Raw genomic sequence first — 57,671 nt, forward strand, 5'->3', positions numbered from 1 at the left:
AGAGATAACACTACAAATTGTGAAACAGCAACAGGAACCCGTCAAGCAGTGATAGGAACGGTTAACCCAATTCCAAGTGCACCAAATGCTAATAATGTAGTAGGAGCCTCAAGATGTGAGGCTGGTGTGGTTACCTTGACGGCGACATGCTCAACAGGTCAGACAGTACAATGGTATGCAAGTCAAAATTCAACAAGTGTGTTGACAACAGGCACAAGCTACAGTCCAAGTTTGACAGCAACGACAACTTATTATGTAGGTTGTAAAGACAATACGACAACTTGTGAAACGACAGGAGGAAGCCGTCAAAGTGTAATAGGAACAGTAAATCCAAACCTACCAGCACCAAGTTCATCAAGTGTACAAGGTGGAGCAGTATGTGGCAGTGGAGTAGTAAACTTAAGTGCAGTATGTTCATCAGGACAAACGGTACAATGGTATGCAAGTCAAACATCGACAAGTGTATTGACGACAGGTACCAGTTATGCACCAAGCATTACAGCCACGACGATTTATTATGTAGGTTGTAAAGACAACACAACAACTTGCGAAACAGCAACGAACTCACGTCAAGCAGTAGTAGGGACAGTAAATCCAATACCACCAGCACCAAGTCCAAGTAATGTCACAAACAACTCAAGATGTGGTAGTGGCGTATTGACCTTAGGAGCTACTTGTGGAGCAGGAGAAACGGTACAATGGTATGCAAGCCAGACATCGACTACAGTCTTGTCAACAGGTACAAGCTATAGTCCAAGTCTTTCGGCAACGACTTCATATTATGTGGCATGTAAGAATAACATTACACTTTGTGAGGTAGCTATTGGCGGAAGAACTCCAGTGGTAGGTACTGTGAATCTTATCCCTGATGCACCAGCTTCTGCTGATGTTCAAGGAGGTTCTGTTTGTGGTACTGGTAATTTAACACTTACAGCAAATTGTAGAGATGCAAGTTTAACGCCTGTGTGGTATAGTTCACAAAGCTCAACAACAGTGTTGACTTCTGGAAATACCTACACAGTAGCAGTATCAGCAAATGCAACTTATTTTGTTTCTTGTAAAAATACTACTACAAGCTGTGAGACCCCTGCAGGTGCAAGACGCTCAGTAGATGTTATTTATAACAGCAAACCAGCACCAGTTGCAACAACTAACTCTCCAGTTTGTATTGGAGGCACAGTTACTTTATCAACATCTGGTGGAACTTCATATTTGTGGGAAGGACCAAATGGGTATTCATCAACTTCGGCAACTCCTTCTTTAACAAATGCAAGTACTAGCTTGAATGGTATCTATACTGTAACCGTTTCAGGAACGGGAGGTTGTACAGGTTCTGCCACAGTTGAAGTAGTAGTTAGAACAAAACCTACAGTAACAGCTTCTGTAACTGATGCTACAGTTTGTAATAACTCAACAATCGAATTGAAAGCAAATGGAACTCCTGCAAGTGGAGCAACTATTGCTTCATACACATGGAGTGGTCCTAGTAGCTTTGCTAGTACAAGTCAAAACCCAACAATCTCGGGTGCGCAAGAGGCAAATGAAGGATTCTATAATGTAAAAGCGACAGATAGTTTTGGATGTACTGCAACATCAGAAATATTCGTATTTGTTAATCCAGTTCCAACAGCCACTGCTAGTAGCGAAGGCGGAACGATAATTTGTCAAGGCGCTCCTATTAGTTTGTACGGTAATGGAGGCGGAATTGGTGGTTCATATTCGTGGTCTGGTCCTTCGGGATATAGCTCTACAATTCAAAATCCAACTATTCCAATTTCTTCGCCAACTTATGCAGGTGTTTATACCTTGACAGTTACAGATGCAAATGGATGTACTGCGGCAACGACCATCAGTATTTCATTAGACAAATGTTTGAAACTAGGCGACTTGGTATGGGATGATTTGAATAATAACGGTATTAAAGATGCTGGCGAATCAGGTATTTCAAATGTTACGGTAAAACTTTACCGTGATGCAAACAACGATAATGTTCCAGACGGAGCAGCAATAGCAACACAGGTAACAACTTCTACAGGTAACTATCTATTTACAGGTCTTGAACCAGATAATTATATCGTAGGCATCATTGCACCTGCAGGCTATATTTCATCAACAGGTAAAAACGGTAGCGCAACAGGACCTTATGAAGGTAGTGCCACACCAGATCCTGACAATGATATAAATAATGATGATAATGGAACACTAGTAGGTGCTGAAATTATCACTAAAGCAATTACATTAGTTCCTTATACAGAGCCTGTAAACGATGGTGATACTGACAATACTTCTAACTTAACCGTTGATTTTGGTTTATTTAAACCATCAAAAATTGGAGATTTAGTATGGTATGATACCAACAGAGATGGTATCCAAAATGAAACGCCACTTAATGGAGTAAACAATGTAACGGTTACTTTAACGGATGGTTTAGGAAATATCTTAGCAACGACTACGACAAATTCTTCTGGTATCTATGGATTTGATTATCTAGGTTTAGGAGATTACAAAGTCGTGTTCTCGACAAGTACTTTACCAGCAGGCTATGTGATTTCAACGAAAGACGCTGGTGGTGATGATACAAAAGATAGTGATGCTGATTTGACAGGAACAACTGGTGTAGTGTCAATCACAGTTCCTGGTACATCGAACTTGACTGTTGATGCGGGCGTCAATTGTCCAGCAGCACAAATTAGTGTAAGTACTGATAAAAATACATACTGTGCAGGTTCAACAGTGAAACTTACGACAGTAGTAACAGGAACGCCAACGGTATCACAATACTCATGGAGTGGTCCAGCAAGCTTTACAAGTACAAGTCAAAGTCCAACGATCAATGGTGTGACAACTGCTCAATCAGGAGTTTATACCTTGACAGTAACAGCTAATAATGCTTGTTCAGCAACGACAACTGCGACAGTGAATGTAGTAGTCAATGCTCTACCAACAGTAAGTGCAACGTTAGTAAATACAGTAGTTTGTCAAGGTCAAACCATCGAATTGAAAGCTAATGGCTCAGGTTCTAATTACTCATGGAGTGGCCCATCAAGCTTTACTTCGACACAGCAAAACCCAACGATTGCAAGTGCGACAACGGCGAATTCTGGAACTTACACCGTAGTAGTAAGTGATGGTAATATCTGTAGTGCATCAACGACAGTTCAGGTAACAGTAAATACTTTACCAGTACTGACAGCTACGGGCGGCACTATTTGTCAAGGACAGAGTTTGAATTTGAGTGTAACTGGCGCAAGTACTTATTCATGGACAGGACCAAATGGCTTTACGGCAACAGGCGTGTCACCATCCGTAAATACACAAGGAATTTACACGGTAACAGGAACGAATGCTATAGGTTGTATTGGTACAGCTACTGCAAGTGTGACAGTGAACCCTGCGGCAACGATAAGTGTATCTAATGTTGAGGTTTGTGTAGGAGGGGTTGCTCAACTGACAGCTACAGGTGCAAGTACTTATTCATGGACAGGGCCAAACGGATTTACTTCAACATCTGCTCAGGCCTTGATTTCAAATAATGCTGCTATCACCATGAATGGTGTTTATACTGTAGTAGGAACTACTTCATTAGGTTGTGTAGGTTCTGCAACGGCAAGTTTGACAGTAAAAGAAAATCCAATAGTAACTATTTCTGGAAACAAAGTAATTTGCCCAGGTGGTCAAGTCGCGCTTACAGCAAACTCTAGTGGTACTTTTGCTTGGACTGGTCCAAATGGATTTACCGCAAATACCGCAACAATCAATGTAAGTACAGCAGGAAATTATCAAGTGGTTGTAACAAATAATGGATGTTCTGCGACAGGAACCGTAACTTTGACAACTGAAACATTTAATGTAAATGCTTCGGCAAGTGCAACATCGGTTTGCTCGGGTGGTTCGGTTAATTTGAATGTAAATGCAACCGTTGGTTCAGGAGTAAAATCTTACTCATGGAGTGGACCTGCAAGCTTTACAGTCACAACAACGAACCCTGTTCTTTCGAATGTCTCAGTAAGTAATTCTGGAACATACACTGTCACTGTAGAAGGCAATTCAGGTTGTACAACTACCGCAACAGTAAGTATTACGGTAAGTCCTATTCCAACAACGAATAAAGCAATTGAATTCTGTGAAGGTAGTACAACAACTTTGGCAGTTACTGGATTTACCAATGCTACTTATAGTTGGAATACTTCAGCCACTACGTCTTCAATTAGCGTATCAACTGCTGGAGCTTATACGGTGAATATTACGGAAGCTAATGGATGTAAATCTGTTCAGGTATTCAATGTGACTCAGAACCCTAAAGCAGCTACAGTAGTAACAGGTGCTACAGCGTTCTGCTCAGATGCTTCAACACAGTTAACCATTAATTCAGGTGTAACTAGCGGTCAAACTTACTTGTGGACAGGTCCAAACGGATTTAGCTCAACATCTCAAACGGTATCGATTACCCAAGAGGGAACTTACACCGTGAAAGTGATTACTGATAAAAACTGTGAAGCAACTACAACGGTAGCAGTAACTAAAAATACTGTAAATGCAACGGCTACTTCAGTAAGTGCTTGTGCTGGTTCTTCGATTACACTAGGTGCAAGTGGTGGTACTTCGTATAGCTGGGCTGGTCCAAATGGATTTACGTCGACAGCACAAAACCCAGTAGTATCAGGAGCGAGTGCCTTGTCACAAGGTATTTATATGGTAACTGTTTCGGCCAATGGTTGTGTAGCAACGGCAACAACAGATGTAATGGTTTATGCAAAACCAAGCTTTGTTCCGATTGTCACTAACTCAGAATGTAACAAAACAACCACGCTAAACAATGGCTCAATTCGTATCACAGGTTTCAATACTGGAGATAAATATGACATTGTTGAAGCTTCAACTTACACAGGAACGAAAAACTTTGCGACAGCAACAGCTATTCCTACCAATGGTATTTTGATGGCTAATATCCCGAATCCAACGGCAACAAAAACCTACACGATTCGAGTATTCAATGCCAACGGTTGTTTTACAGATCAAGTAGTGAGAATTCAACCAGTAGCTTGTGATTGCGGACCTCAGGAATGTGTTCCAATTACAATTCAAAAATCAGCGAGATAAGTAGAATTAGGCAAAAGCCTTTTCTAAAAAGATAATAAGAAATGGGACCAATTAATTAACGGAAGTTTTCATCGCGAGCGAAGACTCTATCTTATCCCATATTAGCAAACCCCTTTGTCAATTGATGAAGGGGTTTCTTTTTTGGAAAAGAGTATCTAGAAAATATTCAATTGTATTGCAACGTTAATTACAGTAAATTTGTCAATCTTATTGAGAATCAGGATTATACTTAAAAAGCAGTTTTGGGAAAGAATTTTAGGTAAAAGATTAATAGAAAATTTACTTTAACAGTATCAAAGAAATAACTCTTCATTCCTGAGATTTTCGTAAAACCCATATTAAAAAGTATTTCCTACAATTTCGATTACTAACTTATATGCCCTCAAAGATTTACCGATATATTGCCCTTTTTGCTGTATTATGCCTAAGTTATTCTTCCTCATTTGCACAGCAAATTAAGATAGAAGGAGGTGCAGAAGGGGTATGCCCTAACGACTTTGTGAGATTAACAATTGATAATCCAGATGATTATGAAGATTGTAAATGGTATCAATACAGGACAGTGGAAGGTGATTGGACGAGTTATGTTACTGCAGGTGGTGCGTATGCCGATGTGAGAACTCCTGGTAAATACATGATGAAAGCAAAGTTTAAACCAACAAAACAAAATATAGAAACCTCTCCGTATAATGTCCTTTTGTTGACAGCCCCACCCTCTTTTATCACGCCAAGTAGAGCTGTAACAGAGATATGCAAAGGAAATTCATTAGACCTTAATGCAAATGTAGTACCTAATGCGCATTATAATTGGCTTATAGATGAATCGCCTTTAAATATTGATGCATCCACTCTAAAAGCTACCAAAGCGGGTGTATACAAACTTGTTGTGATTGGAAGTAATAATTGCCCAACGACATCTGCGCCATACACTATTACCTATTTTCCCTTACAGCAACCAGTCATTACGCCCGTTCCAACAGTATGTGGCGTAAGTACAGCGGGGTTTAATCTTTCGGTAAATTATGCTGGAGGTACGTTCAGAGGGCCAGGTATTACCAATACCTCTATGGGCTTTTTTTCGCCACAAGATGCCAAAGTTGGAACGCATCAAATTTTTTATTCTTTACCACAAAACAATAGTTGTCCAAATCTAGAAGATGCAATTGATATTGTCGTAAAAGACCCTCAAGTAACACTTACAAGTAGCACTGGGGGTACAGATTTTTGTAATGGTCAACCTGCCAGTTTACAAGCTACCACAGGTTTTGTAAGTTATGAATGGTCTCAAAATAGTACCGTGCTCTCTGAAATTGGTAGTAAGCTATCAATAAGTACCGATGGTGATTATAAGGTTGTAGTTTCGGATGGAGAGTGTAGTGCAGAAAAACTATTTACAGCTAAATTTGTCAATCAGGTTCAACCTAAAATCACCAATATTCCCTCCGTTTGTGGACTCAATTATCCTGCTGTTATGCTAGAGGGAGCACCTATTGGAGGAGTTTTTACTATCAATGGGACTAATGCTACACAGTTTGATTATGCCAAATTAGGCGTAGGAAAACACACTGTAAATTACGAAGTAAGAGGAACACTGAGCTGTCTTAACGGAACGGCAAGCCAAGAAGTTGTTATCCATGAAATTCCTAAAATTGAATTTGCAAGAATGGAGTTTATGTGGAAAGGATCAAGTGTAATGCTTCAAAGCAATTATACCGATCCAACTTACCTTTATACATGGACGCCCAATATAGCTTTAAGCAACCCACGAATTCCAACACCAATAGCCAATCCTACTGCAACACAGACTTATACTCTGAGAGTAGAAAGCCCTTTCAGTTCAACTTGTAGTGATGAAAAATCGGTAGATGTCGTAGTTTTTGAAAAAATCTGGATTCCTGATGTATTTACACCCAATGGCGATGGATTTAATGATACTTGGGAATTAACAAACATAACAGCTTACCCTAATGCAGAAGTACGGGTATTTAATCGTTGGGGAGAGATAGCCTACTATTCTTACGGAAATTACGAAGGTTTTGATGGAACTTATAACGGGAGTGTTCTACCGATGGGAACCTATACTTATCATATTATTCCGTTTCCTGATCATCCTGAGCTAGAACTCAAAGGTACATTGGCCATATTTAGATAATGCAATAAGAGTCATTATCAAATTTAGTGAGTGGCGATTGTGTGAATGAGTGATTTTTAAAGTTGCATATTATCCTTAGAGATGCAATGCTTTGCGTCTTAAACCGAGTTATATCTAGCATCATAACATCAAAAAAAAGCGGTCGAAAATTAATTTTCGACCGCTTTTTTTAACCTATAACATAAAGCTTCATGCTTATTGTGGGTAAAATTAAGTTAATATTATAAGTACAATCCAGGAACGGATACACTATTAACTTCTTTTACCTACTGAGCATATTCTTCTGTTGGAATACAAGCACAAATCAAATTACGGTCACCGTAAGCTGAGTCAATTCTTGAAACACTTGGCCAGAATTTATTAGCTTTTACATAAGCTAATGGGAATACCGCTTTCTCGCGAGAGTATGGTTTATCCCAGTTTTCTTGCAATGCTACAAGCTGTGTATGTGGTGCATTTTTCAAAACGTTATTAGTCTTGTCAGCACCAGCTTCGATTTCTGCAATCTCTGCACGAATAGCAATCATTGCATCACAGAAACGGTCTAATTCTGCTTTAGACTCTGATTCTGTTGGTTCAATCATTAAGGTACCAGCAACAGGGAACGAAAGAGTAGGAGCATGGAACCCATAATCCATCAAGCGTTTTGCGATATCTTCTGCTTCAATACCTGCCGACAGTTTGAATGGACGACAATCTAAAATCATTTCGTGAGCACAACGTCCTTGTGTACCAGTGTAAAGTACAGGATAGTGTCCTTCCAAACGAGCTTTGATATAGTTAGCATTCAAAATCGCAGTTTCTGTAGCTCTTGTCAAACCATCGCCACCCATCAATGCAATGTAAGCATAAGGAATAGTCAAAATACTAGCCGAACCGTAAGGAGCAGCCGAAACCGCTGTGATACCCAATTTACCACCTGCATCTTTCACAACAGTGTGCGAAGGCAAGAATGGAGCCAAGTGTGCAGCCACACCGATTGGACCCATACCAGGACCACCACCACCGTGAGGAATACAGAATGTTTTGTGTAAGTTAAGGTGACAAACATCAGCGCCAATAGTTGCAGGAGACGTAAGACCTACCTGCGCATTCATATTAGCTCCGTCCATATATACCTGACCACCATGCTCGTGAATCAATGCACAAATTTCTTTGATTGACTCTTCGAATACACCGTGAGTAGATGGATACGTTACCATCAAGCAAGAAAGACTGTCAGAATATTGTTCAGCCTTGGCACGCAAGTCAGCAACGTCGATGTTGCCATTTTCGTCACATTTCGTTACAACCACTTTCATACCTGCCATTACAGCGGATGCAGGGTTTGTACCGTGTGCCGATGATGGAATCAATGCCACATTACGATTGAAATCACCTCTTGACTCATGGTATGCACGAATTACCATCAAACCTGCGTATTCACCTTGAGCACCAGAGTTTGGTTGGAATGACATTTGGGCAAAACCTGTGATTTCTGACAACCATGCGTTTAGCTCTTCAATCATTTTCAAATAACCACCAACCTGATTTTTTGGAGCAAATGGGTGAACGTTACCAAATTCTTGCCAAGTTACTGGAATCATTTCGGTAGTAGCGTTCAACTTCATGGTACAAGAACCCAACGAAATCATTGAGTGAACCATTGAAAGGTCTTTGTTTTCCAATTGTTTCAAATAGCGCAACATTTCATGTTCTGAATGATAGCTATTGAAAACCTCATGTGTCAAGTAAGCACTTTCACGTTTCAAAGAAGCAGGGAAAGCAAAATCAACTTTGTCGAATAAGCTTTCTAATTTTACCTCTTTTTTGCCGATTTTTTCAAAAGCGTAGATAATTGTTTCTACATCTTCCAAAGTACAAGTTTCGTCCAAAGAAATACCGATGTAACGGTAGTCGTCATAATAACGGAAGTTGATGCTATTAGCCAACGCTTCCATTCTTAAACGCTTCTCATCTTCGTCGATAAATACTTTGATAGTATCAAAATATGATTCAGTCTCTACTTTATATCCTAATTCTTCAAGCGCCAACGCTGTCAATTTAGTCAAGCCATGCACTTTCTCTGCAATAGCCTTGATACCTTCTGGTCCGTGATAAACCGCATACGCAGCCGCCATTACCGACAACAATACTTGTGCAGTACAAATATTTGAAGTAGCTTTTTCACGACGAATATGCTGTTCACGAGTTTGTAAAGCCATACGCAAAGCACGATTACCTTGAGCATCTACCGATACCCCAATAATACGACCTGGAATATGACGCTTAAATTCTTCTTTCGTAGCAAAGAATGCTGCGTGAGGACCACCAAAGCCCATAGGCACACCAAATCTTTGAGAAGAACCAACCACAACATCAGCACCCATTTCGCCTGGAGATTTCAACAAACTCAAAGCAAGCAAATCTGCCGCAACAATGACATTAATACCCAACTCATGAGCAGAAGCAATAAAGTCAGTGTAATCAAAAACAGAACCGTCACCAGCAGGATATTGTACAAATACAGCGTAAATATCTTCCTGAGTAAGATCAACAGTACGGTGGTCGCCAACTACCACCTTGATGCCAAGTGGAGTAGCACGTGTTACCAATACATCGATAGTCTGAGGGTGACAAAGCTCAGAAACAAAGATAGTTTCAGCGTTTTTCTTAGCGCCTTTTCTTTGTCCATGAAGCATAGTCATCGCTTCAGCAGCAGCCGTACCTTCGTCAAGCAACGAAGCATTGGCAATTTCCATTCCTGTCAAATCAATTATCATGGTTTGATAATTGAGTAACATCTCCAAACGACCTTGAGCAATTTCTGCTTGATACGGAGTATAAGCAGTGTACCAAGCTGGGTTTTCAAGAATGTTACGTAAAATTACAGAAGGCGTAATTGTATCGTAATATCCCATCCCAATATGAGATTTGTAGGTATCATTCAACTGAGCTAATTTCTTGAAATCTTTCAAAAATTGAGCTTCAGATTTTGCTTTTGGAAGATTTAATGCCTGTGGCAAACGAATTGCCGCAGGTACTGTTTGGTTGATGAGTGTTTCGATCGAATCAACACCAATTGCCTCTAGCATAGCCTTGCGGTCTGCTACATTTGAGTTGTTATGGCGTGTCTCAAATTTTTCCTGATACTGAAAGTTGATTTTCATTAAATGGGTGATTTGATGGTATTTTGTCGGAAATCGCTGCAAATTTAAGTAGAATTATTATCAAAACAGCAAACACTTGTTCACAAATCCCTAACATTGAACCCAGAAGGCTCGGACAGTGCCAATTAGAGCGATTTTTATGGATAACATACTGTTTTAGAAGATTGTTCTAGTAAATTATTTCAAAAAAAATGCAGCAATCATTCTTGGATAAATCCTGTTTTAGGTAAGTGTTTACTAATTCTCTGACTTTTGTGAGAAAATAAAATAAAAAACAAGATAACTCTATGTCGAAAGTGTTTGACATATCTATACCCTCATAAACACTCATTTGTCCCACACCAAGAATTCATTATCTTCGTAAATTCATTCAACAAAATACCTTTATATGAAAAAACTGATAGTACCCGCAGTCTTGTTGCTTATGACTGGAACGGCTACTTTGGCACAGGATAAAGTCATTGCCAAATACGCCAATACCATCAAGGCTGACGACCTTAAAAAACATCTTACATTTATCGCCTCTGATAGCCTAAAAGGTAGAGATACTGGTTCGCCAGAACAAAAAGTGGCAGCTCATTACATTGCCAATCATTTTGAATCTCTAGGATTGAAAGGAATTGTAGGTGCTGACAAATCACATTTTCAATTAGTAGATTTAGTAAAACGTGGTTGGGGCGAATTTTATATTAAGTCCAATACCAAAACTTACGTGTATCTCCAAGACTTTATTGCCAGCAATACAGCTCCAATCAACACTGAAGAAAAAGTAGATTTCGTGTTTGTTGGCTATGGTATCGACGAATCTCGCTTGAGTGACTACGCTACTATGGATGTCAAAGGCAAAGTAATTGTGGCATTCGATGGCGAACCTCGCAATACCGATGGTACTTATGTGCTTTCGGGCAATAGCGAAGCTTCAAAATGGAGTAAAGCCGACAGTTGGAAAGATAAAATGGCTATTGCTAAAGAAAAAGGAGCAAAAGCTATGATTTTGATTACTAAAACTTCGGACGAAGATTTTGATAAAGCCATCAAACAGCGCCAGGTAATGATGAAGCGCTTTGGCAATGCCCGTATGGGATTCCGTGAAGATGGTGAACCTAAAGGTGCGGATTTTGCCGTATTGAACGTGAGCAATGCCATGGCGACAGATTTGCTAGGCATTAAAGCTGGTGATTTGGATGCGCTTCGTGCAAAAGCTGCCGAAACGAAAAAAACGGTTGCAGGCTCTTTGACGCCACAAACAGGTGCTTTACGTATCGAGCGTACTATTACTCCTGTCGAAACCTACAATGTATTGGGTTTCTTGGAAGGTACTGACAAAAAAGAAGAAATCGTTGTAGTAACTTCTCACTACGACCACGTTGGTATAAATGATGGTAAAATCTACAATGGAGCTGATGATGATGGTTCAGGAACTGTATCGGTATTGGAAGTATCTGAGGCTTTTGGAAAAGCAGCAAAAGCGGGTCATCGCCCTCGTCGTAGCATGTTGTTTATGACAGTAACAGGTGAAGAAAAAGGCTTGTTAGGTTCTGAATTCTATGTAAGACACCCTGTGTTACCTTTGGAAAATACGGTTTGCGACATCAACATCGACATGGTAGGTCGTACTGATAAAGAGCATGAGGGAAAAGGTGATTATATCTATGTGATTGGCTCTGATAAGTTGTCTTCAGAATTACACCAAATTATGGAGACAAGCAATAACAAGTACACAAAAATGGATTTGGATTACCGTTACAATGACCCTAACGATCCAAACCGTTTCTACTATCGTTCAGACCATTACAATTTTGCCAAAAATAAAATACCTGTAGCATTTTTCTTCAACGGAGTTCATGACGACTATCACCAACCGACGGATGATGTAGAAAAAATTGAATTCAATAAAATGGAAAAACGTGCGAAGCTAGTGTTCTATATGGCTTGGGATTTGGCAAATCGTGATAAACGTATTGTGGTAGATTCAAACAAACCATAATAAGAGTGCTGAGTTTTGAGAAGTTATCAAATCAAGTGCTAAAACGCAAAAATAAAGTCCAAGCAACAAAGGCAGCTTCAATGGCTGCCTTTGTGCTACATGGGGCAGTAAGTAACAAGGTAAAATTAACTCTGACGATTTAGCTTTCAGCTATGGGCTTTCGGTCAAATATTTCTTATGAAATAGTAGTGTATTTTTTGCCCAGAACTTATAGTCAAAATAATATTTAATCAATTTCGAGTGTAAAATATTGATAATTAAAATTTACATTCACAATTCATACTTAGATGTGTTGCTCCCTTGCGCCTGTTCACTAAAAAGTACCATTTATCCAAAAACGATTATGTTAAAAAAATTACTCTTCTGTTTAACATTGATACCCCATTATTTACAGGCTCAGGACAGTACTGCTCTCCGATTTGCGCAGTATATTTCTGTACCTGAACTAAAAAAGCATTTAAACTACATTGCATCCGATGAATTAGCAGGTCGGCGTACAGGTACTGCTGGACAAAAAAAAGCGGCTCAGTATATTGCCAAACACTTTGAGAGTCAAGGGTTAAAGCCAATTGTGAAAGATAGCCTCAAAGGAAATAGTTTTATTCAGCCATTTTACATCAAAAAGTATTTCTTAGAACAATACAGTGTTATTCATTCGACCAAAACACAGCATATCAAAGGTCGTGGTGTAATTCCTTCTGAAAATGTATTGGGGTTTATCGAAGGAACAGACAGAAAAGATGAGGTTGTAGTTATCACTGCGCATTATGATCATTTAGGAAAAGACCAAGGAAAGGTGTACAATGGCGCTGATGATGATGGCTCAGGTACATCCACTATTTTGGCATTGGCTACCGCATTTGCGGAGGCGCAAAAAGCAGGATACAAACCTTCAAGAAGTATTTTGTTGATGACCGTAGCGGGAGAAGAAATGGGATTGTTGGGTTCTGAATTTTATACAGAACACCCTATTATTCCACTTGAAAAAACAGTTTGTAATCTCAATATTGATATGGTAGGGCGTATCGATCATTATCATGAAGAAGAAAAAGACCCCAACTATGTTTATGTGATTGGTTCAGATAAAATGAATCCAAAATTGGATAGTCTTTTAAAAAATACCAACAATACTTATACCCACTTGTCGCTGGATTATGCTTATAGCTCGGAGATGCACCCATTGCAGCTATATTATCGCTCAGATCACTATAATTTTGCTAAGCATAATATCCCAATTATCTTTTTTACCAATGGCGAACATGAAGATTATCACAAGGCAACAGACGATGTAGACAAAATTGAATTTGACATTTTGCAAAAACGTGCCCAGCTATTCTTTTTTCTGGCTTGGCGTATTGCTAGAGGCGAATTTTAGGGTTTTTTAAGGTAAAAACAGAATAATATTTTTCGTAGAAAGTTTTTGAAAAATTAAATAAATACAATTTTAGGCTTCGTTTTTCGGCTCAATCTATTACCTTTGTGCAATTTTTGAGCATATCCTTCCTTTGTTACCGCTATGTAATTCAAGGGATGTACTACAAAAATTGCACTTCGACTATAAGGTAGTTGCTAATGATAACAATCTTTGAAACATATTTTTCAATAGATTCCTCAAAAGCTTTGAGTCATCAATAGCAAACTGCTGAAAATCAGTACTGATTACTTTTATTTTACGTATTATTTCAAAACTAACATAAAGTACAGCCGTGCCTAAAGACACATCCATCAAGTCCGTTCTCATTATCGGTTCAGGTCCAATTATCATCGGTCAGGCTTGCGAATTTGACTATTCTGGCTCGCAAGCAGCGCGTTCACTTCGTGAAGAAGGAATCGAGGTTATTTTGATTAACTCGAATCCTGCCACGATTATGACAGACCCTCTCAATGCAGACCATGTATATCTGAAGCCACTTGAGAAAAAGTCTATTATTGAAATCTTAGAGAAACACAAAGTCGATGCCGTTTTGCCAACTATGGGTGGTCAGACGGCATTAAATTTAGCTATCGATTGCGACGCTGCAGGTATCTGGGAAAAATACGGAGTACGCATCATCGGTGTAGATATCAATGCGATTGAAACTACCGAAGACCGCGAGAAGTTCCGTTTGAAAATGCTAGAAATTGGTGTTGGCGTTTGTAAAGGTCGTACTGCTCGTTCTTTCTTGGAGGGTAAAGAAATTGCGCAGGAAACAGGCTTCCCGTTGGTTATTCGTCCTTCGTTTACCTTGGGTGGTACTGGTGGTGGTTTTGTTAATGAGCCAAAAGATTTTGATGCTGCTCTTAACAAAGGTTTGCACGCTTCGCCTACGCATGAAGTATTGGTAGAACAATCCATCATGGGCTGGAAAGAATACGAACTTGAGTTGTTGCGTGACAACTTAGGCAACGTAATCATTATCTGTTCTATCGAGAACTTTGACCCAATGGGTATTCACACTGGTGACTCTATTACAGTAGCTCCAGCCATGACTTTGCCAGACACTGTCTACCAAAAGATGCGTGATATGGCCATCAAAATGATGAATGCTATTGGTAAGTTTGCGGGTGGTTGTAACGTTCAGTTTGCGTTAAATCCAGATAACGATGATATCATTGCTATCGAAATTAACCCACGTGTATCTCGCTCTTCGGCACTAGCTTCTAAAGCAACGGGTTATCCGATTGCTAAAATCGCTGCTAAAATGGCGATTGGCTATAACCTAGACGAGTTAACGAATGCTATCACAGGTTCAACTTCTGCGTTCTTCGAACCAGCGCTTGACTACGTGATTGTAAAAGTGCCACGTTGGAACTTTGATAAATTCCACGGTGCAGACAAATCTTTGGGTCTTCAAATGAAGTCGGTAGGTGAGGCTATGGGTATTGGTCGTAACTTCCAAGAAGCATTGCAGAAAGCTTGTCAATCACTCGAAATCAAACGTAATGGTTTGGGTGCCGATGGAAAGGGTTTGCGTGACCAAGATGCTATCATGAAGTCATTGGCTAATCCATCTTGGAATCGTCTTTTCCATATCTACGATGCCTTCAAAATGGGTATCTCGTTCAAAACTATCCGCAACGCTACTAAAATTGATAAATGGTTCTTATACCAAGTTGAAGATTTAGTACGAGTGGAAAATGAACTAGAAAAATATACACTTCAGTCTGTTCCTAAAGCATTGTTGGAGGAAGCAAAACACAAAGGATTTGCTGACCGTCAAATTGCTTACGCTTTACGTTGTTTAGAATCAGAAGTACACGATTTGCGTACAAGCCACGGTATTACACGTGTTTACAAATGCGTAGATACTTGTGCGGCTGAGTTCGAAGCAAAAACTCCTTATTTCTACTCATCGTTCTCGCAAGGTTCTGAAACACTTGATAATGAATCAGTAGCGACTGATAAGAAAAAAGTAATTGTATTGGGTTCTGGTCCAAACCGTATCGGTCAAGGTATCGAGTTTGACTACTCTTGTGTTCACGGTATTTTGGCAGCAAAAGAAGCAGGTTATGAGGCAATCATGATTAACTCAAACCCTGAAACAGTTTCGACTGACTTCGATATCGCTGATAAATTATACTTCGAACCAGTATTCTGGGAGCACGTTTATGATATTATCCAACACGAAAAACCAGAAGGTGTTATCGTTCAGTTGGGTGGTCAGACAGCTCTTAAATTAGCTGAGAAATTATCGAAATACGGTATCAAAATTATTGGTACATCTTTCGAAGCGCTCGACTTAGCAGAAGACCGTGGTGCGTTCTCTACTTTGTTGAAAGAAAACGATATTCCTTATCCAAGATTTGGTGTTTGCGAAGATGCTGACAATGCGGTAGAATTAGGTCGTCAGTTGGGTTATCCTTTATTGGTTCGTCCATCTTATGTATTGGGTGGTCAGTCAATGAAGATTGTAATCAACGAGCAAGAATTGGAACAACACGTAGTAGATATCTTACGCGATATTCCAGGAAACAAAATCTTGCTTGACCACTTCCTTGAGAACGCCATTGAAGCTGAAGCTGATGCAATTTGTGATGGCGAAGATGTTTACATTATCGGTATCATGGAGCACATCGAGCCTGCGGGTATCCACTCTGGTGACTCTCACTCGGTATTGCCTCCATTTGATTTATCTGAAAATGTAATTCGTCAAATCGAAGAGCATACAAGAAAAATCGCTGTAGCGCTTCAAACAAAAGGTTTGATTAACATTCAGTTTGCCGTTAAAGACGAAGTGGTGTACATTATCGAAGCTAACCCTCGTGCTTCTCGTACTGTACCATTTATCTGTAAAGCATACCAAGAGCCGTACGTAAACTATGCTACTAAGGTAATGCTAGGTGCTAAATTGAAAGATTTCAACTTTGCTCCTAAGAAAAATGGATGGGCAATCAAGATTCCAGTATTCTCATTCAACAAATTCCCGAATGTAAATATGGAATTAGGACCTGAAATGAAATCTACAGGTGAAGCTATCTACTTTATCGACTCATTGAAAGATGAGTTCTTCCGCAAAGTGTATAGTGAGAGAAATTTGTATCTTTCTAAATAAGAAAAATACTCATTATAAATGATAAAAAGGGCTTTGAGTGCTAGTCACTCGAAGCCCTTTTATGTTGATAATAAAATCCATAGAACGAAAAAAACGTCAATAGAAACTTCCATTGACGTTTTTGCCTATACCTATATTAATATCGTTAACTTATATTTTGCTATTGATACTAACTGATTGGCGATGATTTAGAAAACAAACATTTGGCAAGCAATTAGTGCAATAGCATATAAACTTAACATAAAAAATCGAATTTTAATACTATTCTCTCTTCAATTTTTTATACGGTAAAATAAAACTTATTAAATAATATTAAAGCCATAGACAAGTTACGGATGAGCTAAGCTCTTGATTATCAGTATGTGATTTTGTGCCAAAAGTAGTAGTAGTTCTACCATCAAACCCAAAATCCCATAGTTGACCTTTCAGAAATACGTTCATTCCTACTTGTATATCTCCAATTGTAGATGCTTTTCCTGCTATAGCGTATTTTTGCCAAGCTTGCCCTTCAGTTAGAACTCCAATATCAGTTTTGGCTTTTGCTGGTGTTGGCCAACCACTGTAGCCAGACCAAGGTATTTGCCAACCAAAATTTATTGAACAAAATGAAGGTACAGCTAAAATTTTTACTCCCTTTTGCTTAAGAATTTGATAGCCATCCTGGAACCATGAATCTGCACAGATTAGTACTCCTAGCTTACCCGCATGGGTATCAAAACTTGGTAGGTTTTGTATAGGCGAAGTAGCTAAAAATGCTTGTTCTTCTGCAATAGGAAAGCTTTTTTTGACTAACTCAGCCGCAATAGTCCCGTTGGGTTGAAACACAGCCGATACATTATACATGAGTCCATCTTGTGGGATTATCTCATTGTTTTCTACTTTTGGATTAGGCAAAAGAATAGAACCCGCCACAATATGTACCTGATAAGTAGAGGCGATTTTCTTGAAAACATTGCTATAAATTTTTGCCATTACTTCTGCTTTCATCTTAAAAATAGCATATCTAGGATGTGCTTTAACAGAATCAGGCACACTCAAATAAGCACTTGCATAACCGCCCAAATTACTAAGCGCCATCGTTTGTAATGCCTTTGCTGCTGAAGGCGAAGTATATACCGAATGCTTTTCATTGACAGCTACCAACCACGTACCCAAATATTCGGGAAGCACAACAATACTTTTATTATTTAGCCATTTGCGTTGTTTAAGTTGAGCGAAATAGCCATCTATTTTTTTATAAAAAGCCTTCTCCGAACTATAGTCTGCTGTGACCATAAAAGGTTGAATTCCAATAAGATTTCCACGACCCGAATCAAGACCAATCGTTTGGTAATCTCTAAATTGAGCATCGGTTGGTAAGTCAAGCTCGTGTCGGTCGAGACTTGACCAAATCAAATACCCCAATAATAATAGTACAGGAATGAGTAGTAATAGTTTTTTCATAGTTAAAATAGCGATTGAACGCCTCAAATTAGAGAAGCTAAAGTTATAGAGAATATATCTAATAGAAAACTCTGTTTCTTCTTTCTGAAAACGAACAATCTTTGATGGCTTATCATTTGAAGAACATTTATTGCTTATTTTTACAAAAAATATAGAATAGCATTTTAAAGAAATAAAACTTTGAAACTCTCAATTATTGTTGCTACAGCCGAGAAAGGTGTAATTGGAAAAGACAATCAATTAATTTGGCATTTGCCAGAAGACCTCAAAATGTTTAAACGCCTTACAACTGGTCATGTGATTATCATGGGTCGTAAAACATTTGAGTCTATCGGCAAACCACTTCCTAATCGCACCTCCATAATTATTTCACGTAATACAGACTATCATGTTGAGGGTTGTATTACGGTAGGCTCTTTAGGCGAGGCTGTTGCTAAGGCAAAAGAGATAGGAAATGAAGAGGCTTTTATTATCGGTGGCGCTCAAATCTACGCATTAGCATTGGATATGGCGGACACTGTATATTTGACCCAAGTTCATCATGAGTTTGAAGGAGATGCCTTTTTCCCTGAATTAGATACAAATATTTGGGCAGAGACTGAGCGTAAGTCTTTTTCCCCAGACGAGAAGCATGCGTATGCTTTTGATTTTGTTACCCTAGAAAAACGCTCTAATGAAGCGTAAGATTTACTGATATTCTCATAACAAATAACACAGCTATGATTGCTATTGCAGATTCTCCTATAAATATTCAAGAATGTATTGATGCTGCTCAGTCTGAGCGTGCGGGAGCCGTAGATGTGTTTATTGGAACCGTACGTAATCATAACAAAGACAAATCGGTAGTGCGATTAGAGTTTGAAACGTATGACTCAATGGCTGTCAAAAAAATGCAGGAATTGGCAGAAGAAGCACAAGCTCGCTGGAATACTGAAAAAATTGTCATGGTTCACCGCAAAGGGGTACTTTCAATTGGCGATGTAGCGGTGGTAATAGCCGTAGCAACTCCTCATCGTGCGGCATCTTTCGAAGCCTGCAAATGGCTCATCGATACGCTAAAACAAGTTGTACCTATCTGGAAAAAAGAAGTGTACGACAACGGCGAAGAATGGCTAGAAGCACATGCTTAGGAGTGATGAGTTTTGAGTTAAGAGTGCGGAGTTTCAGAGGATTTGGGATTTCTGATTTCGGAAATATTGAAAATAACTCAATTTTTGTAAAATATTATTCGAAAAAATGGGCTATACTTCCGAAACCCAACATCCGATATCCGAAATAGATGTTTCCTCCGCACTCCTAACTCAAAACTCATCACTCTAAAGTGTCATCAAATTACAGCCTCTAATATCTGAATTATCGAATCTGCCTAGAATGCGGAAACGGCGATTGTCTGGTAAAAAACTTCCTAAGTCTTTAGTTTCGATAAAGGCACACGAGTCGATATTTGCTAGGTCGATTACATTGATACCTCCCGAACGCACACTGGAATCTACGAGAGTGAAAGGGTCATTTACATCACGTAATAACACTCGCATCGATGCTGGAAGCTCAAAAATACCTTCTCCATAAGAATATCCCTGCGATAATAATTCTGTCATTCCATATTCTGAATGAATGCTTTTTACGCCAAATGCAGCGGTTAATATCTCATGAACTTCTTCTCGCAACAACTCTTTTCTACGTCCTTTCATCCCGCCCGTTTCCATGATAATAACATCTTCAAAGTCTTTCAAAAAGCTAAAATCTTCTCCTGATTCGGCTAAGTCCAAAAGCCCAAAAGTTACTCCGATTAACAGGATTTTTTGATTGGGATTGGCTTTGTGTGCTTTTTTGAGGTTATCAATGAGAGCTTTGTAATCGTTTAGGAAAAAACCAGAATATTGAGAATTAGTTTGCTCAATAAAGCTCTTGACCATATAGACCAACGATGAATTATTGCGCTCTAAATAGGAGGGAAGCAAGGCCAAAATTTGAAAATTTGCCAAAGACCCATAAAATTTTTCGAATATCTGTATTGCAACCTTTACATAAAAATCTGGGTCATATACATAATGACGACTGGTTTGTGAGCCTGTGGTTCCACTACTTTCAAATACAACTTTAGGAACAACTTGATTGGTGGTGATAGTTTGGGATTTGAAAAACTCAATTGGCAAAAAAGGAATGTCACTAACTGAAGTAATATCAGAAGTTTTTTTTCCTAATTGCTCGATATATTGACGATAAACAGGATTGTTTGTAGCTTGAAATTGAAATATTTCAAGGGCAAGTGAATCAAAGTTTGATTCATCTACAGACAACACTCGTTGTTTTAATATGTCAGTGTTTGAAGATTGCATGGTATTATAAAAAAACTTTGCTGTGAGCTTTAGTCCATAAGGTGCAATAGCTAAATTAGACTTTTAATAAGAAAAGTTATAACGGTCTATTGCTTAGCGCTTGATGACAAAAATGTTGATTTTGGGAATTCTCCGTGCAAAATTACTTCAAATGATTAACTTTACAGAAGTTTGGTTTTGAAAGAACAACATTTCAAGTGCTTTTTCGTTCCAAGAATGCCACCGTTTTTTGATAATAAAAAACACTTTTAAACACAGTCGGATAACTGTTTGATAGATTTTTACCTTGTAAAGAACTTATGCCCCAATGAAAAAAATTACTTTTTTCTTACTAGGACTTTTTGGAATGCTTGGTTGTGTGAGTGAGCCAACTTTTGATGTAATCCCGTACATCGGCTTCAATTCAGCACGTATTCTTACCAAAACTTCATCCGACCTTTTGGGTAACACCACCAAGCGTGACTCTTTGATTTTGACCATTAATTTTCAGGATGGCGATGGCGATTTGGGACTTACGCAAGATGATTACAAAAAGCTAATATTGATTCAACCCAACCTACGTACTTTTGATGTGGATTTGTACGTAAAAAAGAAAGGTACATATATTAAATCTACTCCGAGCTTTCCATTAGGAGGGAATCACTTTCAGCGTTATAAGGAAGGAGATAAACCTGGTCCAATCGAAGGAAGTATCGATTTTTCAATCAATTTTGACTATAATAACTTCAGTGGTATTCCTTACCTAACAGGTAAAAAAGATACCATCCGTTTTGATATTTGGATTACCGACCGTGCCCTTCACAAAAGCAATGTAGTACAGTCGAACGATATTGTATTATTCGGTAATTAGCAAGTGCTATATCTCCGCAAAAGCCACGTTATTTAAACAGAAAAGCTACCTGAAAGGGTAGCTTTTTTTATGGAATCAATTAGCGTATATCTTGAATAGCTTTATAATTTTATCAATTTTTTGTAAATTAAAGAATAAGTTTAACGTACTCTTTTCTCAACTATGCGCACTAATTTTTCTATAGTCACCCTATTGGTTTTTCTATCGTTTAAAACCTATTCTCAGAATACAGAAATTTCTATGAGGCGTTTTAATATTCCTCTTGATTCCCTTGTTTATTATAAAGTAGAGGATTTAACCTCTGTGAGAACTATGATGAGTCATATACCTTGGTTTGCACCCAAAAATCAAGTCTTCGACAAAAAGCAAATACACCCTGAAGCAATCATTAGAGTCAATGAGATAATTTTTCCCAATAAATCATATCTCGACAAAATGCCAAATGTTCAAGTATACGGCAATGCTACCGATACCGCAACTTACTATGTGTATTTAAAAGAAAAACCGAGTCAAAAGAAGCCTGTTCCACTGTCAGCAGCAACTATTCAGTATAATGATGACTTACCCGAAAGTTTTGTCACTTTTAGAAATTTAACCTTAGAAGAGCTTCGTTACACCTGTTCGGTTGAGCAACCTTTTTTTGATGGTTTAGGTATTTCATCAGAAAATACTTCTATTATGCCTCGATATTTGATTGATGGACAACTTCAAACTATTGGTTTTACTGCCCATCATCTTAAGCTAGACGAAGCAGAATCTATTAAAGTATATTCTCCTGAAAATGCGAAGCGCTATTTTAGTTCACGATTTGAAGGAGGCCTAGTGGTTGTAAAGACATATAAAACAAAGAAGTTTCCCAATCTTGTTTTCAAAATAAACATAGTAGAAGAAGAGCGAAATCCTTTGGATGGCAAATGGAAAGTGCTGTCAGATACAGTGCTATCAGATATAAGTGAGTTCAGGGCTTATCGAAAAGCTAAGCTTGAAGCACAATCGGTGATTTATATGATAGATAATCGACTCGAAAATGAACATATCAACCGAAAAACAATAGATTTGGATGGCGTCGTGTCTATCGAAACTAGTCTAGGACAAGGAAGTACTTCTTTTCCTACTCCCGAAAGAAAAGAAAATAAAGTTGATACGATTAAGATTAAAACCAGACAGGTATTTTATCGTTCATCTGCAAATATGTCACGTGTGCTGTCCGAGCTGAAACAAATGCGTGAGAACAAAAAACCTGAAGTACCCCTGTATATTGTTGATAACGAAGAAATAGACATGGAAAAACTAAAGAAGTTTTCTCGTAATGAAATAGAGCTGGTGACTGTACTTAGTTCTTGCGATGGTATGCAAAAATATGGGAAAAAAGCTGAATTTGGAGCTGTCATTTTTAAACGAAAGAGTCCAAAAACCAGTCAGAACTAGGGTAATAAATTGCGCTATTTTACTTAAATTTGACAGGCTTTGTGATTCATAAAGTTATATCAACAACAGAAACCTTTATATACAGTGAAAAAAAAACATCTAATCATTTGTTCCGTAATAGCATTGCTTATGTACAATAGCCTGAGTGTAGTTGCTCAAAAAAAGAATGTAAGCCTTGATGAAGTTTGGACCAAATTTGCTTTTTCGCAAAAACAAGTTCGAAGTATCAACTGGATGAAAGACGGTTCATTCTATTCAGCTTTGGAAAATGGCCGCATTGTTAAGCATCAAGTTACTGACGGAGCTGCCGTAGAAACACTATTTGATGAGGGAGTAAGTGTAGAAAACCTTGGTCAAAAAATTACTATAGCTGACTACACATTGTCTTCAAACGAACAAAAAATCTTAATTGAAACAGACCCAGAGCAAATCTATCGTCGCAGTTCGCGTGCTGAAAACTTTGTATATGATATTAAGACTAAAAAGCTAGCTAAACTATCATCAGGAGGAAAGCAGTCTTTTGCAACGTTTTCTCCAGATGGTACTAAAATAGCCTTTGTACGTCAAAACAACCTATTTATGGTTGATTTGAATACGATGTCTGAGCGTCAAATTACGACGGATGGCAAATGGAATAATATCATCAATGGTATGTGTGATTGGGTTTATGAAGAAGAGTTTTCATTTGCAAAAGCATTTTTCTGGTCGCCAGATAGCCGTAAAATTGCTTTTTATACCTTTGACGAGAGCAAAGTTCCAGAATACAATATGCAAATGTGGGGTAAGTTGTACCCTACAGATTATCGCTATAAGTACCCAAAAGCAGGTGAACCAAATTCTACTGTAAGTATTTCGGTATATAATCTTGTAGAAACTAAAACTGTGAAAATGGATTTGGGCAAAGAAACTGATTTATATATCCCTCGTATTCGTTGGACTATCAATCCCAATGTTTTGTCTATCAGTCGTTTGAATCGTTATCAAAACAAAATGGAGTTAATTCATGCTGATGTGTTTACAGGAAAAACGACTACAATCTTAATTGAGGAAAGTAGAACCTATGTCGATGTCGAAAACTTTGGTGATGACCTAACCTATTTGGCAGATGGAAAAAGTTTTATTATGTCTTCCGAAAAAGGAGGATATAAACATCTATACCAGTATGATATGTCGGGTCGTGAAGTTCGCCAGATTACTAATGGGAAATGGGAAGTTGACAATTTTTATGGTATAGATGAATCATCAAATACACTCTATTTTACTTCTACTGAGATAGCTTCAATTGAACGCCATTTGTATAGTATTTCATTGGATGGAAAAGTAAAAAAGAAGTTGTCGATTGATAGGGGAGTTAACTCGGCCAATTTTAGCCCTGATTTCAAATACTTTATATTGAACAACACCGCATCGAATAGTCCATTGAAAGTAAGCTTGTATCGTTCGGCAAATGCTCAATTAGTAAAAGTGTTGGAAGACAATGCTGACTTACGTGCTCGTTTGACAGGCTATAATATTTCGCCAAAGGAATTTACAGTAATTAAAACAGCCGAAGGTGTTGAGTTAAACTCTTGGATAATTAAACCAGTCAATTTTGATCCAAATAAAAAATATCCATTGTTGATGTTTGTGTATGGAGGGCCAGGAAGCCAACAAGTATTGAATCAATATGATGGCGCTAATTTTTTCTGGTATCAGATTTTGGCTCAAAAAGGATATATTATTGCATGTGTAGATAATCGTGGTACAGGTGGTCGTGGTTCTGAATTTAAGAAATGTACTTATTTGAACTTAGGAAAGTTGGAGGTTCATGATCAAATTGAAGCAGCTAAATATTTTGGTAGATTACCATTTATCGATGCTACTCGTATTGGTATCCAAGGGTGGTCGTATGGCGGTTTTATGGCATCCAATTGTTTATTTCAAGGAGCAGACGTTTTCAAAGCTGCTATTGCGGTAGCACCTGTTACCAACTGGCGTTATTATGATACTGTGTACACAGAACGTTTTTTGAGAACGCCACAGGAAAATCCTTCAGGTTATGACGACAATTCGCCAGTAACTCATGCCAAAAACTTGAAAGGAAATTTCCTATTAGTGCACGGAACGGGCGACGATAACGTACACTTTCAAAATGCAGTGGCATTGGAAGATGCCTTGATTAAAAATAATAAGCAGTTCCAGTCATTTTATTATCCAAACAAAAATCATGGAATTGCAGGCGGCAACACTCGCTTACATCTTTATACCATGATGACGAGCTTTTTGGAGAAAAATCTTTAATCAAAACTAAGTTTTGTAGAGTAAAAATTTATTTATTACCACAGAATATTGGCACTTAAATCGCTTATATTCTGTGGTTTTTTATTTATATATTTTTTGCTTAAGTGGCAATATATTGCTGAATTTAATTTTTAAAAACCTATAATTAGTAATTATTTACTGTGAAATACGAATATTTGTATTTATTTATTCTGAAAATCAGTATATTGCATAATGTTTTTTTAGTAAAAACAGCCAAATTATACATGAAATATATTTTTTTTGAGTATTAATACGATGAGTATCATTTTATCATATATCATTTTAGGTATAATAATGATATTTTTAAGTAATATATTACGTTATTCCCAATTTTCTTATATAAATCATGAACAACAAAAAGCAAAATTACTTAGGCCCATTGATTATCATTGGGGTATTATTCTTCGTGTTCGGTTTTGTCACGTGGGTGAACGGAACACTTATCGCTTTTTTTAAGAAAGCATTTAACCTCGACAACACAAGTTCATTGCTTGTTACCTTCGCTTTTTTTATTTCTTATACAGTCATGGCGATTCCTTCGTCTGAAATTTTGAAAAAAATTGGTTTCAAAAAAGGGATGGCTGTAGGATTGGGAATAATGGCAATTGGTACATTGACTTTTGTCCCTGCTGCCAAAATGGCTTCTTATATTCTCTTCTTGGTAGGCTTATTTGTAATTGGTATCGGTTTGACCTTATTACAAACTGCCTCAAACCCTTATGTGACAATTTTGGGTGACCGCGAAAGTGCTGCTCAACGTATTAGTATTATGGGTATTGCCAACAAGATTGCAGGTATCCTTAGTCAAAAACTATTGGGGGGGCTATTATTGGCAAGCAGTACGGTAAGTGTAGCTGTGTCGAGCGAAACAGAGTTAGACAAGGTGACAGTTCCTTATTTGATTTTGACTGGTGTTCTAATTGTGCTAGCTATTTTGATTATGCTCTCAAAAGGCTTACCTGAGGTGAGTGAAGAACAAGAAGGCGATACTACGGAGAAAAATGAAAAAACAAGTATTTGGGCTTTCCCAAATCTGGTTTTAGGTTTGGTAACATTGTTTAGTTATGTAGGACTCGAAGTAATTTCAGGAGATACGATTATTAGCTACGGTATTTCACTTGGTTTTCCAGAATCAGAGGCCAAAGATTTTGGGCAATTTACTTTATGGTCGATGTTGGTAGGTTATGTATTAGGAATTGTATTGATTCCTAAATATGTATCACAACAAACTTGGTTAAAGTTGTCATCATTATTGGGTGTGATTATTACGCTTGTAGCATTGTTTACAACAGGATATACATCTGTGTTAAGTATTGCATTGTTGGGCTTATCAAATGCTATTATGTGGCCTGCAATTTGGCCATTGGCAATTAATGGACTAGGGAAATATACCAAATTAGGCTCGGCGTTATTAGTAATGATGATTGCTGGAGGGGCTATTTTGCCATTAGTGTATGGTAAATTGGCTGATACAATCGGTGCACAATCAGCTTATGGTTTGTTGATTCCTTTGTATTTGTATATTGCTTATTATGCAACTTGGGGACATAAAAAGGCTAATTGGTAGAAAAATGTTTCTATCATATCAGTCTTGAAACATGAGTCATTCCTAATTTAGTGATTGAGTATTTACTAGTAGAGACGCAATGATTGCGTCTAAAGTGAAATATAATATCAAAAAAGGCGATCGAAATGAATTTTTCGACCGCCTTTTTTGATCAACAGTTGGAAATAACCCAAATACCAAAAAGCATTGTCTTAGAATATTAGAAAATATGTAATAAGTCCTTTTTACTTCAATGGAATAATTAGCTTTTCACCTTTTTCAGTAATATCTTTTGTCTTTTTGTTTGCTTGCATAATGAGTGATTTTGACACTCCATATTTCTGAGCAATAACACGAAGCACATCTCCTGTACCAACAGTATGGACTTTCAAAACTCTAACTTTTAGTTTAGTAACCCCCACTTTGATTCCTTCTGGATTTACACCAGGGTTGAGTTTTTGCAGAGATTGCCATTTGAGATTATATCGGTTTGCGATTCCAAAGAAAGTTTCACCTGCTTGAACTACGTGAGTGATTGTTTCTCCTTTACCTAAGCTAGCATCAGAGGCCTTAGCTTCTGTGCTTTTTTCTATCTTAGTTTTAGTAGCCTCTTTCTCTTTGGACTCAGCCTTTTTCTCTTTCTTTTCTTCTTTTTTGTGCTCCTCTTTACTTTTTGATTTTTTTTCCTCTGATTCTTTAACTTTTTCTTGATCTTCGTTTTCGTCATCAGAAGCTGCTTCAGCTACTACTGGAGATTCTCTATTATTGTCAATCACGGCAATGCTATCTGTACCAGCGTTGGTAAGTTCATTGTCTGAAATAGAGTCTTCTTTTAAGTACTGCCAGCCAACGTAGAGTAATGCAGCAATCAATCCCAATAATACTAATAAGGTAATAGTAGGAACTTGAGAACTTTCTTCAACTGGTCGAGGGTTTCTTTTGTCTTCCATCTTCGTAAGGTTAATTAGGGCAAAATACTAGGATTTAGCATATCCCAATAATCTTTCCTAAGTTAACGATTGAACTTGTAAGGGAAAGAGATTTTTGATAAATAATTTATTGAATGGTTTTTTTCAATTCAGTAACCATATCGTCTACCTTGCTACTCAGCTGTTTTTTGTACTCAGCCAAAGTTTCAGCAATCGCAGGGTTTTCAATACCTAACATTTGTACTGCCAAGATTCCTGCATTTTTAGCACCATTCAAAGCGACCGTAGCAACGGGTACACCTGAAGGCATTTGCAAAATAGAAAGTACAGAATCCCATCCGTCAATAGAGTTAGATGATTTTACGGGTACACCAATTACAGGTAAAGTTGTAACCGAAGCGACCATCCCTGGTAAGTGCGCTGCACCACCAGCACCAGCAATGATTACTTTGATACCACGTTCACGAGCTGTTTGGGCATATTCAACCATTTTGATGGGTGTACGGTGTGCCGATACAATATCGATTTCGTAGTCTACGCCTAATTCTTTGATAACGTCGGCAGCTTCTTGCATAACTTTCAAGTCAGAGATGCTACCCATGATGATTCCTACCATTGGAATATATTTGTTTTTATGAATGAAATGTCTACTAATAGACTATGCGATTACTTTCAACGTATTTTTTACGAAATCTACTTTTTCTTTCAACTTCGCTAGGTCATTTTCTACAACAGTAACATGTCCCATTTTGCGGAATGGTTTGGTTGTAGTTTTACCATATAAAAACGGATATACGCCTGCAACACTTAAGACGTCGGACATCCCTTCATACTGAGCATCGCCCGAATAACCATCTTCGCCCAAAAGATTAACCATGGCAGCAGTACTATGAGCAGTGGTATCGCCAAGTGGTAATCCCAAAACTGCACGTAGGTGTTGCTCAAACTGCGAAGTATGATTTGCACGAATCGTATGATGACCACTATTGTGCGTGCGAGGCGCTACTTCGTTGATTAGAACTTCTCCATCTTTTGTCAAAAATAGCTCAACTGCAACTAATCCTACAATCCCTAATTTTTCGGCAGTTTCAATGGCAATAGCTTTGGCTTTTTCGCTAATTTCTACAGAAACGTCTGCTGGTGCAAAAAGATATTCAACCAAATTGTGAACAGGATGGAACACGCACTCAACTGTTGGGAATGTTTTACATTCTCCTTGCTCGTTACGGGCTACGATTACAGCGATTTCTTTAGCAAAATCTACGGCTTTTTCTAAAAGACTTGGTTCTGCGAAAGCTAAGTGTACATCACTTGCTGAACTAATTCGTTGAACACCTTTTCCATCATAACCACCACGTCCTAATTTATTGAACGCTGGCAAGAAATCAACATTAACTGCAACAGCCTCGGCATTGTCGGTCAAGACAAAATCTGCTGTTGGTAATTGATGATCACGATAGAATTGTTTCTGAATACGTTTATCTTGAATCAATTCCAAAACTTCTGGTTGAGGGAATACCTTCTTACCTTCGGATTGGAGTTTTTTCAAAGCATCGAGATTGACATTTTCGATTTCGATTGTTATTACTTCACAGTCTTGACCGAAAGCATATACGGTATCAAAATCCAAGAACGAACCACAGACAAACTCAGGTGCAATTTTAGCACAAGGAGCATTGGGGTCTGGGTCGAGTGCCTTCACATGGATGTCTAAATCGATAGCAGCTTGGAGCATCATACGGCCTAACTGGCCACCGCCTAAAAGGCCTAATTTGAAATTTTTCGAGAATACTGGCATGATTTGTAGCACGAAACCAAGAATCGTGTTTATTTATACCCCAAAATTACTGCTAAATATTGAAAGGTTATTAAATTTGTTGTGTATCAAATCAAGACATTTCATGAAAAATTCAATAAACCTTCGTTTTGGGGTAATCGTAGGGATGATTACAGTGGCTGCGTTGAGCCGTTTTTTATTTTTAACACCTTCTTTAGCCAATTTTTCTCCAGTAGGAGCAATGGCGCTTTTTGGAGGCGCTTACTTTGTCAACAAGCGTTGGTCGTATGCTATTCCTATGTTGGCATTGTGGATTTCAAACTTGGTTTTGAACAATGTTGTTTACAAAGAATACTATCCAACTTTCTCTTTTGGAATTGAGCCAGGTGTATTTGTGAGTTTTGCAGTAATGGTAACAGTTGGTATTTTTCTTTTGAAAAAGGTGACAGCACAAAATGTATTGGTTGCTAATTTGATAGGAACACTTGCTTTTTTCTTGGTTTCTAACTTTTTTGTTTGGACTGAGGGCAAGCTTTATACACAGGATATGAATGGTTTGGTGTTGACTTATACCAATGCTATTCCTTTCTTGAAAAATACATTGATGAGTAATCTCTTGTTTTCTGCTTTAATGTTTGGTGCATTTGAAGCTGCAAAACGTCAGGTGCGTGCATTGGCTTACTAAATTGCGTTTGAAAAATATGTCATTCAGTATTTAAGTATCAACATGAGTCATCCCTAATTTTAAGATTGGGATTATTCTCTAAGTTTTCATCAAAAAAGCGGTCGGAAAATATTTTCCGACCGCTTTTTTGATGCTACTATGATAGATTTTACTCAGTTTAAGACGCAATCATTGCATCTTTACTGCCAGAATACAAATTTTAAATCACTCATGCACTCAATCGCTAAATCACTAAATTAGGGATGATTCATGTTTTGTCCAAAAATAAAGGGCTACCTAAGTAGCCCCATCGATAGGTTAGAAGTAAGCAATTTTTTATACATTGAGCGGTGTAATGTCTGAAAAAAGAAGAATAGGAAAGACAAGAATTCTTGCTATCGTACTATCTAAATAAGATAGTTGGAGCTTTTCCACAAAGCAAATCTGTTCTTGTATTTACCATATTCAATATTAACTTTAACAGAGGTGCATAATGTGTGTGTCAGTACCTCTTTAGGTGTAATATTTTTGGTATCTAAATCAATGCAATTTGAAAATTTAATTAGTAAGACAACTTTTTCAGAAAAGGTTTAAAAAGTCTATCTTAATTTTTTGTATAAATCAAATACATTCCTCCATTTCTAGAAGGCTGATTATCAGTCTTGAAGTCGCCAAGATGTAAATAGGTTTTTCCATCGGTATCTTGAATAATCTTAAAATCTTTGGTGGCATTTAAGAGTGTAAAATATCTCAACTCACAATTCATCAAATCTTCTGAGCCTACCATTTTTGTACTTCCCAATGGTGTTATAGTAGCTTTTCCTATCTGAGTTTTTTCATCGAACGATAGGATTTTTAGTCCGCCAAAAATTGAATTGACGGCCGACTGACCATTAATGACATAGGTGTCGGAGGTATTGTCAACCAATTGGTTGGTAATATTAAGAGTGATAGGATGAGACATCTTACTAGACGAACAAGGCTGATCGATAGCATCACCTAGAAAAACATATTTGAGCGTCCAAGTGCCTTTTAAGCTATCCAAATTACTGATATTTCCTTTGGCAGTGGCATCATTCTCTATCGGATGACAAGCACTTGCTCCAATCATAATAAGCAAAAATAGAAGCCCAATTTTCATAATTTTTGAAGTTAATGCGTTTAGAATCTTTTTCATTTTTGAATAAAGAGTACAATTGCAGTAGTATGGTTGGAACGTATCCTATAAATTTGTAAAAAAATGTAGAATAAAACTCCCTCAAAAATCTTGAAAAATCTTGCCGTATTTGCCTCTGGATCAGGCTCGAACGCTGAGCGTTTGGTAGAATATTTCAAAGATTCTGATTTGGCTCAGGTCAAATTGATTCTTTGTAACAATCCTTCTGCTGGAGTAATCCAACGTGCAGAACGTTTAAATATTCCTTTGATATTGTTTACTAGAAGCGAATTTAAGTCCGATAAGATTGTAGACTTATTGAAAGAAAATGAAATTGATTGGGTAGTTTTAGCAGGTTTCTTGTGGTTGATTCCATCAAACCTAGTAGAGGCATTTCCTAACAAAATTATCAATATTCACCCAGCTTTATTACCTAAATTTGGTGGTAAGGGAATGTATGGACACTTTGTACATGAAGCTGTCGTTGAAAACAAAGAAACTGAATCAGGTATTACGATTCACTATGTGAATGAGCATTATGATGAAGGTGCTATCATTTTTCAAGCATCATATCCTGTAACATCTACCGATACTCCTGAAGATGTAGCTAAAAAAGGACAGGTATTAGAACATAAACACTTTCCTGAAGTCGTAGAAAAATTGTTGAAAGAAGAGATTTAAAATAAGAGACTTTTTAATCATGCGTCATTCCCTAATTGAGTGAATTGAGAATGAGTGATTATTTTTAAAATTGTATTCTAGTGGTAGATATGCAATGATAGCGTCTTATGCCGATTCAGATATAGCGTAATTCAGATATAGCGTAGTAGTATCAAAAAAGCGTTTGGAAAATATTTTCCAAACGCTTTTTTGATAAATAGTTGTACGTCCTGACCTTACTTTACTTCCAGCCACCTCCTAGTGCTCGGTATAGTCCCACTACGGCGTTATATTGCTTTTTCTTCACATTGATTAGCTCAATTTGGGATTGTAGTGCATTTTTTTGTGCAGTAATTACTTCCAAATATGTAGCTCGTCCAGAACGAAAAAGGTCTGTCGAAATCCCGATAGAATTTTTCAGCGTGTTAACTTCTTCTGATTTTAATTTATAAATATCAGCATTGGTTTTTATCAAATAAAGGTAATTATAAACTTCTGTAAAGGCATTTACAACACTTTTCTGATAGTCAATATAAGCTGTTTTTTGTTCGGCACGTGAAGCCATCAAGTCTGCTGCCAAAGCTCTTCTATTGGCAATAGGTGCCATTAAGCTACCTGCAAGACCGTAAGCTGCCGAAGCTGGGTTCAATAAAAGTAATGCTTTGAAAGATTGTAGTCCCAAATTTGCATTGATATTGAAAGAAGGATAAAATGCAGCTTTGGCTGTAAATAAATCAGCGTTTCGAGCTTGCAACTCTAACTCTGCTTGACGAATATCTGGTCTGTTTGTGAGTAGTCCTGAAGGTATGCCTGCCGAAAGAGTGGGAGGAATTACTTTTTCCCAAGCAAATTTTGGACGTTTAATAGGCTGTGGATAACGGCCCATTAAAAAGTTGATTCTACTCTCATTCTGAATAATTTGTTGATTAACTTCAACTTTCATGGCAGCTGAACTCAGTAATTGTGCTTTCAGTAATTCAACTCCCAGTTGATTGGCTTCGCCTGCTTGCTTCATTACTCTAACAATGTCGAGAGAAAACTGTTGTAGTTTGATGTTTTCTTCTAAAAAGTCCAACTCATTGTCTAGAATCAACAGCTCAAAGTAAGCATCTGCGATTTCGGCTACTAGTTGAGTTTGGACTAAATTTTTCCCAAACTCAGAAGAAAGAAACCTTGCCAATGCAGCCTTTTTTTGGCTTTTGAGTTTTCCCCAAACATCAATTTCCCATGAAGACTGTAAACCTAGTAAGTAATCAGGAATAAAAGGCTGAGGAATACTTTGTTTGTCATTGATATTGGTTGAAAACTGTGTATCGTAGTTACCGACTCCATCGATAGTATAGTTCCCAAATTTTCTTCCACCAGCACTTACGCCAGCGCTTACTTCTGGGATACCTAATCCACGACTAAAACGAATTCCCGCACGAGCTACTTCTACTCTTTGAATTGCTACTTGCAAATCAAAGTTGTTTTGCAAAGCTGTATCAATCAACGCAGATAGGGTGGTGTCAGCAAAAAATGTCCCAATACTTGGAATATCCTTTTGTGTTGAATCTGAGTAGTTAGTAAAAGTACTGGAAGCTACAAGTAAAGGCTTATTTTGTGGGATTTCAGGTTTGATTTTACAAGCACTGAATCCAAGCATTACAAGAGCGAATAAAAGACCTTTTTTATATCTAAACATAAGCTTCTTCAATTTTTTTGTTGTTTTTGGACTTCTTTTTACTAGCTAGGCTTGCAAATAGTACATAAAGTCCTGGGATAATCACAATGCCAAAAACAGTACCAAATAACATTCCGCCTGCCGCAGCCGTACCGATAGTTCTGTTGCCAATAGCACCAGCACCTGAGGCTGACATAAGAGGTAGTAACCCTGCAATAAAGGCAAATGAAGTCATTAAAATAGGGCGGAAACGAGCAATAGCCCCTGAAATTGCTGCTCGAATAATGGTACGTCCTTGCGATTGTTCGTGCATGGCAAACTCCACAATCAAAATGGCATTCTTACCCAATAAACCTATCAACATGACCATGGCAACTTGGGCGTAAATATTGTTTTCGAGACCAAAAATGTACAAGAAGAACAACGAGCCGAAAATACCAATAGGTAATGAAATGAGTACCGCTAGAGGCAGAATGAAGCTTTCGTATTGAGCCGAAAGCAATAGATATACAAACAACAAACAAATTAAGAATACATAAATTACTTGGTTGCCAGATAAAACCTCTTCACGTGTCATACCCGACCATTCGTAGGTATAACCACGAGGAAGTTTAGCTTTTGCCACTTCTTTGATAGCTTTGATAGCATCCCCCGTACTATAACCAGGAGCAGGCTCACCATTAAGCATTGCCGAAAAATACATATTATAGCGGGTCAATTGCTCTGGGCCATACACACGTTCTATTCTACTAAAAATGGCGTAAGGCACCATTTCTCCGTTTTTATTTTTGATACGCAACTTCATAATGTCTTCAGGCTGTGCTCTAAATTTAGGGTCAGACTGCACCATTACCTTATACATTTGCCCGTAGGTAATAAAGTTAGTCGCATAAAAACTACCAATCAACGACTGGAGGTTACTCATGGCATTGTCTACAGATATACCTTTTTTGGCCGCTAAATCTTGATCAACATGAATGAGATATTGAGGGAAATTAGGGTTAAAGCTTGAAAACACATTCTTGATTTCAGGACGTTTCTGGAGTTCTTCCATAAACTCATCCGCCACCTTGGCAATATTTTGAAGATTACCTGTTCCAGTTTTATCCAATAAACGCATTTCGAAACCACTGGCATTACCAAATCCTGGTACAGCAGGAGGAGGGAAAAATTGAATGTCGGCGCCTTTGATATGTTTTGTTTTAGTAATCAACTCGTCAATCAACTTGTTAGCAGTAGCTTTTCTTTCTTCCCAAGGTTTTAGGTTGATGGTACTCATACCAAATGAAGCTCCAACACCATCGGTCATCATACTAAAGCCCGACAAACTAGATATAGAAGATACCTCTGGTAGAGTTTGAGCTATCTTATCAATTTGGTTCATGACTTCTTCTGTACGCTCAAGTGTAGCGCCTACAGGAGTGGTTACACTTGCATAGATAGTTCCTTGGTCTTCGGTAGGAATAAAGCTGGTAGGTAAAACACTTGCTACGCCCCATGAGCCAATACTAAATGCGATTAGTACTCCCAACGTAACTAATTTACGATTGACAATCGCTTTGAGTAATGAGCCATAGCGACCTGTCAGTCGGTTGAATTGATGGTTGAAAGCGTCAAAGAAACGAGTTATGAGGTTTTGCTTTTTCTCACCATGATGAGGATTTTGTAAAATCAGCGCACATAAAGCTGGTGTGAGTGTAAGAGCATTGACCCCCGAAATCACAATCGCAATCGCCATAGTTACCGAAAATTGTCGATAGAATACCCCAACAGGACCATCCAAAAATGCTACAGGAATAAATACGGCTGACATTACTAACGTAATAGCGATAATAGCACTACTGATTTCGTTGATAGACTCGATAGTGGCAAGTTTAGCGCTCAGATGCTTTTCTTCCATTTTGGCATGGACGGACTCTACTACAACAATGGCATCGTCGACTACAATACCAATTGCCAATACCAAGGCAAATAAAGTAAGGAGGTTAATCGAAAAGCCAAACAATTGCATAAAAGCAAATGTACCAATCAAAGAAACTGGTACAGCAAGTACAGGAATTAAGGTAGAACGAACATCCTGTAAAAATAAAAATACGACAATGGCTACTAATATAAATGCCTCAAATAACGTTTTGACTACTTCATGAATCGAGGCATCTAGGAATCTGGATACGTCATAACTTAATGTATAAGTCATTCCTGGAGGGAAAGAAGTTTCCTTCAAAAACTCCAGACGGGCTTTAATATCTGCAATCACTTGACTTGCATTAGAGCCTGGGCGTTGCTTGAGAACAATAGCAGCTGATGGCTTCCCATTTTCTTTTGAGAGTACATCATAATCCAATGAGCCAAATTCAATATCAGCAACATCTTTCAAACGAAGCATTTCGCCACTATCAGTTACCTTTATCACTACATTTTCATACTGTTCTTTTTGGGTCATTTTACCAGTATAGCGCAATACATACTGAAGTGATTGAGCCTGACGACCAGAGCTTTCGCCGATTTTACCTGGGGCAGCTTCTACGTTTTGTTCACGAAGTGCCTTGATAACATCTTCTGCCGAAAGTTGATAGGCATCTAAGCGCCCAGGTTTGAGCCATACACGCATAGCATACTCTCGAGAGCCCATGATGTCGACAAAACCTACACCATTGATACGCTTTAACTCAGCAAGAACGTTGATGTCAGCAAAATTGTAAATGAATTTTTCGTCGAGGGTAGTATCTTCACTAATCAAGTTGATATAAAGAAGCATACTATTTACTTCTTTTTCAGTTACAACCCCAGCTTTGATTACTTCTTCGGGCAACTCATCAAGAACGGTAGTTGCTCGGTTCTGTACGTTTACCGCTGCTACGTCGGGATCGGTACCTACTTCAAAATACACTTGAATAATACTACTTCCGTCGTTACCAGATACGGAAGTCATATAAGTCATACCGGGCACACCATTGATGGCACGTTCGAGAGGAGTAACTACAGCTTTGGCGCAAACTTCGGCGTTGGCACCTGTATATTTGGTCGTAACAGTTACGGCTGGAGGCGCAATATCTGGATATTGCGTCACAGGGAGGGAGGTCATTGATAATAAACCCAAAATCACAATGAAGATGGATATTACCAAGGATAGCACGGGTCTATTGATGAAATTACTAAACATAGTGAATAATCTTAGGGTCTACTAATGAGAATCTGTTTTGGAAAGCTCTTGGGCAATTGTTTTGAGTGCCACAAACTTCGGTTTGATTTCCGAACCTTCTTTTAAGTTTTGAATACCATCATATACCACTCGGTCGTCTGTGCTTAGTCCTGAGTCTACGATATAGAAGTGTGGTAAACGTTTGGAGGTTTTAATAGCCCTAGATTTTACTTTGTTTTTGTTATCCACTACATACACATACATGCGGTCTTGAATCTCAAAAGTAGCTTTTTGAGGAATGATCATCGCATTACGGTAGCGTTGCAAAATGCGAACTTTACCTGTTGCACCATGTTTGAGGATTTTTTGAGGATTGGGAAAGCGTGCACGAAAGGCAATGTTACCAGTACTTTTGTCAAATTCTCCTTCGCTGGTTTCTACTTTACCTTTGTAGTCATGTTCTTCACCATTTGCCAAAAGAAGCGTTACCTGTGGTGCTGTATCTTTTTGCTTGCGGACATTGTCAGCAATGTCTAAGTATTCTTTTTCTGAAACATCAAAATAGGCAAAAACCTCATCGTTTTTAGAAATGGTTGTCAATAAAGTTCCATCTTCCATCAAACTCCCAGGTTTGTTTGGAATACGGTTGACAATACCATTAAAGGGTGCTTTAATTTGAAGGTAAGTAAGCTTGATTTTGGCAAAAGACTCATTGGCTTGCGCTTCTTCTACTTTGGCGCTAGCAAGCTCCACCTTGTTTTGGGCAAGCTCTAATTCGGTTTTTGATACTACATTTTTATCAACTAACTTTTTTACATTGCTAAAGTCTAATTCTGCGGCTTTGAGTTCGGTCATAGTACTTCTTACTACGGCCTTTGTGCGCATGTATTCTTCTTTTAATTCGGGGTTGTTGATAGTAAATAGCAACTGCCCTTGTTGGACATATTTACCTTCATCGATATAAATCTTCTCTAGATATCCTTTGATGCGTGCTCGGATTTCTACATTTTGTACCGCATTGATTTCGGCAACATAATCATTGTGTAAAAAAGTATCCACCACAATTGGCGAGGTTACTGTGAAGTTTTCAAGCGTGATGTCAGCTTTCTCTTCTTTTTTGTTGCAGGATGCCAATAGTACACAAAGGCTGGCTGCGAACAGAATTCTCTTCATAATTTTTCTATTTGTCTGAATGAGATAATCTTCAAGTGATGCAAGGATATACTCTTCCCTGTCCTTTGAGCTTATCAATATATTGAATCAAAGTGCTAATTGCTTTAATAGAGTTAAGGTAGTATGTTGTGATAAACCATTGATTATAAGGTTTATAATATTATAACTAGCCTATTGCAATTTTATAAATTCAAAAATTATGGAAAGGAGAAATTATGAGTTATTGCCTATTGTGTTGAATAGGAAAGTAGTTGGAAGTGCTCCGACAAGCACCTCCAACAGTTATTTTGTTTGTTGATTAATTGGATGAAGTATAATTCAAAAAGTATCATTTTCTATTTCAATTTTTTGAAACAGTTGCTGTTTTTTGAATTTAGTAGGTATTCTAGTGGAAAGATAATATGTTATAATCGAGGAGGGGGTGTAAACCGCTTCAGCTCTACACCATAATAGTTTAAGAGATACCCAGTTATTGCATGAGTCAATGTTGAGGCTACCAACCCAAGATTTGATTCTTCAAACAAACACAGATTTGTATAGGATGAAGAATCTTGATTTTCGTCTTCTTGATTTGAATCAGAAGGCGTTAGGTCAAAATCCTCAGATGAATGCTGTGTTTGTTGTGGGCTAAAGGGAGCCAATTGGAAAGATTTGTGTAAGCGTTTTGGCGTATAAAATCTTTCTTTTGTACAATTTTGACTATTGTGAGCTACAACTGGATTAATGTGTATGAACATCAATAATAGAATGAAAATAGAAAATATTATATGTGGTTTACACTTAATCATTCTACTGATTTTTACAAAAATACAATTTTATAGTTGATATAAATTGTATTTAGTATAGTTTTTTAGATAAATGGATAAAAATAGGATTTGAAAAGCCTATTTTTATAGATAAAAAATGATGTTCATTGGGAAAATAGATATTTTAAAGGCAGTCTAATGATATTTGAATTATCCAATTAATTAATATTTATTAGTCTTTCAGTAAATAGGCAAAATTAGCCTGCTGTAAGCCCTAGACTTTAGGTAATAAGCTAAAAAATAAATAAACATTTTGCTTTATGCCTATGGCTTACAGCCTATTGTGTAATAGTGCCCTTTAAGTGTGTACAATTAGATTAAGCTGAATCTTGAGATAAGTTGTTGATAAAAACAGTTTAAACTAAAAAATTATCATTCTTAACTCTATTTTTTCTACTTAACTTCTTCATAATCAATATATTCGCCACCATTAAAGTCATCAGAGTTTTTGCCTGATTTTGGGGGCATAAAATCCACATCTACTTGACCATCACGTTTTTTGGGACGATTGGTGTTGGTATTAGGATTATATTGTTGTTGGAACTCCTGTTGTGCTTTGTTGATTTGTGAAACCACAAAGCCTCTCAATACCCATTTCAATAATTTAGGAAATACAAAGAAAATGAGCACTACAATAAGAACGAATTTGAGCATTTCAATAAACAGTTTTGATAAGTGACCGATAAATTCCCATTAATGGTTTCTTGGGCTTTTGACATCAAAGTTAATCAAATGTTTAGTTGACTTTATGGCTAATTAACAAGTTTTTATAAGCGGTTGTTAGATTTGACCACAGGTATAAACAAAGGTATCAGTGCCGAATGATTTTATATTCGAATGGACACCTCAATAATTATTGACATTAAAAAAGGAGTTAACGTTGTGCGTTAACTCCTTTTTTAATGAGAAATTTGTCACAACTGAATCACAAATGTCTCTATTTCTTGGGACTAAAGATAGTCTAAACTATATTTCTAACGTAATTTTAAGGTTACCAACGATACCACTACCAAGATAATACATACAATCCAGAAGCGGGTTACGATTTTGGATTCGTTATAGCCTTTTTTCTGGTAATGATGATGAAGTGGCGACATTAAGAAAACACGACGTCCTTCGCCATATTTTTTCTTGGTGTATTTAAAATAACTTACCTGAATGATTACGGATAAGTTTTCGACCACAAAAATACCACACAAAACTGGAATCAAGAGCTCTTTACGGATTACGATGGCCAATGTAGCAATTACACCACCCAGCATTAAACTACCCGTGTCACCCATAAATACTTGTGCTGGATAGGCATTATACCACAAAAATCCGACACAAGCTCCCACAAAGGCGGCACAAAAGACGGCTAGCTCGCCACTGTTTGGAATAAACATGATGTTGAGGTATTGTGAAATAACTTTATTACCCGATACATAAGCCAGAATCGCTAAACCAATACCGATAATAACCGAAGTACCCGCTGCGAGTCCATCGATACCGTCAGTAATGTTAGCACCGTTTGAAATAGCCGTAATGATAATAATAACAACTAGGACATAAAGTATCCATGTGTATTGGTCCATTGAATCGGGCAACAAATAACTATAATCAAACTGGTTATTTTTCAAGAAAGGAACCGTCGTGATTAAGTCTTTAGAATCGGTGAATTTTTGAACTTCTCCAATATTGGCAGCAATAGTGGCTTTTTCGTAAGTACGTACTTTGATGTCGTCGTTAAACCACATTGTTAGCCCAACAATTAGTCCAAGTCCAACTTGTCCAACTATTTTAAATCGCCCTGAAAGCCCTTCTTTATTTTTACGAAATACCTTGATGTAGTCATCCAAAAAACCTACTGCGCCTAACCATACGGCTGTTGTAATCAACAAAATAATATAGACGTTGTGGAGCTTGGCAAAAAGTAAGGTTGGTACCAACAATGACAACAGGATAATAAAGCCACCCATCGTAGGCGTACCTTTTTTTTGCATTTGTCCCTCAAGACCCAAATCGCGGATATCCTCACCGATTTGAAGTTTTCGGAGCATGTTAATAACCGTTTTGCCCCAGATTGCAGCAATACCCAATGAGGTTATAGTGGCAGCAATGGCACGGAAGGTGATATATTGAAATACCCCTGCACCCGGGAAGTCAAAATGTTTATCTAAATAATCAAAAAGATAATAAAGCATGGTTCAGTGGATAGAAATTTGATTAAAAAGGGATGTTTGATTTGTCAAATTTCTACTTTTTTGTTGAATAAACTTTGTTAAAAAATGGAAAAGTTTTGCCTAAATAGGCGCATGGAGCTATCTACAAGACAATTTGCCTCTAAATATTTTGATAGTCTCAAGTCTTGACTATATACCAAAAGCTTCTCGGATGATAACTCTATCGTCAAAATCGTGTTTTACTCCTTGAATATCTTGATAGGTTTCGTGTCCTTTACCTGCTACCAAAATAATATCTCCATTTTCAGATAGCTCATTGATGGCAAAATGAATTGCTTCTTTTCTATCGATGATTGTTTTTGTCTTTTTGAAATCGATAGGAGGGATACCTTTTTGCATTTGTGCCAAAATCTCCTCAGGGTCTTCAAAACGAGGATTGTCCGAAGTCAGAATAACTTTATCACTTAGTTCGCAGGCTATTTTTGCCATAATTGGACGTTTGGTCGCATCACGATTTCCTCCACAGCCTACAATCGTAATTACTTGCTGATTACCATCTTTGATTTGCTTGATGGTCTTCAGAACATTTTCGAGTGCATCTGGCGTGTGTGCATAATCTACAATACCAACTTTGCGAGTATCAGGCGAAACAATTTGTTCAAAACGTCCTGGTGCAGTTTGTAGGCTCGACATATTGATGAGTACTTCGTCTTTGTCTTCACCCAAAAGTATAGCTGCACCATAAATAGCCATAAGGTTGTAGGCATTGAAAGTACCAATTAATTGAAAATGAACTTCTTTGTTATCAATTTCCATTTCCAAGCCATAAATACTATCAGATACAATACGACCTTTTACAGTGGCAAGGGTTTCGAGCGAATACGTATTTATGCTTGCTTTGGTGTTTTGTACCATCACCGAGCCACGACGGTCGTCGATATTGACCAAGGCAAAAGCTGTTTTGGGCAACATATCAAAGAACCCTTTTTTGGCTTTGATATAGTTGTCAAAAGTTTGATGAAAATCTAAGTGATCGTGAGTAATGTTTGAGAAAATCGCTCCTGTAAATGATAATCCAGTAATACGGTGCTGAACAACCGAGTGTGAGCTTACTTCCATAAAGGCATACGTGCAACCAGCTTCTACCATTTGTGCCAAAAGCTTATTCAAATTGATCGAATCGGGAGTGGTATGCGTAGAAGGAATTACAGTATCATCGATTTGGTTTTGAACCGTCGAAACCAAACCGCAGCGGTATCCTAATTTTCTGAAAAGTCTAAATAATAATGTAACCGTTGTAGTTTTGCCGTTTGTGCCAGTAATCCCTACCAATTTGAGTTTGCTAGAAGGATTATCATAAAAGTTGGACGAAGCATAACCCAATGATTCGGCTGAATCGTTTACTTGGATATAGGTTACATTAGGATGAATCACTTCTGGCAAGTCCTGACAAAGAATAGCGCTTGCGCCCAATTCTATAGCTTTTTCGATGTACGAATGGCCGTCGGTTTGAGTACCTTTTAGGGCAGCAAAAAGCGTTTGTGGACCAACCTGACGAGAGTCGATGGTGAGTTGCGAAATCTCTACTTCGGGATTACCCAAAATAGAGATTGTTTTGACTTGTTGGAAAATTTGTGTAACTGTTTTCATAAGGTAACATAAAAAGCGCTTTGCGAGCGCTTTCCAGAATTATATAAACTTTTTACTTTTAATCGCAGGAATCACCTTTGAGTCAATCAAGAATAGTCGTTGTTTATGACTACCAACTTTGACATAGAAGTTGATTTTGAGAGGGACATCAAAAGAGCCTTTCTGAATTTTGATACTCAGAGGGCGTTCGACACCGTTTTGTTTTGATTGTTTTTGAATTTCTTCAATATCTTTACTCGAAAATTCCTTTTTTCCGATAATTCGTTGATTACCAAGCGAAAGCTCTACAAGGATATGTTCGGCATTACGGATTTCTCGGCTAAGTGAATAAAACACTCCAACTTCGGTAATTTTCGTTTTGTTGTTGCTATTGCTAAGGTCGTCGTCGGCATCATCAAAACCGTTGGCATAAAAACTCACATTGGTAATAGTTACGTGAAGTTTATCGTCGAGAGACTCTATGACATCGTTTGTTTCTTTCAGTTCAAATTCTAATTTTTTGACCTCATTTTGCTTTTGAGTAAGCACCTCTTCTAGCTGATGAATGGTGGTGTTTTGCCCTGAAATAATACTATCTTTTTGTTTGATAATTTTTTGAAAACTAGTGATTTTAGTTTCGTATTCACCAATTGTTTTATTCAAACGAACCTGTAATTCATCTTTCTCTTTTGAAAGCTGGTTGATTTGTCGTTGGAGCATTTGTACTACTTCCCGACGTTGTTGTTCGCTTTGTTCCTTGTTTTCCTTTTGGACTGTCTCTAGTTGCTGCTTTAGCTCATCGATTTTGCGTTGTTTTTCTTGAATACCATCTCTATTATCCTGAATATCCTCTCTGAGTCGTCCCATGTCGGTATTGATGGTTTTGATTTCCTCAGTGTTCATTTGCATCTGGCTCACTTGGAGTTGTGCTTGGATATATTGATGATAAAGAAAGTACCCTAGGAGTAGACCTGCCCCAGCAATAACGCTGTTTCGTATGGTCTTATTTTTTTGTGGTGGTTCGGCTGATTGTGGGTTCGGCACAAAAGATGTCATTCGATTAATGGCTTGATAAATAGCTTGTGATTTTTAATACGGGAAAATAAAAATACAAATATTTACCTACATAAATGAAAAAATAGCAAAAAATGCATTAATGCGCTCGCTCTAGGCTATAAGCCGTAGGCGTTAGGCAAGCACAATTTTTAGCCTATGGTATATAGGTGCTGTCTGAAGCTCCTATTATTTCTGTCTTCAAATAACGAATTACTATTAACTAATAACGTCTCTTGTTTACTGAAGAATAAGCTCGATGGTACGCCCTGAGGTAAAGTTTGCGCCAGGAGAAATACTCTGACTTGTTACTTTTCCAATGCCTTTAAACCTTACTTTTAATCCTTTGTTTTCTAATACATATATGGCATCTCGTAAAGACATACCACGTGTGTCGGGCACACGATTCTTTTTATTATATCTGATTTCGTAATTAAACGAATTTTGACTGTCTTGCTTTACTGCTGTCCAACCTTCTGTTTGGGGTGTTTTGTCGATAGACATTTCATCGTTGAATGCCTTAATATCTGATGAATGAGCCGTTACTTTTTGTTTGGCAAAATTTAATTTAGACCCCTCTTCTTTGATGAGTAGTTTGTGCATTTGAATGTCATTGGCATAGATTTTATCTGCAATTTCCTTAAATACTGGCGCACATGCGTCACTCGCATAAAGGGCCTCTAACTTTACACCACGTGGATTATCGATAACCACAGCAATACTGTATTTGGGCGATTCGGCAGGGAAAAAGCCCATAAATGAGGTATAATACATGCCTTCTCGGTACTTACCATTGATGAGTTTCTGAGATGTCCCCGTTTTTCCTGCAATCTTATACATAGGATTGTTGATATTCTTGGCAGTGCCATGTTCAACAACTCCTTCTAGCATTTTGCGTACTTTTTCAAGTGTTTTTTCAGAACAAATTGGGTCTGGATAGACGGTTTGTCCAATATGAAAATCTTGAATAACCTCATCTGCAATCTTGGTGCTTTTGACAATTATGGGCTGAATCCATTTGCCATTATTGGCTACAGCATTATAAAAGGTAAGCATTTGTAATGGTGTAATGAGCTCGCCATAACCAATTGAGTTCCAGTACATGGCGGTCTTGTCTCCCGCTTTAGGTTCGTTGATTACGGGTGAAACATCTGGTTTTAGTTGAAATTTGAGAGGCTCGTTTAAGTGAAATTTTTTGAGATACTCATAATATTTTTTCTGTTTTGCATCTCCAAAATATTTTTGCATCAAGCGCATAATTCCCACATTGGAGGACACTTCAAAAACCTCTTGTGCTGGAATCATTCCATGCCCACCTTTTTTTGAATCCTCTGTGGTTAAAGTCCCAATTTTGATAGTACCATCGCCAGTATTGACTAATTCGGTATTTTCTAAACCACCTTCTTCCATAAGAGCAATCATAGATGGGAGTTTGAAAACCGAGCCAGGGTCGGTACGATTGAGTACAGCGTGATTGTACGTTTCGGAATAATAGGAGGTGTCTCTACCTACTTTAGAGAGATTAGTCATTGCTTTGATTTCGCCAGTGGCTACTTCCATCACAATCACACAACCTTTGTCTGCACGGTATTTACGGAGCGCATTCATGAGCGACGTTTCAGCAACGTCTTGAATATTGACATTGAGTGTACTGTGAACATCTAGGCCTTGTACTGGAATACTTTTTTCGCCACCTTCAACAGGGCGCCAGCTTCCTCCGACAATTTTTTCGAATACACCTTTGCCTGATGTACCCGAAAGTTCGACATCGAAAGCATTTTCGATACCTACTTTTTCTTTATCTTTTTTGTAGCCAATTGTTCTTACCCCCATTTTTTCAAATGGATTATAGCGAACATTGACTTTTTCAAATACGACTCCACCTTTGTACTTTCCTGCTCGAAAAACAGGCCATTTTCTCATTTTTTTGACATCCTGATAAGTAATCAAATCATTATTGAGTACAATGTAGGTGACTTTGCGACGTTTGGCCAAATCAATTTGAGCGTAATATTCTTCAGCAGTTTTATCCCTATAAAAATTTGCTAATAAATGGCATAGAGAGTCGATACCATCATCATAAACTTTTTCATTCTTCTTATTTCTTCTACTTACCAAGGGGTCAAAGCCTAATTTGTATTTGGGTAGTGATGTAGCCAACAAACTACCATCATCGGCAAATATATTTCCACGAACAGCCTCAATCGTACGTTCTTCAACATAAGACATTTTTGCTTTTTCACGCCATTTATTACCCTCGATAGTTTGTAGAAAAAATATCTTCCAGATAATACCCACAGCCAATAAGAGCATAAACAAAAACATAGCACGAATACGTATGACGATGTCTTTCTTGATATTCATAACAAAGGGATTATTGATTGAAGAACCCATAAAAAAGGGCTCGACGAGATTACTAAAATGCTTGATGAGAATAAACTTTTTTGACGATAAAGTTTACCAATCTTTAACAATAATTTTGGTAGGAGGGGTTTTGTTTTCCTCAATACCCATAGATTCCACCCTTTTGATGATTTCAGACTGCTTTCCTGCCTTCATAAAATCAGCTTGTTGCGTTGTATAGTCTGCACGTAGCTCTTCTACTTCGGCTTTGGTTTTGTCTATTTGGTGAATCAAACTCTCAGAGTGTAGCGATGATGCAATATATAGCACAATCAAAAATGACAGCCAAAGCAAATAGCGTAATTGATAAGCAGGAAACTCACCTCCCAGCAAGCGATCCATATTAAAAATTGTATCAATAATCGAAAATAACCCCTTGCCGTTACTCTTGCGAGTTACGTTTGATTTGGGAGTTACATTCTTCGAAACGTTTCTTGCCATTGTTTGAAAAAGTTGAAAGTCGTTACTTAGACAATGTTGCAATACGAAGTTTGGCACTACGTGAGCGGTTGTTGCGAGCTAATTCATCAGCAGAGGCCTCAATAGGTTTGCGAGACACAGCTTCTAGTGGTTTGTCAACAGTTCCGTAAACGATGTCTTTTTGAAGTTCGCCATAGAAGTTGCCAGCCTTGATATAGTTTTTCACAAGACGGTCTTCTAACGAATGAAAAGTCATAATACACAAACGACTGTCGGTATCGCGCAATAATTCTGGTGTTTGTTCAAGAAACTCTTGAATGACATCCAATTCCTGATTTACCTCAATACGAATAGCTTGGAATACCTGTGCAAAATAGCGGAACTCCTTAAATTTTGGGGCGTATTTTTCTAAGATTGCTTTGAGCTCACCAGTAGTATTGATAGGCTGATTCATTCGTTCAGAGCAGATAGCACCAGCAAGTGTACGAGCGTTTTTGATTTCGCCATACATGCCAAAAATTTTGTGTAATTGCTCCTCAGGGTACTTATTAATAACAGTATAGGCCGATACTTCTGCTTTTTGGTTCATACGCATATCTAGCTCGCCATTAAAACGAGTTGAAAACCCACGAGTTGGCTCGTCGATTTGGTGCGATGAAATACCAAAGTCAGCCAATATCCCATCTACCTGTTTGACACCGTGTAGGCGAAGATATTTTTTGATATATCTAAAGTTGGCTTCAATAAATACTAAGCGTTTATCGTCAATAAGATTGGCATTGTTTTTAGCATCTGGGTCTTGGTCAAAAGCATAAAGTTTGCCTTTTTCGCCAAGTTTTTCCAAAATTGCTTTAGAGTGCCCGCCTCCACCAAAAGTGACATCAACATACACGCCATCGGGGCGTATATTGAGTCCTTCTACGCACTCATGAAGCATTACAGATTCGTGATACATGATTTTTAGGGTATGAAGTGATTAAAGCGAGTTTTGAGGGGATAGGCAAAAAGGCATTAGTATCCATTAAAAGAGAGTATTACTAAGGAATAGTAACGAGTAAAAATTTCTAGTGCCTAGTGCCTTTTTGCCTAGTGCCTTATCATGCACAAGCTCAATTCCCACAAAAATACAGAAAAACTTATCAGCATTCTACTGCAATTTGAGAAACCTTTTTTCTTTCCTAAGCCAGCATCATACTTAGCACGCCAAGTATCATTAGAATTTTGCAGGCATCACTCAAAAAAGCAAAATCTTTCGGTTTGTCTGCATATACCAAGCGATAAGTAAAAAAAACTAAGGGGAGCATCAAAGCCATAAAAACATATCCGATACGGCTATCTGGCAGTTGAGTTGCCAAAATAAATAGTAGAGCTGTGAAGATGGCGATAAGACCATAAAGAAGTAATTTGGTACGGGCAATTCCCCAGATAATTGGGAGGGTTTTGCAGCCATGTTTTTCATCACCTTTGAGATCTTCCATATCTTTGATAATCTCACGAATTAAGGTGATTTCAAAAGAGAAAATCGCATAAATCCATACCTCGCGCTGATGCCCAGGATAGTGTACTGCCAATACCAACAACGAAAAGCCCGTGAGAATCCCAATCATTAAGTTACCCCAAAACGGCAAACGCTTCAATTGGTTGGAATATAACCACAAACAAAATACGGCTAAAAGATTGACTAAGAAGACTTTTTTGCCCACTAATAAACCTAAAAGAAGTCCTGCTACATTAAAGATTTGGTTGATAACCATAGCCCAACGGCGTTTGATATATCGTCCAATAACTACCCGATGAGGTTTGTTGACCAAGTCTATTTTTATATCATAATAGTCGTTGATAATATAGCCAGATGCCGCAATAAAAAGCGTTGATAATACAATCAGTGCAAGCTTGTAGTCTAACAATACCTCGATTACATTGCTCCACGTCAAATCGGCTTCTAGGATTAAGAAGATTCGAGTGAAGTATTGGGTAAAAGCAATAATCAGCAAATTGGGCCATCGAATAAGCCGAACAAATGCCAATATAGATTGACCCAAGGTGACTTTATGAGAAGTATCTTTCATGAAAACAAAATTACACGCTTTGTTTTATTTGTTGTTATGAGTTACCGAGGTATCTGTTAAAAGCTAATCTAGAATATACCTAATTTTTTTTACAAAATAGATTTATTAGCTATCTGCAATATGGTCAATTATCTACCTAACATGAATACCCTTGAAGAAATTCTATTAGTTTGGGAGAAAATTTTGATTTTTCGGTGTTGTACTCTCAAATCATGTTTTAATAAAGAAGGAGGAAAATTATAAATTACGTTTGTTAAGCAAAAAGATTTTCAGGATTCTTGATGTATCCGTTATCCTTTTGGCTTATTCCCAAATGATTACAGCCCAGAGATTAAGACTCTTGGCTAAATGATGATACCAAATGGTAACTGTTCCATAAATATTATTCTATTTTGTAGTTTTAAACAGTAACGAGTAATAAAAATCGATCCCCATTAGCTTGTTAGTGATTTTGACAATCTAATAGTATTACATCAGACTACCATCAAACACTCAATCTCAAGTAATTCAATGAAAATCGGAATAGTATGTTATCCCACTTATGGCGGTAGTGGTGTTGTAGCCACAGAGCTTGGAAAAGCACTTGCCAAAGCAGGGCATGAAGTACATTTTATTACCTACAGTCAACCGTCGCGTTTAGATTTTTTTAATGAAAATATTTATTACCACGAAGTAAGTGTATCAAGCTACCCTTTGTTTCAATACCTGCCGTATGAGTCGGCTTTGGCGAGTAAAATTGTCCATGTGGTATTGACCGAAAAGCTTGATTTGTTGCACGTACACTATGCGATTCCACATGCTTCGGCAACGTATTTGGCAAAGCAAATTCTGAAATCCAAAGGGGTACATATTCCTTTTATTACTACGCTTCATGGTACTGATATTACCTTGGTTGGAAAAGACCCTTCTTTCGAGCCTGTGGTAACTTTTTCAATCAATGAGTCTGATGGAGTGACTGCCGTGTCTGAAAGTCTCAAAAATGATACTTATGATGAGTTTGAAATTATCAGTAATATTCAAGTGATTCCCAATTTTATCGATTTAGAGCGTTTTAAAAAACTCAGAAAAGACCATTTTAAAATTGCGATATGTCCACATGGCGAAAAACTGCTTATGCACACGTCCAATTTTAGAAAAGTAAAACGTATTGAAGACGTCGTGAGAGTTTTTCATTTGGTAAATCAGAAAATACCAAGCAAATTGCTATTAGTGGGAGATGGTCCTGAGCGTACTTCTATCGAAATGCTTTGTCGTGAGTTAGGGGTACAAAACGATGTACGCTTTTTGGGTAAACTCGATGTTATAGAGGAAGTTTTGTCACTAGCAGATATTTTTTTACTATTGTCAGAAAAAGAAAGTTTTGGTTTGGCTGCGCTCGAAGCTATGGCCTGCGAAGTGCCTGTGATTTCGTCAAATGCTGGCGGTATTCCTGAAGTAAATGTTCATGGTGTCACTGGGTTTATCAGTGAAATTGGCGATGTAGAAGATATGGCAAAAAACACCATTTACATTCTCGAAGATGAAGAACGATTACAAACATTCAAGAGAAATGCCCTCGACAGAGCCAAAGAATTTGATATTGCTAATATTTTACCTTTGTACGAACAGTATTACGAACAGATTACTGCAAAGAGCTGGAAATTTCCCGAAAAAATGTTTGTAGACTAAAATCTGTTTATGCTAGTAATTAAAATAGCAAAGACATAAACGTACAATAGGCACAAAGTGTAAGGATGAATTTAGAGTGACCCACTAGTCACTCTAAATTCTATTTTAAAGTAAAAAGATGCTAAAAAAATCAGATTTAGGCTTATAGTTTGAGGTCAAAAATCCGATTTAATATTAACAAGATTCGTTATCCATTAACAACTAGACCGTGAGTGTTGTATAGAAAACTTTCAGCACTTCCATTGATGCCTATGACACCCAATATTCCTGAAACTACCAAAAAGCGTGTGGTAATCATTGGCGCAGGTTTTGGTGGTTTAAAAATTGCCAGAGACCTAGCCGATAGCGAAGACTTTCAGATAGTTCTTATCGACAAAAACAACTATCATCAGTTCCAACCGCTTTTTTACCAAGTAGCCACTGCTGGTATTGAACCCTCAGCCATTTCATTTCCTCTTCGATTGGCTTTTCATCACTACAAAGATGTTCATGTTCGTATTACTGAAGTTACCGAATTGCGTACCGACTCACAAGAGATTATTACGCAGTTGGGGGCGATTCGTTATGACTATCTGATTTTGGCGATAGGGGCAGACACCAATTTTTTTGGACAAAAAAATATCCAAGAAAAGGCACTACCAATGAAATCAGTGGGAGAGGCTTTAGGGTTGAGGAATAGGCTATTAGAAAACTTTGAGAATGCTTTGGTTTCCGATAGTGACGATGTGCGTCAGGGTTTGATGACAGTGGTAGTTGTGGGAGGAGGACCTACGGGTGTGGAAGTATCAGGTACTTTGGCCGAAATGAAACGCCATGTATTACCGAAGGACTACCCTGAATTAGATTTTGATTTAATGAAAGTATATATCGTTGAGTCAGGAGGGGAATTGTTAGGACCAATGTCAAAAAATGCACAAATCAAATCGAAGGAATATTTGGAGCAATTGGGTGTTAATGTTTTCTTAAATACCCGTGTAACTGATTTTGATGGCAAGTATGCGTATTTGAATAATGGCGAAAAAATCCGTACCAATAATTTGGTTTGGGCGGCGGGTATCAAAGCTAATTTTATCGAAGGACTAAACCCAGAAGTATTGGCTCGCGGAGGACGAATTAAGGTAAATAGACACAATCAGGTAGAAGGTTATCAAAACATTTTCGCCATTGGCGATGTTGCCTTTATGACCGAGGAGGCTTTTCCGAATGGTCACCCTCAAGTGGCACAGCCAGCCATTCAACAAGGAAAGCTTTTGTCGCAAAACCTTCCTAAGCTACTCAGAGGAACTCCCATGGAGGAGTTTAGTTATAAAGACCTTGGCTCAATGGCAACGGTAGGACGTAACTTAGCGGTAGTAGATTTACCATTTTGGAGATTTCAAGGTTTTTTTGCTTGGCTAACATGGATGTTTGTACACCTAATGTCGATTGTAGGGGTCAAAAACCGCCTTTTAATTTTTATCAACTGGCTTTGGAATTATGTTACCTATGATCAGTCTTTGCGACTAATCATCAAACAAAAATCGCCCAAAGTAGATGATTGATGAAGAATAAAACAGATTAGAACAGGAGGAAAAAAAGTGAATTGTGACAAAAATCAATAAAAATTAGGAAATAGGAACTTTAAAAGTTTGTATCTTTGTTGTTATAATTCAATAATAAGACCTCATTCCTATTAAAATTATTGTTTTAGTGCAATTTTAATAGAAGGACTACTCATCACGTATATCACGATATGGAAGCGAATCAGAAAAAAATGAGACCCAAAAACAGTGGAACCAAACAATTGTTTGAAAACCCAATTTTAGAGAAACTGTCGAGAACTCACATTGCTGTTCCTGTAACGATGTTCTTTGTATCTGGAGCGGTTTTAGGATGGTATGCCTTTACTTATACAGACCTTTCAAACGCTTTGATAGGTATGCTGTTTGGTGTTGGTGCTATCACATTTACTTTTATCGAATATTGGGTTCATAGAAGTGTTTATCATATTGACCCAACTACTGAGGCTCGTGCCAAATTCCAATATGTAGCTCATGGCGTACACCACGAGTATCCAAAAGATAAAACTCGTTTGGCAATGCCTCCATTGTTGGCCATTGTAGTTGCTGTTACCTTGTTTTCAGTATTTTTTGTATTGATGGGCGAGGCTGCGTATGCTTTCTTCCCTGGATTTATTTGGGGATATGCTAGCTATTTGTTGGTACACTATGCGGTTCATGCGTATGCACCACCAAAAAATTTCTTGAAGCAATTGTGGATTAACCACGCAGTGCACCACTACAAAGATGGTAATGCTGTATTTGGGGTTTCTTCTCCACTTTGGGATTATGTTTTTGGTACAATGGATACTATGGACAAATCAAAAGTTTCAGAAAACTTGTAAGAAATATAGATGAATTGAGTGATTGGTGATTGAGTGCATGAGTGATTGTTTTTTAATATGTATCTCATCAGTAGATACGCAATGATTGCGTCTTAAGCCAATATCTAACATAGTAGCATAAAAAAAGGCGGTCGAAAAACTCATTTCGACCGCCTTTTTTATGATTTGTTCTTGATATTTTTCCTTGTAAACAAACTTTTCTTTATGGTAAAATTAATTAGTTTTAACCATCTACCTAATGAAGTGAGGTCACTTCCGAAATTTCCAATCCGCAATCCAATATCACAATCCTGCATATACTTTAATCCAACCGCCATCAGGGCAATCTTGTAGCATTTGTAAGGTTGTTTTTTGCAAAACAGGATGAACCCAATCGGGGGCAACATCGGCAAGAGGCACTAACACAAATTTACGTTCTTGCATAAATGGATGAGGAATCACCAGTTGAGTATCGTCAAGAACTAAGTCGTTGTGATAAATAATATCAATATCAATACAGCGTTCGCCCCATTTTTCTACACGCACTCTCCCTAGTTCAATTTCTATTTTTTGGATTTTTTCTAAAACCTCATGCGGAAGTAAAGAAGAATTTTCAATTTTTAATATCAAATTCAAAAAACCTGCCTGATTTAAGTTGCCCCAAGGCTCTGTTTCATAAATATTTGAAATAGAAAGATTTGTACTTATGTTTTGTCTAATAAGTTGTATTGCCTGATTCAAATTCTCTTCACGATTGCCCAAATTTGAGCCCAGAGACAGAAAAAGCGTTTGGAGTTTTGGCGCTTGCATTGTATTTTTAATATAAACGATATACGCTGATAAACCTATCAGCAATTAATTTTTGGATGCTTACTCTATTGCCAGAAAGCATTACAAAGTTAGTTTTTGTAGTACTAGTTTAACACTCAAACGTGGAATATTATGAAGAACAGGAACGTAAATAGGGGTAACTTACTTATTTCAGAGCCTTTCTTGGGCGACCCTAATTTTGAGCGAAGCGTAGTGTTAATTTGTGAGCACCATAATTCTTATGGGTCGTTTGGTTTGGTTTTGAACCAAACCTCTAATCTAGTGCTTGCCGATGTCCTTGAGGAAAATGTATATCCCGATGTTCCTTTGTTCATAGGTGGTCCTGTCCAACAAAATACGCTACATTTTGTGCATCGCCGACCAGATTTGATAGATGGAGGACAAGAGTTGCTCAAAGGTGTTGTTTGGGGTGGAAACTTCGAACAAGTCAAACGACTGCTCAACAATGGGGTATTGCATCCTGAAGATATTCGTTGCTTTTTGGGCTATTCGGGTTGGAGTGGCGAGCAACTCAAAAATGAGCTTGAACAAGATTCTTGGATTGTGGCTTCGGCGACTTCAGAAATAGTATTTGATACACCCTCAGATTCCTTTTGGCGAACAGTTCTCAAAGGAATGGGGGGAGATTTTAAGGTAATGGCTAATTATCCCACAGACCCACGATTGAATTAAATTTCTTTGGAAACGTAATACCTTACGTCTTAAATTTTCACAAATATCTTTTTGACATTGTACATAGCAGCCGACAAACATCCTTGTCGGCTGCTATCTTTTTATGTACAAATGTTAAAGTATCTAAAAATGGAATGATTCTGGTAAGAAAATGTTTTATTTAGAGCAATAATTCAGAATAAGTAAAAGAAGTGATTAGGTAATAGTCCTATTACTGGACAAACCAAGTAAGGGGAATTCAGGTGTTTAGACTTGGTTACTCACTTTATTAATATAGTTGTAAACTGTTTAAAAATTAAGTCCAAAACGAAGTCTTGAAATGAGAACTGGCTATACTTCCGAAATCAAAAATCACAAATCCGAAATAGGCTAAAAAGTTCACAATTCCTCATTCACTAATTCATAATTAATCAAGCATGACCGACCCAAACGAACTATCTGTATTTGAAGATGATCCTGATTTACCAGAGCGTACGACCATTTTTACCAAAGCCCAAGACCGCTATATGTTATTGGTTGGCGCTTTGGGTGCGTTGCTATATATGGTGTATTTTTTGAATCAAGCAGAACTATGGTCAGGGCTTGGTATGCTTATCTTATCTTCTTATTTGGGTTGGATTTATATCAAGCATAATAAACCACAACCTAAAATTATTCTTTCGCATGAAGGCATACAATTAGTTGGACAACCTTTTGTTTCGTGGGCATTGGTACATGGGCTACATATCAAGCCAGAGGTGAAAAAAAATATCTATATCGAAAATCTTATCTTTGTCAATAACGGGCGTATCCAAGAAATACCTATTCATAAGCTTGAAATTACCTCTTGGCGGTTAGAACATTTACTAGAAATATATCAAGGTCGTTTCCGTTATGGCTCTGTGACTATTTTGCCCGATGATTCAGACGAATTCGACCTGAAAAATGACTAAATACATACTTATCCCTTCATAATTATCTGAAATAATCCCTCCAATCTTATGAAATTCAACTATTTACTATTGTCCGCTTTACTATTGAGCATGGGCACTTATGCTCAGCAAATTACCGTCAACTTTGAAGAATACGAGCCCAAATCTACCTTGGTAGTACCTGAGCATATTACCACAAAAGCCAAATTTCCTTTTATCGACGTTCATAATCATCAATGGAATTTGCACGAAGAAAAAGAAAACTTAGACAAGCTAATTACCGATATGAATGCCCTCAATATGAAATTGATGGTAAATTTGAGCGGAAGAGGTTGGACGAGCGACGAAGCCAAAAGTACTCAAACTCTAACCAAACAAATCGACCAGATAAAACAGTATTATCCAAGTCGTTTTGCGGTATTTACCAATATTGATTTTGCCAATATTAATACTAAAGGCTGGACAGAAAAAGCAGTAAAAACACTGGAGGAGGATGTAAAGCTGCGTGGTGCTAAAGGTTTGAAAATTTATAAAAACCTTGGTTTTTCGGTAAAAGATGGAGATAAATTGGTTCGTGTCGATGACCCAAGACTAGATCCAATTTGGAAAAAAGCAGGCGAATTGGGTATTCCTGTACTGATTCATACGGCTGACCCAGAGCGTTTTTGGCAACCTGTCGACCGTTTTAATGAGCGTTGGCTCGAACTTAAATTGCACCCAGACAGAAAGCGAAATGCAGGCGAAAAATCAAATGACTTTACATGGGAGCAACTTATTGAGCAACAACATAATGTTTTTAAGAAAAATCCTAAAACTAATTTTATCGCAGCGCATATGGGTTGGTATCCGAATAACTTACCCAAATTGGATAGCTTGATGGACGAAATGCCCAATATGTATGTCGAAATAGGAGCGGTGATTGCTGAGTTGGGTCGTCAGCCACATACGGCTAAAAGATTTTTTGAAAAACGTCAAGACCGAATCCTGTTTGGAAAAGACTCGTGGGTACCTTCTGAGTATGCTACTTATTTTAGAGTATTAGAAACCAACGACGAGTATTTTCCTTATCACAAGAAATATCATGCCTTCTGGAGAATGTATGGCTTAGGTCTTTCGGATGGAATTTTGAAAAAAGTTTATTATAAAAATGCCTTAAAACTTATTCCAGGACTAGATAAAAGTCAATTTCCTGAATAGCGTAACACACTACCTGTTAATGGTATCTATTACAAGATAATTGAAACCTGATTGCGAGACAAAATTGAATTAGTCGTTTGATGTTGTAACAGATATACCGTTAACTGATAACATCTTTAACATTATGCCATGAGATTTTTGCTTGTACTATTATTGAGTTTAATGAGTTGGAGTGTTTTGAGTCAAAATACTCGTTTGGGACGTATCCGAAAAACAGTTGATAGCACAGGAAAATACACGCCCATCAAGTATTTAGCAATAGAATACGCCAAAGGCTATGCACGAAAACTACGTTTTTTTGAAGAAAGTGACATATCCTTTCAATTACAGGGAAATAATACTCGTTTGACAGGGCGTGTCGAACAGATTATGGATAGCACTTTTTTCTTTACCGATGAAGAAAGTCATATCACATCTGAAATAGCCTTGAAGAATATCTCGATGATTTTTTCACCCTATCGTCATATTCCTTTCGTTTCGAAAGGAGCGGGGACTATTGCGGCTGGAGGAGTAATGTTTTCGTTGATTGATGTTCTTAACCAAGTACAGCGCAATCAACCCGTTAAACTTAGTCCAGGGTTATTGGCCTTTAGCGGAGTATGTATTGGAATTGGCCTTATTGCCAAGCCACTTTCTTATCCCAAATACAAAATCAGCTCTAAACGGCGCTTGGTGGTGCGATTCATGTAACAAATTAGGAAAGATTAGGTTCATGGATTAATTTTGTTACTCTTCTGAGAAGAATCCAAACATTGGCGTGTGTTAATGACTTGGAAGATTCAAATTAACCAAATACACGATGCCAAGGCTCGACTTTGACATCCACAATCCGACATTGACCTTGAAAAAGTTATTATTACACAAAGTACAACAGTCTTTCCAAACGGAAATTCCTTTACCATCTTCAAAATCAGAATCTAACCGTGCCTTGATTATCAACGCACTTGCCAAAGGGCATGATAATTTGTCAAACTTGGCTGAGGCTCGTGATACGCAAACCATGATGCGTTTGTTGGCGTCTAATGACCCTATTGCTGACGTTATTGATGCTGGTACAACTATGCGTTTTTTGACAGCCTATTATGCGGTAACTGGTCAAACTAAAACCATGACAGGCACACCTCGTATGTGCGAGCGCCCTATCGGTATTTTGGTAGATGCCTTGCGCGAGTTAGGTGCTCAAATCGATTATGTAAAAGCTGAGGGCTATCCTCCATTACAATTAAAAGGTTTTGATTTTAAAGGAAACAATCGTTTGGCGATTCGTGGCGATGTGAGTTCTCAATATATTTCGGCATTGTTGATGGTGGCTCCTTTGTTGCCAGAAGGCTTAACGTTGGAAATCACAGGTGAGTTGGGTTCAAAGCCGTACATCGAAATGACCTTGAAACAAATGGAAGCATTTGGTGTGCAAGTTCAAGCTGATTGGGACGCAAAAACCATCACAGTAGCGCCACAAGCCTATAATCCTATTGAGTATGCCGTTGAATCTGACTG

At 37.8% G+C, this 57,671-nt stretch carries 41 protein-coding genes (1 of these 41 running past the window's edge); 21 read left to right on the forward strand and 20 right to left on the reverse strand.

The window, feature by feature from the left end; genetic code table 11:
* Positions 1-48: 48 nt before the first annotated feature.
* Positions 49-5,100: an Ig-like domain-containing protein gene (locus QM491_RS01485; protein WP_283325489.1), complete on the forward strand. Its 5,052-nt coding sequence runs from the start codon at positions 49-51 to the stop codon at positions 5,098-5,100.
* Positions 5,101-5,476: 376 nt separating this feature from the next.
* Entirely contained in the window at positions 5,477-7,252 is a 1,776-nt protein-coding gene (locus QM491_RS01490) for a T9SS type B sorting domain-containing protein (protein WP_283325490.1), read from the forward strand.
* A 266-nt stretch (positions 7,253-7,518) separates the two neighbouring features.
* Here the strand turns inward: QM491_RS01490 and gcvP are convergent, their stop codons facing one another.
* Complete coding sequence (gene gcvP / locus QM491_RS01495; protein ID WP_283325491.1) at positions 7,519-10,401, reverse strand: aminomethyl-transferring glycine dehydrogenase; 2,883 nt, start codon at positions 10,399-10,401, stop codon at positions 7,519-7,521.
* A 388-nt stretch (positions 10,402-10,789) separates the two neighbouring features.
* Here gcvP and QM491_RS01500 point away from each other — a divergent pair, with 388 nt between their 5' ends.
* From QM491_RS01500 to carB, 3 genes are all read left to right on the forward strand, one after another.
* Positions 10,790-12,388 carry a M28 family peptidase gene (locus QM491_RS01500; protein WP_283325492.1) on the forward strand — a complete coding sequence of 533 codons (1,599 nt, stop codon included), beginning with the start codon at positions 10,790-10,792 and terminating at the stop codon, positions 12,386-12,388.
* A 343-nt stretch (positions 12,389-12,731) separates the two neighbouring features.
* Positions 12,732-13,763 (forward strand): M28 family peptidase, encoded by a 1,032-nt coding sequence (locus QM491_RS01505; protein WP_283325493.1) that lies wholly within the window; start codon positions 12,732-12,734, stop codon positions 13,761-13,763.
* A gap of 331 nt (positions 13,764-14,094) precedes the next feature.
* Positions 14,095-16,920 (forward strand): carbamoyl-phosphate synthase large subunit, encoded by a 2,826-nt coding sequence (gene carB, locus QM491_RS01510; protein ID WP_283325494.1) that lies wholly within the window; start codon positions 14,095-14,097, stop codon positions 16,918-16,920.
* Between the two features lie 312 nt (positions 16,921-17,232).
* On the opposite strand, the gene QM491_RS01515 is transcribed toward carB, so the two are convergent.
* Complete coding sequence (locus QM491_RS01515) at positions 17,233-18,363, reverse strand: carbon-nitrogen hydrolase family protein (protein WP_283325495.1); 1,131 nt, start codon at positions 18,361-18,363, stop codon at positions 17,233-17,235.
* Between the two features lie 180 nt (positions 18,364-18,543).
* On the opposite strand from QM491_RS01515, the gene QM491_RS01520 reads away from it, so the two are divergent.
* Both QM491_RS01520 and QM491_RS01525 read left to right on the forward strand, forming a co-directional pair.
* Positions 18,544-19,047 carry a dihydrofolate reductase gene (locus tag QM491_RS01520; protein WP_283325496.1) on the forward strand — a complete coding sequence of 168 codons (504 nt, stop codon included), beginning with the start codon at positions 18,544-18,546 and terminating at the stop codon, positions 19,045-19,047.
* A 35-nt stretch (positions 19,048-19,082) separates the two neighbouring features.
* Entirely contained in the window at positions 19,083-19,493 is a 411-nt protein-coding gene (locus QM491_RS01525) for a molybdenum cofactor biosynthesis protein MoaE (RefSeq protein ID WP_283325497.1), read from the forward strand.
* A 186-nt stretch (positions 19,494-19,679) separates the two neighbouring features.
* Here the strand turns inward: QM491_RS01525 and QM491_RS01530 are convergent, their stop codons facing one another.
* Positions 19,680-20,702, reverse strand: coding sequence for a LuxE/PaaK family acyltransferase (locus tag QM491_RS01530; RefSeq protein WP_283325498.1), 1,023 nt, complete (start codon positions 20,700-20,702; stop codon positions 19,680-19,682).
* 307 nt (positions 20,703-21,009) lie between these two features.
* Between QM491_RS01530 and QM491_RS01535 the strand changes: the two genes are divergently transcribed.
* From QM491_RS01535 to QM491_RS01550, 4 genes are all read left to right on the forward strand, one after another.
* Positions 21,010-21,552: a hypothetical protein gene (locus QM491_RS01535; RefSeq protein WP_283325499.1), complete on the forward strand. Its 543-nt coding sequence runs from the start codon at positions 21,010-21,012 to the stop codon at positions 21,550-21,552.
* 312 nt (positions 21,553-21,864) lie between these two features.
* A complete protein-coding gene (locus QM491_RS01540; protein ID WP_283325500.1) occupies positions 21,865-22,980 on the forward strand; it encodes a hypothetical protein in 1,116 nt (371 codons plus the stop codon).
* Between the two features lie 129 nt (positions 22,981-23,109).
* Positions 23,110-25,260 carry a S9 family peptidase gene (locus QM491_RS01545; protein ID WP_283325697.1) on the forward strand — a complete coding sequence of 717 codons (2,151 nt, stop codon included), beginning with the start codon at positions 23,110-23,112 and terminating at the stop codon, positions 25,258-25,260.
* Between the two features lie 367 nt (positions 25,261-25,627).
* A complete protein-coding gene (locus QM491_RS01550) occupies positions 25,628-26,848 on the forward strand; it encodes a sugar MFS transporter (RefSeq protein WP_283325501.1) in 1,221 nt (406 codons plus the stop codon).
* A 224-nt stretch (positions 26,849-27,072) separates the two neighbouring features.
* On the opposite strand, the gene QM491_RS01555 is transcribed toward QM491_RS01550, so the two are convergent.
* From QM491_RS01555 to QM491_RS01565, 3 genes are all read right to left on the reverse strand, one after another.
* Positions 27,073-27,777, reverse strand: coding sequence for a LysM peptidoglycan-binding domain-containing protein (locus QM491_RS01555; protein WP_283325502.1), 705 nt, complete (start codon positions 27,775-27,777; stop codon positions 27,073-27,075).
* A 106-nt stretch (positions 27,778-27,883) separates the two neighbouring features.
* Positions 27,884-28,372: a 5-(carboxyamino)imidazole ribonucleotide mutase gene (gene purE, locus QM491_RS01560; RefSeq protein WP_283325503.1), complete on the reverse strand. Its 489-nt coding sequence runs from the start codon at positions 28,370-28,372 to the stop codon at positions 27,884-27,886.
* 42 nt (positions 28,373-28,414) lie between these two features.
* A complete protein-coding gene (locus tag QM491_RS01565; RefSeq protein ID WP_283325504.1) occupies positions 28,415-29,554 on the reverse strand; it encodes a 5-(carboxyamino)imidazole ribonucleotide synthase in 1,140 nt (379 codons plus the stop codon).
* Positions 29,555-29,657: 103 nt separating this feature from the next.
* Here QM491_RS01565 and QM491_RS01570 point away from each other — a divergent pair, with 103 nt between their 5' ends.
* Positions 29,658-30,218, forward strand: coding sequence for a DUF6580 family putative transport protein (locus QM491_RS01570; RefSeq protein WP_283325505.1), 561 nt, complete (start codon positions 29,658-29,660; stop codon positions 30,216-30,218).
* A gap of 583 nt (positions 30,219-30,801) precedes the next feature.
* Here QM491_RS01570 and QM491_RS01575 read toward each other — a convergent pair.
* Positions 30,802-31,374, reverse strand: coding sequence for an META domain-containing protein (locus tag QM491_RS01575; RefSeq protein WP_283325506.1), 573 nt, complete (start codon positions 31,372-31,374; stop codon positions 30,802-30,804).
* A gap of 90 nt (positions 31,375-31,464) precedes the next feature.
* Here QM491_RS01575 and purN point away from each other — a divergent pair, with 90 nt between their 5' ends.
* Positions 31,465-32,034, forward strand: coding sequence for a phosphoribosylglycinamide formyltransferase (purN, locus tag QM491_RS01580; protein ID WP_283325507.1), 570 nt, complete (start codon positions 31,465-31,467; stop codon positions 32,032-32,034).
* Positions 32,035-32,254: 220 nt separating this feature from the next.
* Here purN and QM491_RS01585 read toward each other — a convergent pair whose 3' ends face one another.
* The 12 genes from QM491_RS01585 to QM491_RS01640 all read right to left on the reverse strand — a co-directional run bounded on the left by QM491_RS01585 (position 32,255) and on the right by QM491_RS01640 (position 48,533).
* Entirely contained in the window at positions 32,255-33,697 is a 1,443-nt protein-coding gene (locus QM491_RS01585) for a TolC family protein (RefSeq protein ID WP_283325508.1), read from the reverse strand.
* Positions 33,690-36,839 carry an efflux RND transporter permease subunit gene (locus QM491_RS01590; RefSeq protein WP_283325509.1) on the reverse strand — a complete coding sequence of 1,050 codons (3,150 nt, stop codon included), beginning with the start codon at positions 36,837-36,839 and terminating at the stop codon, positions 33,690-33,692. Before QM491_RS01590 ends, QM491_RS01585 begins: the two co-directional genes overlap by 8 nt.
* Positions 36,840-36,860: 21 nt before the next feature.
* Positions 36,861-37,991 carry an efflux RND transporter periplasmic adaptor subunit gene (locus QM491_RS01595; RefSeq protein WP_283325510.1) on the reverse strand — a complete coding sequence of 377 codons (1,131 nt, stop codon included), beginning with the start codon at positions 37,989-37,991 and terminating at the stop codon, positions 36,861-36,863.
* 404 nt (positions 37,992-38,395) lie between these two features.
* Positions 38,396-38,728 carry a hypothetical protein gene (locus QM491_RS01600; protein WP_283325511.1) on the reverse strand — a complete coding sequence of 111 codons (333 nt, stop codon included), beginning with the start codon at positions 38,726-38,728 and terminating at the stop codon, positions 38,396-38,398.
* Positions 38,729-39,190: 462 nt separating this feature from the next.
* Positions 39,191-39,451: a DUF4834 family protein gene (locus QM491_RS01605; protein WP_283325512.1), complete on the reverse strand. Its 261-nt coding sequence runs from the start codon at positions 39,449-39,451 to the stop codon at positions 39,191-39,193.
* 320 nt (positions 39,452-39,771) lie between these two features.
* On the reverse strand, positions 39,772-40,980 hold the full coding sequence (mraY, locus tag QM491_RS01610; protein WP_095164149.1) for a phospho-N-acetylmuramoyl-pentapeptide-transferase: 1,209 nt from the start codon (positions 40,978-40,980) through the stop codon (positions 39,772-39,774).
* A 168-nt stretch (positions 40,981-41,148) separates the two neighbouring features.
* The gene (locus tag QM491_RS01615; protein ID WP_283325513.1) at positions 41,149-42,609 is read right to left on the reverse strand and encodes a UDP-N-acetylmuramoyl-L-alanyl-D-glutamate--2,6-diaminopimelate ligase; all 1,461 of its coding nucleotides are present in this window, start codon (positions 42,607-42,609) and stop codon (positions 41,149-41,151) included.
* Positions 42,610-42,648: 39 nt separating this feature from the next.
* Positions 42,649-43,644, reverse strand: a complete 996-nt coding sequence (locus QM491_RS01620; protein WP_283325514.1) for a coiled-coil domain-containing protein — start codon at positions 43,642-43,644, stop codon at positions 42,649-42,651.
* A gap of 237 nt (positions 43,645-43,881) precedes the next feature.
* Positions 43,882-46,005 carry a PASTA domain-containing penicillin-binding protein gene (locus QM491_RS01625; protein WP_283325515.1) on the reverse strand — a complete coding sequence of 708 codons (2,124 nt, stop codon included), beginning with the start codon at positions 46,003-46,005 and terminating at the stop codon, positions 43,882-43,884.
* Between the two features lie 93 nt (positions 46,006-46,098).
* Entirely contained in the window at positions 46,099-46,485 is a 387-nt protein-coding gene (locus QM491_RS01630) for an FtsL-like putative cell division protein (RefSeq protein ID WP_283325516.1), read from the reverse strand.
* Between the two features lie 22 nt (positions 46,486-46,507).
* A complete protein-coding gene (gene rsmH, locus QM491_RS01635) occupies positions 46,508-47,419 on the reverse strand; it encodes a 16S rRNA (cytosine(1402)-N(4))-methyltransferase RsmH (protein ID WP_283325517.1) in 912 nt (303 codons plus the stop codon).
* A 223-nt stretch (positions 47,420-47,642) separates the two neighbouring features.
* A complete protein-coding gene (locus tag QM491_RS01640; RefSeq protein ID WP_283325518.1) occupies positions 47,643-48,533 on the reverse strand; it encodes a geranylgeranylglycerol-phosphate geranylgeranyltransferase in 891 nt (296 codons plus the stop codon).
* 510 nt (positions 48,534-49,043) lie between these two features.
* Here QM491_RS01640 and bshA point away from each other — a divergent pair.
* The 3 genes from bshA to QM491_RS01655 all read left to right on the forward strand — a co-directional run bounded on the left by bshA (position 49,044) and on the right by QM491_RS01655 (position 52,584).
* Positions 49,044-50,201, forward strand: coding sequence for an N-acetyl-alpha-D-glucosaminyl L-malate synthase BshA (gene bshA, locus QM491_RS01645; RefSeq protein ID WP_283325519.1), 1,158 nt, complete (start codon positions 49,044-49,046; stop codon positions 50,199-50,201).
* Between the two features lie 251 nt (positions 50,202-50,452).
* Positions 50,453-51,742 carry an NAD(P)/FAD-dependent oxidoreductase gene (locus QM491_RS01650; RefSeq protein WP_283325698.1) on the forward strand — a complete coding sequence of 430 codons (1,290 nt, stop codon included), beginning with the start codon at positions 50,453-50,455 and terminating at the stop codon, positions 51,740-51,742.
* Positions 51,743-51,954: 212 nt separating this feature from the next.
* Positions 51,955-52,584 (forward strand): sterol desaturase family protein, encoded by a 630-nt coding sequence (locus tag QM491_RS01655; RefSeq protein WP_283325520.1) that lies wholly within the window; start codon positions 51,955-51,957, stop codon positions 52,582-52,584.
* Positions 52,585-52,866: 282 nt separating this feature from the next.
* On the opposite strand, the gene folK is transcribed toward QM491_RS01655, so the two are convergent.
* Positions 52,867-53,373, reverse strand: coding sequence for a 2-amino-4-hydroxy-6-hydroxymethyldihydropteridine diphosphokinase (gene folK / locus QM491_RS01660; RefSeq protein WP_283325521.1), 507 nt, complete (start codon positions 53,371-53,373; stop codon positions 52,867-52,869).
* Positions 53,374-53,505: 132 nt separating this feature from the next.
* Here folK and QM491_RS01665 point away from each other — a divergent pair, with 132 nt between their 5' ends.
* The 5 genes from QM491_RS01665 to QM491_RS01685 form a co-directional block, all read left to right on the forward strand.
* A complete protein-coding gene (locus tag QM491_RS01665; protein WP_166551635.1) occupies positions 53,506-54,066 on the forward strand; it encodes a YqgE/AlgH family protein in 561 nt (186 codons plus the stop codon).
* Between the two features lie 416 nt (positions 54,067-54,482).
* Entirely contained in the window at positions 54,483-54,998 is a 516-nt protein-coding gene (locus QM491_RS01670) for a hypothetical protein (protein WP_283325522.1), read from the forward strand.
* 48 nt (positions 54,999-55,046) lie between these two features.
* The gene (locus QM491_RS01675) at positions 55,047-56,174 is read left to right on the forward strand and encodes an amidohydrolase family protein (protein ID WP_283325523.1); all 1,128 of its coding nucleotides are present in this window, start codon (positions 55,047-55,049) and stop codon (positions 56,172-56,174) included.
* A gap of 129 nt (positions 56,175-56,303) precedes the next feature.
* Positions 56,304-56,864: a hypothetical protein gene (locus QM491_RS01680; RefSeq protein WP_283325524.1), complete on the forward strand. Its 561-nt coding sequence runs from the start codon at positions 56,304-56,306 to the stop codon at positions 56,862-56,864.
* A 151-nt stretch (positions 56,865-57,015) separates the two neighbouring features.
* Positions 57,016-57,671: the 5' portion of a 3-phosphoshikimate 1-carboxyvinyltransferase gene (locus QM491_RS01685; RefSeq protein ID WP_283325699.1), read on the forward strand. It continues 580 nt past the right edge of the window; 656 of the gene's 1,236 nt are visible here — the first part of the coding sequence; its start codon is at positions 57,016-57,018; the stop codon falls past the right edge of the window.

The sequence above is a fragment of the Flectobacillus longus genome (genome assembly GCF_030056705.1).
Lineage (GTDB): Bacteria > Bacteroidota > Bacteroidia > Cytophagales > Spirosomataceae > Flectobacillus > Flectobacillus longus.

What these genes read in the sequence shown, in the direction of transcription:
- QM491_RS01595 (WP_283325510.1), bottom strand. Translation starts at nt 37,991, where the DNA reads ATGAAGAGAATTCTGTTCGCAGCCAGCCTTTGTGTACTATTGGCATCC.
- QM491_RS01605 (WP_283325512.1), bottom strand. Translation starts at nt 39,451, where the DNA reads ATGCTCAAATTCGTTCTTATTGTAGTGCTCATTTTCTTTGTATTTCCT.
- QM491_RS01620 (WP_283325514.1), bottom strand. Translation starts at nt 43,644, where the DNA reads ATGACATCTTTTGTGCCGAACCCACAATCAGCCGAACCACCACAAAAA.
- mraY (WP_095164149.1), bottom strand. Translation starts at nt 40,980, where the DNA reads ATGCTTTATTATCTTTTTGATTATTTAGATAAACATTTTGACTTCCCG.
- QM491_RS01600 (WP_283325511.1), bottom strand. Translation starts at nt 38,728, where the DNA reads ATGTTCATACACATTAATCCAGTTGTAGCTCACAATAGTCAAAATTGT.
- folK (WP_283325521.1), bottom strand. Translation starts at nt 53,373, where the DNA reads ATGCAAGCGCCAAAACTCCAAACGCTTTTTCTGTCTCTGGGCTCAAAT.
- QM491_RS01640 (WP_283325518.1), bottom strand. Translation starts at nt 48,533, where the DNA reads ATGAAAGATACTTCTCATAAAGTCACCTTGGGTCAATCTATATTGGCA.
- QM491_RS01535 (WP_283325499.1), top strand. Translation starts at nt 21,010, where the DNA reads ATGAAAAAAATTACTTTTTTCTTACTAGGACTTTTTGGAATGCTTGGT.
- QM491_RS01575 (WP_283325506.1), bottom strand. Translation starts at nt 31,374, where the DNA reads ATGAAAAAGATTCTAAACGCATTAACTTCAAAAATTATGAAAATTGGG.
- QM491_RS01590 (WP_283325509.1), bottom strand. Translation starts at nt 36,839, where the DNA reads ATGTTTAGTAATTTCATCAATAGACCCGTGCTATCCTTGGTAATATCC.
- QM491_RS01630 (WP_283325516.1), bottom strand. Translation starts at nt 46,485, where the DNA reads ATGGCAAGAAACGTTTCGAAGAATGTAACTCCCAAATCAAACGTAACT.
- QM491_RS01680 (WP_283325524.1), top strand. Translation starts at nt 56,304, where the DNA reads ATGAGATTTTTGCTTGTACTATTATTGAGTTTAATGAGTTGGAGTGTT.
- QM491_RS01615 (WP_283325513.1), bottom strand. Translation starts at nt 42,609, where the DNA reads ATGAAAACAGTTACACAAATTTTCCAACAAGTCAAAACAATCTCTATT.
- rsmH (WP_283325517.1), bottom strand. Translation starts at nt 47,419, where the DNA reads ATGTATCACGAATCTGTAATGCTTCATGAGTGCGTAGAAGGACTCAAT.
- QM491_RS01675 (WP_283325523.1), top strand. Translation starts at nt 55,047, where the DNA reads ATGAAATTCAACTATTTACTATTGTCCGCTTTACTATTGAGCATGGGC.
- QM491_RS01525 (WP_283325497.1), top strand. Translation starts at nt 19,083, where the DNA reads ATGATTGCTATTGCAGATTCTCCTATAAATATTCAAGAATGTATTGAT.
- gcvP (WP_283325491.1), bottom strand. Translation starts at nt 10,401, where the DNA reads ATGAAAATCAACTTTCAGTATCAGGAAAAATTTGAGACACGCCATAAC.
- QM491_RS01565 (WP_283325504.1), bottom strand. Translation starts at nt 29,554, where the DNA reads ATGCCAGTATTCTCGAAAAATTTCAAATTAGGCCTTTTAGGCGGTGGC.
- QM491_RS01670 (WP_283325522.1), top strand. Translation starts at nt 54,483, where the DNA reads ATGACCGACCCAAACGAACTATCTGTATTTGAAGATGATCCTGATTTA.
- QM491_RS01515 (WP_283325495.1), bottom strand. Translation starts at nt 18,363, where the DNA reads ATGAAAAAACTATTACTACTCATTCCTGTACTATTATTATTGGGGTAT.
- QM491_RS01585 (WP_283325508.1), bottom strand. Translation starts at nt 33,697, where the DNA reads ATGTTTAGATATAAAAAAGGTCTTTTATTCGCTCTTGTAATGCTTGGA.
- bshA (WP_283325519.1), top strand. Translation starts at nt 49,044, where the DNA reads ATGAAAATCGGAATAGTATGTTATCCCACTTATGGCGGTAGTGGTGTT.
- QM491_RS01555 (WP_283325502.1), bottom strand. Translation starts at nt 27,777, where the DNA reads ATGGAAGACAAAAGAAACCCTCGACCAGTTGAAGAAAGTTCTCAAGTT.
- QM491_RS01665 (WP_166551635.1), top strand. Translation starts at nt 53,506, where the DNA reads ATGAAGAACAGGAACGTAAATAGGGGTAACTTACTTATTTCAGAGCCT.
- purE (WP_283325503.1), bottom strand. Translation starts at nt 28,372, where the DNA reads ATGGTAGGAATCATCATGGGTAGCATCTCTGACTTGAAAGTTATGCAA.
- QM491_RS01545 (WP_283325697.1), top strand. Translation starts at nt 23,110, where the DNA reads ATGTACAATAGCCTGAGTGTAGTTGCTCAAAAAAAGAATGTAAGCCTT.
- QM491_RS01650 (WP_283325698.1), top strand. Translation starts at nt 50,453, where the DNA reads ATGACACCCAATATTCCTGAAACTACCAAAAAGCGTGTGGTAATCATT.
- QM491_RS01550 (WP_283325501.1), top strand. Translation starts at nt 25,628, where the DNA reads ATGAACAACAAAAAGCAAAATTACTTAGGCCCATTGATTATCATTGGG.
- QM491_RS01540 (WP_283325500.1), top strand. Translation starts at nt 21,865, where the DNA reads ATGATGAGTCATATACCTTGGTTTGCACCCAAAAATCAAGTCTTCGAC.
- QM491_RS01625 (WP_283325515.1), bottom strand. Translation starts at nt 46,005, where the DNA reads ATGAATATCAAGAAAGACATCGTCATACGTATTCGTGCTATGTTTTTG.
- QM491_RS01570 (WP_283325505.1), top strand. Translation starts at nt 29,658, where the DNA reads ATGAAAAATTCAATAAACCTTCGTTTTGGGGTAATCGTAGGGATGATT.
- QM491_RS01500 (WP_283325492.1), top strand. Translation starts at nt 10,790, where the DNA reads ATGAAAAAACTGATAGTACCCGCAGTCTTGTTGCTTATGACTGGAACG.
- QM491_RS01530 (WP_283325498.1), bottom strand. Translation starts at nt 20,702, where the DNA reads ATGCAATCTTCAAACACTGACATATTAAAACAACGAGTGTTGTCTGTA.
- QM491_RS01505 (WP_283325493.1), top strand. Translation starts at nt 12,732, where the DNA reads ATGTTAAAAAAATTACTCTTCTGTTTAACATTGATACCCCATTATTTA.
- QM491_RS01490 (WP_283325490.1), top strand. Translation starts at nt 5,477, where the DNA reads ATGCCCTCAAAGATTTACCGATATATTGCCCTTTTTGCTGTATTATGC.
- QM491_RS01655 (WP_283325520.1), top strand. Translation starts at nt 51,955, where the DNA reads ATGAGACCCAAAAACAGTGGAACCAAACAATTGTTTGAAAACCCAATT.